At 56.0% G+C, this 56,459-nt stretch carries 56 protein-coding genes, 1 tRNA gene and 2 pseudogenes (1 of these 59 running past the window's edge); 40 read left to right on the top strand and 19 right to left on the bottom strand.

Annotated features, from left to right (window positions below):
• The 3 genes from AOA61_RS20675 to AOA61_RS20665 form a co-directional block, all read right to left on the bottom strand.
• A protein-coding gene (locus AOA61_RS20675; protein WP_099602607.1) for an SRPBCC family protein crosses the window boundary here: on the bottom strand, window positions 1-173 show its start. It extends 286 nt beyond the left edge of the window; only the first 173 of its 459 coding nucleotides appear in the window; the start codon lies at window positions 171-173; its stop codon lies off the left edge, out of view.
• A gap of 90 nt (window positions 174-263) precedes the next feature.
• Entirely contained in the window at window positions 264-2,258 is a 1,995-nt protein-coding gene (locus AOA61_RS20670; RefSeq protein WP_099602606.1) for a methyl-accepting chemotaxis protein, read from the bottom strand.
• Between the two features lie 274 nt (window positions 2,259-2,532).
• Window positions 2,533-5,892 (bottom strand): membrane-targeted effector domain-containing toxin, encoded by a 3,360-nt coding sequence (locus tag AOA61_RS20665; RefSeq protein WP_218197358.1) that lies wholly within the window; start codon window positions 5,890-5,892, stop codon window positions 2,533-2,535.
• A gap of 540 nt (window positions 5,893-6,432) precedes the next feature.
• Between AOA61_RS20665 and AOA61_RS20660 the strand changes: the two genes are divergently transcribed.
• Entirely contained in the window at window positions 6,433-6,621 is a 189-nt protein-coding gene (locus tag AOA61_RS20660; RefSeq protein WP_032885243.1) for a hypothetical protein, read from the top strand.
• Window positions 6,622-6,651: 30 nt separating this feature from the next.
• Here the strand turns inward: AOA61_RS20660 and AOA61_RS20655 are convergent, their stop codons facing one another.
• Window positions 6,652-7,032, bottom strand: a complete 381-nt coding sequence (locus AOA61_RS20655; protein ID WP_032885241.1) for a hypothetical protein — start codon at window positions 7,030-7,032, stop codon at window positions 6,652-6,654.
• Between the two features lie 237 nt (window positions 7,033-7,269).
• On the opposite strand from AOA61_RS20655, the gene AOA61_RS20650 reads away from it, so the two are divergent.
• The 4 genes from AOA61_RS20650 (at window position 7,270) to AOA61_RS20635 (ending at window position 12,240) form a co-directional block, all read left to right on the top strand.
• Complete coding sequence (locus AOA61_RS20650; protein WP_099602604.1) at window positions 7,270-9,558, top strand: acylase; 2,289 nt, start codon at window positions 7,270-7,272, stop codon at window positions 9,556-9,558.
• Between the two features lie 212 nt (window positions 9,559-9,770).
• Window positions 9,771-9,844, top strand: a tRNA-Cys gene (locus tag AOA61_RS20645).
• A 259-nt stretch (window positions 9,845-10,103) separates the two neighbouring features.
• Entirely contained in the window at window positions 10,104-10,772 is a 669-nt protein-coding gene (locus tag AOA61_RS20640; protein ID WP_099602603.1) for a hypothetical protein, read from the top strand.
• A 274-nt stretch (window positions 10,773-11,046) separates the two neighbouring features.
• Window positions 11,047-12,240: a hypothetical protein gene (locus AOA61_RS20635; protein ID WP_099602602.1), complete on the top strand. Its 1,194-nt coding sequence runs from the start codon at window positions 11,047-11,049 to the stop codon at window positions 12,238-12,240.
• Window positions 12,241-12,442: 202 nt separating this feature from the next.
• Here the strand turns inward: AOA61_RS20635 and AOA61_RS20630 are convergent, their stop codons facing one another.
• The 10 genes from AOA61_RS20630 to AOA61_RS20580 all read right to left on the bottom strand — a co-directional run bounded on the left by AOA61_RS20630 (window position 12,443) and on the right by AOA61_RS20580 (window position 19,413).
• Entirely contained in the window at window positions 12,443-13,510 is a 1,068-nt protein-coding gene (locus AOA61_RS20630; protein WP_099602601.1) for a tyrosine-type recombinase/integrase, read from the bottom strand.
• Window positions 13,511-13,512: 2 nt separating this feature from the next.
• Window positions 13,513-13,767: a DUF4224 domain-containing protein gene (locus AOA61_RS20625; RefSeq protein WP_099602600.1), complete on the bottom strand. Its 255-nt coding sequence runs from the start codon at window positions 13,765-13,767 to the stop codon at window positions 13,513-13,515.
• Window positions 13,768-13,779: 12 nt separating this feature from the next.
• Complete coding sequence (locus AOA61_RS20620) at window positions 13,780-14,532, bottom strand: DNA cytosine methyltransferase (protein ID WP_099602599.1); 753 nt, start codon at window positions 14,530-14,532, stop codon at window positions 13,780-13,782.
• A complete protein-coding gene (locus AOA61_RS20615; protein ID WP_256583469.1) occupies window positions 14,529-14,888 on the bottom strand; it encodes a hypothetical protein in 360 nt (119 codons plus the stop codon). Before AOA61_RS20615 ends, AOA61_RS20620 begins: the two co-directional genes overlap by 4 nt.
• Window positions 14,885-15,364 carry a hypothetical protein gene (locus AOA61_RS20610; protein ID WP_099602597.1) on the bottom strand — a complete coding sequence of 160 codons (480 nt, stop codon included), beginning with the start codon at window positions 15,362-15,364 and terminating at the stop codon, window positions 14,885-14,887. The genes AOA61_RS20615 and AOA61_RS20610 overlap by 4 nt, the downstream gene beginning before the upstream one ends.
• A 56-nt stretch (window positions 15,365-15,420) precedes the next feature.
• Complete coding sequence (locus AOA61_RS20605) at window positions 15,421-15,738, bottom strand: pyocin activator PrtN family protein (protein ID WP_099602596.1); 318 nt, start codon at window positions 15,736-15,738, stop codon at window positions 15,421-15,423.
• Between the two features lie 158 nt (window positions 15,739-15,896).
• Complete coding sequence (locus AOA61_RS20595; RefSeq protein WP_099602594.1) at window positions 15,897-16,181, bottom strand: phage antirepressor KilAC domain-containing protein; 285 nt, start codon at window positions 16,179-16,181, stop codon at window positions 15,897-15,899.
• Window positions 16,182-16,191: 10 nt separating this feature from the next.
• Complete coding sequence (locus AOA61_RS20590) at window positions 16,192-16,782, bottom strand: hypothetical protein (RefSeq protein WP_099602593.1); 591 nt, start codon at window positions 16,780-16,782, stop codon at window positions 16,192-16,194.
• A gap of 270 nt (window positions 16,783-17,052) precedes the next feature.
• Window positions 17,053-18,717 carry an ATP-dependent endonuclease gene (locus AOA61_RS20585; protein WP_256583468.1) on the bottom strand — a complete coding sequence of 555 codons (1,665 nt, stop codon included), beginning with the start codon at window positions 18,715-18,717 and terminating at the stop codon, window positions 17,053-17,055.
• A gap of 48 nt (window positions 18,718-18,765) precedes the next feature.
• Window positions 18,766-19,413 carry a LexA family transcriptional regulator gene (locus AOA61_RS20580; RefSeq protein ID WP_099602592.1) on the bottom strand — a complete coding sequence of 216 codons (648 nt, stop codon included), beginning with the start codon at window positions 19,411-19,413 and terminating at the stop codon, window positions 18,766-18,768.
• A gap of 663 nt (window positions 19,414-20,076) precedes the next feature.
• Here AOA61_RS20580 and AOA61_RS20570 point away from each other — a divergent pair.
• From AOA61_RS20570 to AOA61_RS20415, 32 genes and pseudogenes are all read left to right on the top strand, one after another.
• Window positions 20,077-20,595, top strand: coding sequence for a phage regulatory CII family protein (locus tag AOA61_RS20570; RefSeq protein ID WP_178075199.1), 519 nt, complete (start codon window positions 20,077-20,079; stop codon window positions 20,593-20,595).
• Window positions 20,588-20,818: a TraR/DksA family transcriptional regulator gene (locus AOA61_RS20565; protein WP_099602638.1), complete on the top strand. Its 231-nt coding sequence runs from the start codon at window positions 20,588-20,590 to the stop codon at window positions 20,816-20,818. The genes AOA61_RS20570 and AOA61_RS20565 overlap by 8 nt, the downstream gene beginning before the upstream one ends.
• Window positions 20,808-23,027, top strand: coding sequence for a VapE domain-containing protein (locus tag AOA61_RS20560; RefSeq protein ID WP_099602589.1), 2,220 nt, complete (start codon window positions 20,808-20,810; stop codon window positions 23,025-23,027). The genes AOA61_RS20565 and AOA61_RS20560 overlap by 11 nt, the downstream gene beginning before the upstream one ends.
• The gene (locus tag AOA61_RS20555) at window positions 23,020-23,379 is read left to right on the top strand and encodes a hypothetical protein (protein ID WP_099602588.1); all 360 of its coding nucleotides are present in this window, start codon (window positions 23,020-23,022) and stop codon (window positions 23,377-23,379) included. The genes AOA61_RS20560 and AOA61_RS20555 overlap by 8 nt, the downstream gene beginning before the upstream one ends.
• A 931-nt stretch (window positions 23,380-24,310) precedes the next feature.
• A complete protein-coding gene (locus AOA61_RS20545; protein ID WP_099602586.1) occupies window positions 24,311-24,655 on the top strand; it encodes a phage holin family protein in 345 nt (114 codons plus the stop codon).
• 142 nt (window positions 24,656-24,797) lie between these two features.
• Window positions 24,798-25,355 carry a terminase small subunit gene (locus tag AOA61_RS20540; protein WP_099602585.1) on the top strand — a complete coding sequence of 186 codons (558 nt, stop codon included), beginning with the start codon at window positions 24,798-24,800 and terminating at the stop codon, window positions 25,353-25,355.
• A gap of 4 nt (window positions 25,356-25,359) precedes the next feature.
• Window positions 25,360-27,366 carry a phage terminase large subunit family protein gene (locus AOA61_RS20535; protein ID WP_099602584.1) on the top strand — a complete coding sequence of 669 codons (2,007 nt, stop codon included), beginning with the start codon at window positions 25,360-25,362 and terminating at the stop codon, window positions 27,364-27,366.
• A 1-nt stretch (window position 27,367) separates the two neighbouring features.
• Window positions 27,368-27,574 (top strand): phage head-tail joining protein, encoded by a 207-nt coding sequence (locus AOA61_RS20530; RefSeq protein WP_099602583.1) that lies wholly within the window; start codon window positions 27,368-27,370, stop codon window positions 27,572-27,574.
• Window positions 27,574-29,055: a phage portal protein gene (locus AOA61_RS20525; protein ID WP_099602582.1), complete on the top strand. Its 1,482-nt coding sequence runs from the start codon at window positions 27,574-27,576 to the stop codon at window positions 29,053-29,055. The genes AOA61_RS20530 and AOA61_RS20525 overlap by 1 nt, the downstream gene beginning before the upstream one ends.
• Entirely contained in the window at window positions 29,052-30,182 is a 1,131-nt protein-coding gene (locus AOA61_RS20520; protein WP_099602581.1) for a head maturation protease, ClpP-related, read from the top strand. The genes AOA61_RS20525 and AOA61_RS20520 overlap by 4 nt, the downstream gene beginning before the upstream one ends.
• Window positions 30,179-30,517, top strand: a complete 339-nt coding sequence (locus AOA61_RS20515; RefSeq protein ID WP_099602580.1) for a head decoration protein — start codon at window positions 30,179-30,181, stop codon at window positions 30,515-30,517. Before AOA61_RS20520 ends, AOA61_RS20515 begins: the two co-directional genes overlap by 4 nt.
• A 64-nt stretch (window positions 30,518-30,581) precedes the next feature.
• Window positions 30,582-31,577 (top strand): major capsid protein, encoded by a 996-nt coding sequence (locus tag AOA61_RS20510; RefSeq protein ID WP_099602579.1) that lies wholly within the window; start codon window positions 30,582-30,584, stop codon window positions 31,575-31,577.
• A gap of 2 nt (window positions 31,578-31,579) precedes the next feature.
• Window positions 31,580-31,900 carry a hypothetical protein gene (locus AOA61_RS20505; RefSeq protein WP_095015171.1) on the top strand — a complete coding sequence of 107 codons (321 nt, stop codon included), beginning with the start codon at window positions 31,580-31,582 and terminating at the stop codon, window positions 31,898-31,900.
• A complete protein-coding gene (locus AOA61_RS20500; RefSeq protein WP_099602578.1) occupies window positions 31,897-32,553 on the top strand; it encodes a hypothetical protein in 657 nt (218 codons plus the stop codon). Before AOA61_RS20505 ends, AOA61_RS20500 begins: the two co-directional genes overlap by 4 nt.
• The gene (locus AOA61_RS20495; protein WP_099602577.1) at window positions 32,546-33,064 is read left to right on the top strand and encodes a hypothetical protein; all 519 of its coding nucleotides are present in this window, start codon (window positions 32,546-32,548) and stop codon (window positions 33,062-33,064) included. Before AOA61_RS20500 ends, AOA61_RS20495 begins: the two co-directional genes overlap by 8 nt.
• Window positions 33,061-33,636, top strand: a complete 576-nt coding sequence (locus AOA61_RS20490) for a phage baseplate assembly protein V (RefSeq protein ID WP_099602576.1) — start codon at window positions 33,061-33,063, stop codon at window positions 33,634-33,636. Before AOA61_RS20495 ends, AOA61_RS20490 begins: the two co-directional genes overlap by 4 nt.
• Before the next feature lie 46 nt (window positions 33,637-33,682).
• The gene (locus AOA61_RS20485; RefSeq protein ID WP_099602575.1) at window positions 33,683-33,880 is read left to right on the top strand and encodes a hypothetical protein; all 198 of its coding nucleotides are present in this window, start codon (window positions 33,683-33,685) and stop codon (window positions 33,878-33,880) included.
• Between the two features lie 5 nt (window positions 33,881-33,885).
• Window positions 33,886-34,212 carry a GPW/gp25 family protein gene (locus AOA61_RS20480; RefSeq protein WP_099602574.1) on the top strand — a complete coding sequence of 109 codons (327 nt, stop codon included), beginning with the start codon at window positions 33,886-33,888 and terminating at the stop codon, window positions 34,210-34,212.
• Entirely contained in the window at window positions 34,209-35,096 is an 888-nt protein-coding gene (locus tag AOA61_RS20475) for a baseplate J/gp47 family protein (protein ID WP_099602573.1), read from the top strand. The genes AOA61_RS20480 and AOA61_RS20475 overlap by 4 nt, the downstream gene beginning before the upstream one ends.
• Window positions 35,093-35,698: a phage tail protein I gene (locus tag AOA61_RS20470; protein WP_099602572.1), complete on the top strand. Its 606-nt coding sequence runs from the start codon at window positions 35,093-35,095 to the stop codon at window positions 35,696-35,698. The genes AOA61_RS20475 and AOA61_RS20470 overlap by 4 nt, the downstream gene beginning before the upstream one ends.
• A pseudogene (locus tag AOA61_RS32550) lies at window positions 35,695-36,516 on the top strand (phage tail protein); the annotation flags it as partial. The gene AOA61_RS20470 and the pseudogene AOA61_RS32550, both read left to right, overlap by 4 nt.
• Before the next feature lie 1,260 nt (window positions 36,517-37,776).
• Window positions 37,777-38,475 carry a hypothetical protein gene (locus AOA61_RS32350; RefSeq protein ID WP_256583467.1) on the top strand — a complete coding sequence of 233 codons (699 nt, stop codon included), beginning with the start codon at window positions 37,777-37,779 and terminating at the stop codon, window positions 38,473-38,475.
• Window positions 38,476-38,573: 98 nt separating this feature from the next.
• Entirely contained in the window at window positions 38,574-39,749 is a 1,176-nt protein-coding gene (locus tag AOA61_RS20455; RefSeq protein WP_099602570.1) for a phage tail sheath family protein, read from the top strand.
• 12 nt (window positions 39,750-39,761) lie between these two features.
• Complete coding sequence (locus AOA61_RS20450) at window positions 39,762-40,265, top strand: phage major tail tube protein (protein ID WP_099602569.1); 504 nt, start codon at window positions 39,762-39,764, stop codon at window positions 40,263-40,265.
• A gap of 13 nt (window positions 40,266-40,278) precedes the next feature.
• A pseudogene (locus AOA61_RS32345) lies at window positions 40,279-40,548 on the top strand (phage tail assembly protein); the annotation flags it as partial.
• A gap of 27 nt (window positions 40,549-40,575) precedes the next feature.
• Window positions 40,576-40,881, top strand: coding sequence for a phage tail assembly protein (locus tag AOA61_RS32340; protein ID WP_256583472.1), 306 nt, complete (start codon window positions 40,576-40,578; stop codon window positions 40,879-40,881).
• Window positions 40,882-41,021: 140 nt separating this feature from the next.
• Window positions 41,022-43,547, top strand: a complete 2,526-nt coding sequence (locus tag AOA61_RS20440; protein WP_099602567.1) for a phage tail tape measure protein — start codon at window positions 41,022-41,024, stop codon at window positions 43,545-43,547.
• Between the two features lie 9 nt (window positions 43,548-43,556).
• Complete coding sequence (locus AOA61_RS20435) at window positions 43,557-44,402, top strand: phage tail protein (RefSeq protein ID WP_099602566.1); 846 nt, start codon at window positions 43,557-43,559, stop codon at window positions 44,400-44,402.
• Window positions 44,377-44,583 carry a tail protein X gene (locus AOA61_RS20430; RefSeq protein WP_099602565.1) on the top strand — a complete coding sequence of 69 codons (207 nt, stop codon included), beginning with the start codon at window positions 44,377-44,379 and terminating at the stop codon, window positions 44,581-44,583. Before AOA61_RS20435 ends, AOA61_RS20430 begins: the two co-directional genes overlap by 26 nt.
• A gap of 16 nt (window positions 44,584-44,599) precedes the next feature.
• Window positions 44,600-45,643, top strand: a complete 1,044-nt coding sequence (locus AOA61_RS20425; protein WP_099602564.1) for a phage late control D family protein — start codon at window positions 44,600-44,602, stop codon at window positions 45,641-45,643.
• 63 nt (window positions 45,644-45,706) lie between these two features.
• On the top strand, window positions 45,707-46,255 hold the full coding sequence (locus AOA61_RS20420) for a glycoside hydrolase family 19 protein (protein WP_099602563.1): 549 nt from the start codon (window positions 45,707-45,709) through the stop codon (window positions 46,253-46,255).
• Window positions 46,252-46,794, top strand: a complete 543-nt coding sequence (locus tag AOA61_RS20415; protein ID WP_099602562.1) for a lysis system i-spanin subunit Rz — start codon at window positions 46,252-46,254, stop codon at window positions 46,792-46,794. The genes AOA61_RS20420 and AOA61_RS20415 overlap by 4 nt, the downstream gene beginning before the upstream one ends.
• A gap of 68 nt (window positions 46,795-46,862) precedes the next feature.
• On the opposite strand, the gene AOA61_RS20410 is transcribed toward AOA61_RS20415, so the two are convergent.
• The 3 genes from AOA61_RS20410 to AOA61_RS20400 are packed head-to-tail and all read right to left on the bottom strand — an operon-like array spanning window position 46,863 to window position 52,248.
• Window positions 46,863-49,706, bottom strand: coding sequence for a Z1 domain-containing protein (locus tag AOA61_RS20410; RefSeq protein ID WP_099602561.1), 2,844 nt, complete (start codon window positions 49,704-49,706; stop codon window positions 46,863-46,865).
• The gene (locus AOA61_RS20405; RefSeq protein ID WP_099602560.1) at window positions 49,703-50,737 is read right to left on the bottom strand and encodes a PD-(D/E)XK motif protein; all 1,035 of its coding nucleotides are present in this window, start codon (window positions 50,735-50,737) and stop codon (window positions 49,703-49,705) included. Before AOA61_RS20405 ends, AOA61_RS20410 begins: the two co-directional genes overlap by 4 nt.
• A complete protein-coding gene (locus AOA61_RS20400) occupies window positions 50,734-52,248 on the bottom strand; it encodes an ATP-binding protein (RefSeq protein WP_158234813.1) in 1,515 nt (504 codons plus the stop codon). The genes AOA61_RS20405 and AOA61_RS20400 overlap by 4 nt, the downstream gene beginning before the upstream one ends.
• 1,903 nt (window positions 52,249-54,151) lie before the next feature.
• On the opposite strand from AOA61_RS20400, the gene AOA61_RS20390 reads away from it, so the two are divergent.
• Window positions 54,152-54,358 (top strand): hypothetical protein, encoded by a 207-nt coding sequence (locus AOA61_RS20390; RefSeq protein WP_099602557.1) that lies wholly within the window; start codon window positions 54,152-54,154, stop codon window positions 54,356-54,358.
• A gap of 1 nt (window position 54,359) precedes the next feature.
• Here AOA61_RS20390 and AOA61_RS20385 read toward each other — a convergent pair whose 3' ends face one another.
• Both AOA61_RS20385 and AOA61_RS20380 read right to left on the bottom strand, forming a co-directional pair.
• Window positions 54,360-54,554: a hypothetical protein gene (locus AOA61_RS20385; RefSeq protein ID WP_256583466.1), complete on the bottom strand. Its 195-nt coding sequence runs from the start codon at window positions 54,552-54,554 to the stop codon at window positions 54,360-54,362.
• Between the two features lie 51 nt (window positions 54,555-54,605).
• Entirely contained in the window at window positions 54,606-55,142 is a 537-nt protein-coding gene (locus AOA61_RS20380; RefSeq protein WP_099602556.1) for a GNAT family N-acetyltransferase, read from the bottom strand.
• A 153-nt stretch (window positions 55,143-55,295) separates the two neighbouring features.
• On the opposite strand from AOA61_RS20380, the gene AOA61_RS31570 reads away from it, so the two are divergent.
• Both AOA61_RS31570 and AOA61_RS20375 read left to right on the top strand, forming a co-directional pair.
• Complete coding sequence (locus AOA61_RS31570; protein ID WP_163033204.1) at window positions 55,296-55,460, top strand: hypothetical protein; 165 nt, start codon at window positions 55,296-55,298, stop codon at window positions 55,458-55,460.
• A gap of 257 nt (window positions 55,461-55,717) precedes the next feature.
• Window positions 55,718-56,326, top strand: coding sequence for a LysE family translocator (locus tag AOA61_RS20375; RefSeq protein WP_099602555.1), 609 nt, complete (start codon window positions 55,718-55,720; stop codon window positions 56,324-56,326).
• Window positions 56,327-56,459 lie beyond the last annotated feature (133 nt).

The following is a 56,459-nucleotide window of genomic DNA, read 5'->3' as shown; positions in this document are numbered from 1 at the left end:
GCACCGGCGGGGAGCGATCCGGTGGTGCCGGTGTCGGCCCCGAGGGATGTGGGGTGCCATTCATGCCAGCGATCCGGTTGGGTCACGTAGTCGTAAACAGCGTCAATGGGGGCTTGGATAAAGCGTTCCTGACTGATCCGCTCCAAGCGGAACGACTGCTCGACAGCGCGCATGGCACACCTCCTGTGTGGCGGGGCTTAACACTTGGAACTGTCAGAATAGTCCGACTCCCGCGCTTTGCACGGGAGCCTTTAGAGAATTGATCAGCGCACTTTAAAGCGGCCCATCAAGGCGATCACCCGGCCATTGGCATCCAGCAGGCTCTGGGTATTGGTTTCGGTGGCATGGCCGCTTTGTACCAACTCTTCGACCATGTGTCGGATTTGCACCATGCTGCGGTTGATCTCCTCGGTCACCGCGCTTTGCTGCTCGGCGGCTGTGGCGATCTGCGTGCTGAGGTTGTTGATATGGCTCACGGAACCCGCCATTTCATCCAACCCGGTGTTGACCCGCGCCGTGGCATCCGCTGCCGATTGGCAGCTGGCCTGGGTATTTTCCATGGCCGCGACCGAGGAACTCACCCCGGCAGTCAGGCGTGCCAGCATCTCGTTGATCTGCGAGGTGCTTGCCTGAGTGCGCGCAGCCAAGGCGCGCACTTCGTCGGCGACCACTGCAAAGCCTCGACCTTGCTCACCGGCCCGCGCCGCTTCAATGGCGGCGTTGAGGGCCAACAGGTTGGTCTGGCCAGCAATGGCGCCGATCACCCCGAGGGTCTCGGTGATGCGTGCGGCGTCCTGGCGCATGTTTTCCACGGTGTGGGTGGCGCTGGCAACTTCGCCGATCAGGGCGCTGACACTGGTGGATGCTTCCCCAACGACCACGCGTGAGCGATCGGCGTGCTCATTGGCGCGCTGAGTGAACGAGGCGGTTTCGGCCGCGTTTTGCGCGACGTTGTCGGCGGTGGAGCTCATCTCGGTGATAGCGGTGACAGTCTGGTCGGTTTCCGAGGCGTGACGCACCAGGATCTGGTTGGTGTGGGCCGAGGTCCGTTGCAATTGCTCAAGGCCTGACGACATCGCGCCAGTGGCCTGGGTGACTTCGCCGATCATGTTTTGCAGGTAGACGATGAAGTGGTTCACCGAGTGACCGATGGCGCCGAGTTCGTCTTCGGCGCGGATGGTGATACGTCGCGTGAGGTCGGCATCGCCAGCGGACAGCGCGTCGATATTGGTTTTGAGGATCTTCATGCGCTGCACCAGTTGGCGGATCGCATACGCCGCCAGCAGCACCAGCAGCAACACCATTGGGATTTGCAACAGCGCCAGACTGCCGAGCACGTCATCGCGCTGGGCAGTGATCAGTGAAGTGGGCAGGGCGGTGGCGAGGAACCAAGGCGTGCCTTCGATGGGGCGCAGATAGAAGGTGCTGGCCACGCCGCCATTGTCGAACTCGCTGCGTTGCAGTGCCTGGTCGCGATGGGCCAGGGCTTTGCTGACCTGGGTGGCAAATGCCGAGGTGGAGGTCAGTTCGCTGATGTTCTTCAACACCACGGGGCTGCTCAGGCGCGAGCTGTTGCTGATGATCTTGCCATCGCCCTCGACGATCAGCATTTGCCCGCCGATGTCTTTTTCCTTGCTGGCCACCAGGTCATTGAAGAAACCCAGGGTCACGTCGATGGTGGCCACGCCATAGGCGGCGCCGTCACGCTGGATCGCCATGGCGCAGTTGGTGCGCGGCTCCTGGCTGGCGTCGTCTTTGTAGGCAGCCGCCCAGGCGCATTGCCCGCGCGGCGAAGCGAGGCCGCCTTTGTACCAGCTCTGGTCGTAATAGTTGGGCGCGGGGTCGCTGTTCCAGAACGTGTTCACCGCCAGCTTGCCCGACGCATCGCGGTGCCAGAACGTGCTGTGCTTGTTGCGGCCCGGCGTGCGCTGGTTGGGCAGCGGCCAGATACCACCACCAAATACCTTCAGTTCACCATATTGGTCGACCAGGCCTGGCAGGACCTTGTCGATGGCATCGCTGTCGAGCAGTGGAATAGTTTGGGTGATGGTGCGTTGCTGGGCCTGAACCTTGTTCAGTTCGCCCTGAATTTGTTCTGCCACCTCACTGATGCGGTTGAGCACCACCTGTTCTTCGGTCTGTCGCAGCTTGGGTGCGACCAACTGGCCGATACCCACGACGGTCAACACGAATAGCACCAGGACGAACAGCACCAGAAACAGGGTATAGCGGGCTTGGATAGAGCGCATTGGGGGCATGGGGTCGTCCTTACGAAGCGTTTATTATCGACGCGGCTTTTTTAGAGCTTCGTTGGGCTATCGGCTTGGCAACGCTTAGCTTTAGGTACGCTCGTGCAAATAAAGTGAAGGGCTAAACGGTTGGGATTGGCCATTCAACTGGGAGCCCATGGACAGTTGTCTCGGTAAACCGTGCCGATAATGGGTTGAGCGGCGCGCCCCACCCGGCGCGGGGTTGCAGCGCTAGGGGTGGGCCATGCGCTGTGACCGCTAGTGTGCCGGGTGGGATTTGGGTTTACGGCTTGATGTAAATCTGTAGATCGCCGGGGATACCGCCGCTGCCGACCGGTTTGGTGGGATCCTGTGGATGGCCCAGGACTCTGGTTCCGAAATGGTTCGTGGCGCTGGGCCTGTCAAACACACCAATGCCGATGCTGCCGGTCAACTCAGCGAGGCCGGGCACACCTTCGGAGGTGTTCATATGTGAATGCCCAACCAATGCAGCCCACTTATCAGCACCTGAGGTGGCCTGGATGGTTTCAGCGGCGTAATAGTTGAACTCTTCAAGCCGCGTGATCGACGCGGAGCCAGTAGTGGTCGGCTTCTTTAAGCCGCGTAGGTCTTTGTGGCGGGTGAGGTAGTAGTGATCAAGAGGCAAGACCTCTATGCCGTTATCCTCCAGCTTTTTGCGTAACTCTTGGAATGTCGGGCCGCTTCGAAGCTGCTTGCTTTGACCAAGGATGCCAATTCCGTCGTCGACAAGCCCTTGGGGCATATCTATCAACCCCTCGAAGTAAACTCTTTTAACGCCCTCGTTTTTTAGTGTGGCGACGTTATCGAACAGCGCCCGGAAGCTTGCCATCTGCTTGTGGGACTCTCCAAATACCACGCCTTGCGAGGCTTTCAACGCTGTTTCGATCAGGTCAGGGACAGGGACGTTGCCGGCGATGTGCGGGATGGTCGGTCGCGTCGGGAGGCCCGCCTGCTGGATGGCGTAAAAATAGTCCTTCATTTCATCTTTGAACTTTTGAATGGTCGCCATCTTGGTGTCGGGTTTGAAATGATCCGGTTCCAGTTTCCCGCGCATACTTTCTGCGTAGTCGCCGACGGGCAACGGCTTTCTGACTCGCACTGGGCGCGCGATGGAGGCCATAGGGTTGTATCGATGACGGTGCTGTGCAGGGGACGGGGAGTGGGTATGGGGGGAGCCGGGTGCCAAGGTGTCGAGCGGGTTGAAGTCTGCCAAAGGCGTGCCGTAGGGCTTCATCGCCGCGGGGTCGTAGGCATACCGTTGGCCGTTGGACAGGATGGTGTCGGCCCGGAAGGTCTGGTCGGCGATCTTGAAGGTGCCGTGAGTAATGGGCCCATGCTCGTTGGCGATGACCCTTGCCATATTAAAGGCCCCACTGGTTTTCTTGATGGTGTCGATGCCTTTGCCGATCAGCTTGGCGCCTCCCTGCACCAGATCACCCAGCCCGCTCGCTGGGTTGAGCTCACCGATGAGCGTGGTTCCCAAAATTTTTGCCACCCGAACCGCCTTGGTTGTCGCGCTGAAGCCCTTGACCGCAACGTTCCCAATTTTCGCTGCTGCACCTGCGCCGGCAGTGACGAATCCGAAAATATCCATCCCCAGATCGACAACACCGTCCAGGACGTTGCCGTTCTTGAAGTTGACGATGGCCGATCTCAAGGGAATCAGGTCGAGAAAGAAATCCGCCAGTTTCTCCTCGACGTCCATCTGTTGATCGTAGGTGGTGGTTCCCCTGGCCTGCTTGACCACGTCCTTGTTATCAATATCCAGGTGTTCGATAAACGCATCGGCAATGGATTGCGTTCGGTTGCTTGAAAAGCTGTCGGGAACTGGCAGTGGATTCCCCGCAGTGTTATTTGGCTGCCAAACGGTGTCATCGGCGTTGGTTGGGAGGAACTGCTCTATTGGATAGACGAGGTTTGACTCGCGATCACGCTCTTTGGTCAATACGGTGCCTGGGACCGTGGTGATGGAACCCTGCTTAAGGTCGATCGCGTAAACCGTTTCGCCGCTGCCCCCGGTGGCTTTAACCAGCAGTTGTTCGTTTTTCTCTACAAGGGTTCTGCCAGTGAACCCCATACCCAACTGGTACGTATTGTTTTGATAGAACTCCAGCTTCCCAAATTCCAGGTTTTGCCTGTCTGCCAGCGGGAGCTGAGCGATCAAGTGTTTGACCGTCGTACCAATGCCTTGTTTGCGTGAGTTGATCGCTTGGGAAAGTTGAGAGTTAAAGACGGCGTTTACATCGAATGCCAGGGACTTACCTTCCAGTGCATCAAGGATGCGCGGGTCTTTGGTTTCCCACGAAAACTGATCCAGCCCGCTCATGGCGATATCCAAGAGCGAATGGTGGCCTGCTGGCGCTCGATTGGGGTCGTAGAGCGGTTGCGCGTAGGGTTGGCTGGTGTCCTTGACCGTTAGCAGCTTCTCTTCAAACGGGACGTCCTCGCCAAACCGTTCTTTTAGTTTGGCCAACGCGATGTCTTTACGGCTGGGCATGTCGGTTTGGATCTGGCCGGAGGCTTCTAGCCGTAAATTCGCTTGTTGATTGAAAGCGGTTTTGACCTTGTCGATGTCGGCATCGTTGTACCGATCGGCTTCGGCCTGGCTGATAACGCCGTTTACGACGCCCCAGACCCGCAGGGCCGCACTCTGCGCTTTTTGGGTGATGGACAGGTCTTGCAGGCTGGCGCCTTCAGCGGCCGACATGACCTGGGCAAAGGTCATGTTCGGCACCTTTCCCGGTGTTTGCGCTTCTATCGTCGCGGCGGCGATCGACAGGTTGAGCCACGCGGTGCTGCCATACGTCACGCTGGCAGGCAGGTCCTTGATCAGTAATTCGGGGGCTTTCCTTGCCAGAAGCACATACGCGCCAACGTTGGCCATTGCGGCGGATGTTTTGCGTTTTTTTATCAGGTGTTGGCTCAGGCTGGTCACCACGGCCGACGCGGGTTTGCCCCAGTGGGCTTCCTGTGCGAGGTTGAAACTGGCGATTGCGCTGGGGTGGGCGTGGTCAATCGATTCTGGATCCAGCGCCAGGTTGATAGCGGTCAGCGTGTATTCGTTGACGCTGGTGTCAGTTGCAACGCCGTTCAATTTGGTCTGAATGGCTTGCCCCAGCGCCTGTGCCCGTGGGGTGGTCAGGATAGCGACCAAGGCTTTCGCCGGATCGGTGGCGGCTTCGCCGGAAGGTGGCTGGTTGCTGTTCAGGTATTCCAAAACGCCAAGGCTTACGCCTATCTGCGCTGGGTTCGGATGCTGCGCCACGTAGTGCCTCAGCGTACCAAGTAGCGCCTCTTCGTTGCGCATGCTCATGGGTATCGGCCAGGACAGCCCACCGCCTAAATTGCCCAGTGGATGCTCTAACGCCCGGTTGAACACGGCGTCTGCCAAGGCAATCAGGCCGAAATGGTTATTGGGGAGCATCAGGTTGTTGGACGTGATGTAGGCGTCGAGCGTGACGGCCGCGTCTGCTTCTATCGGGTAGGACGAACCCGGTTGAATATCCATCGGCGTCGCCTTCAACGCGGCGAGGATCGCTTGCGGTGTGGCATTCACACCTAAGCGTGTTGCCGTTTCGCTGAGTTTTTGTCCTAGGCTCCTGAGGTTCTGGTTGTCCGCCATCATCTGTTTCAAGCCAGTGCTGGCAAGTGAGAGGCGGGGGGAGGACGCAGCGGTTTGGAGGTTTGCTGAAGGATTGCTGGCGTGTAAACCAGGCGATTGATTATTGATAGGCGGGGGCGGTAGGTGAGGCTGAGATGGGGGTTGAGTGGGTGTGTGAACATTCAACATGGGGTGGGCACCTTTTCAGACAAGCTGTAATAAGCGTCTTTCATGAGGAGGTTCCCTTTTCCTCAGACGTCCCCGATTGGGTGTAGAAAACACCCTGCGAGGTTCCTTGCGGAAATACCGAGGTCTGTAAAATTAAGTGTTGGCAACGGCGTGAAAAGTCTTTTATGAAACCGGTAAATCAGCCCTGTCTCTCGATGTGATGGCTCAGATTGCCGTAAGGCGTTTGCAGGTCAATCCGGCGCAGGGCGAGCCAAAGCTTTTCATCGCCTGTAATATGAGCGCCTGTCGGCCCGGCCTATGCCTGCCCCAGGGCCGGTGTTGGCAGGGAAGGCTTCAAACAATGGATACACTCTTCAAGTTCAGGAACTTGTCATGACCCAAAAGCAACGTTTGAAATATTCACTTCTGATTGCCCTGGCTGTATTGGGGACGATGTTTGGCCTGTCCTACTTGCAGAACACCGGGGTCATCAGTGAGAAAACGTTCCAGACCATCGCCATTGCCGTCGCGGTGATCGTGGTGGTGATCAACGGCGTCATGCGTCGCAAGGTCAAGCTCTGAGCGTGAAGGCATGGGCATGAAGCTCTGACTTCAGGCGCGTCCTTCGAGCACCTTGGCAGCCTCTTCGTGGAGGCTGTAACTCTTATCGGCATTGAGGGTGATCACGCCCTCGCTGCACAGGCGCTTGAGCACTTCGCGCACGCTGAGAAACGACAGCGGGATGCCAAGGTTCAGCAAGTGGCTGTGCACGCCGCGCACCCCGAGGGTGCGCTGGCTGTCGGCAGCCGTGAGCAGCGCGTCGATGACCTTCAGCCGAATCAGGCTGGTGCGCAAACCGAAACACTTAAGTAAGTGGCGAATACGCTGGTTGCCATGCTGTTCGGGCGCTTTGCCGAACACTTGCGTGCCGCCGCCAAAGTTGGCGTCGGCAACCGATGAATGTCCGTCCGTGGGCACTTGCGGGTTGTACATGCAAAAAACTCCTTATCAGAGCCTGATCAGGAAAATGATGGCGCTCTTACTAATAAGACGAACGAGCGAGCGAAATCATGAAGTGTTGGATGTAGAAATTTCGTCAGTGTCGGTTTTGTCACAACCAACGTCCTTCAGATAAAGCGGCCGCGTCGCTAAATTTCTCCCGGTTTTGTGCGTTCTTACGGTGGGGTAACTGCCCCCGGTGAGGGTGTTCAATTTGACTGTGGAGTCTGCGTGATTATTTCCAACGGGTTGTCCAGGATGGGTGTGGCAGGGCTATTGCTGGGGTTGAGCCTGGCCGCATCGGCGCGCGAGCAGGTGGCGCAGGCGTCGGCAGATATCCGCCGTACCAGTTATGGGGTGCCGCATATTCGTGCCAACGATGAGCGTGGCCTGGGGTTCGGCATTGGTTATGCCTATGCCCAGGACAACCTGTGCCTGCTGGCCAATGAGGTGGTCACGGTAAATGGCGAGCGGGCAAAGTTTTTCGGCCCCGATCAGTCAACCCTGGAAGAGCGCAACAATCTGGCCAGTGATGTGTTCTTTACCTGGCTGAATACGCCAGAGACGGTGGCGGCCTTTTGGACAGCCCAGAGCCCCGAGATAAAAGACCGTATCGAAGGTTACGTCGCTGGCTACAACCGTTACTTGAAAGAGCAGGGCGCTCCCGCGCAGTGCCAGGCGGCATGGGTACGCCCGTTGGTCGCTGAAGACGTGGTGAAATTGACCCGCAGGCTGCTGGTGGAAGGCGGTGTCGGCCAATTCGCCGAAGCGCTGGTTGGCGCGGCGCCGCCTCAAGCCACTGCCAGCGTGCAGCCCAACGCCAGGGCGTTTGAGTTGGCTGCGGCCAACCAGCAGCGTTTCACCCTTGATCGTGGCAGCAACGCGGTGGCTGTGGGCCGTGAGCGCTCGTTCAATGGGCGTGGGATGTTGCTGGCCAACCCGCACTTTCCGTGGGTGGGTGGCATGCGCTTTTATGAGATGCACCTGACCATTCCAGGCCAATTGGACGTGATGGGCGCCGCGTTGCCGGGCTTGCCAGTGGTCAACATTGGCTTTAACCAGCATGTGGCATGGACCCATACGGTCGACACGTCCAAGCATTTCACCTTGTACCGCCTCACCCTGGATCCGAAGGACTCGACGCGCTACATGCTCGATGGCAAGTCCGTCCCCCTGGAAAAAACCTCGGTGACGGTGCAGGTCAAGCAAGCGGACGGCAGTGTTAAACCCGTGGTTCATCCGGTCTATAGCTCGCAGTTCGGCCCCATCGTGCAATGGCCCGGCAAGCTGGACTGGGACAGCCACTACGCGTTCAGCCTGCGCGACGCCAACCTCGGCAACGATCGCGTCCTGCAACAGTGGTACGCGATGAACCGCGCCGGCAGCCTCAACGAGTTGCAAACTTCGGTGCACACCCTGCAAGGCATCCCATGGGTCAACACCCTGGCCGCCGACGATCAGGGTCAGAGCCTGTACATGAACCTCTCGGTGGTGCCCAACGTCAGCGCGGCCAAGCTTGCCCAGTGCAGCGATCCACGTGCCGGCCTGCAAATGATCATGCTCGACGGCGCCCACAGCGCCTGCGCCTGGGACGTCGACCCACGCTCAGCCCAGCCCGGCATCTTTCCGGCTGACCAACTGCCGCAACTGGAGCGCACTGACTATGTGCAGCACTCCAACGATTCGGCCTGGATGGTCAACCCCAAGGCGCCGCTGGCAGGTTTCTCACCGGTGATCAGCCAGGACAACATCGGCCTGGGCCCGCGAGCGCGGTTTGCTTTGCAGCGCCTGCAATCCCTGGATAAGCAACCGATCAGCGTTGCCGACCTGCAAAACATGGTAATGGACAACGAGGTGTACCTGGCCGGCCAGGTCATGCCGGATTTGCTGGCGTTCTGCGCCAAACACCTCGGCACCGATGCGGCGGCACTGAAGCCGCTGTGCACCAGCCTCAAAGACTGGGACCGGCACGCCAACCTCGACAGCGGCCTGGGTCTGGTGCATTTCATCAACCTGGTGGAACAGCTGGAGCAAATCCCTGATGCCTGGCGCGTTGCCTTCGACCGGGCCCAACCCCTGACCACACCGCGCGGCCTGGCCATCGACCGTGCACCGGTCGCCAAGGCCCTGCGCGAAGCCATGTTGGCCTCTGCCGCAGACGTCGCCAAGCTCGGCCTCAAGCCCGGCATTAAATGGGGCGATGTCCAAGTCTCCGGCCAAACCCCGATCCACGGCGGCCCGCAGGAACTGGGGATCTACAACGCCATGCAAACCGTGCCCCGTGCCGATGGCAAGCGCGAAGTAGTCAGCGGCAGCAGCTACCTGCAAATCGTCACCTTCGACGACCAAGGCCCACACGCCCAGGGCGTACTGGCGTTCTCCCTGTCCAGCAACCCCGCATCGAAATACGCCAAGGACCAGACCCAAGCGTTCTCCGAGAAAAAACTGCGCTCACTGCCGTTCACCGACGCCCAGATCAAGGCCGACCCGCTATACCAGTCGCAGCGCATCAAGGAGTAGGGCAGGCACGCAACCCCTTGATGCCAATGCGAAATATTTTTGAAATCAAGGGGTTGCAGGCATTGGCAAATGAGTACATAATGGCGCCCATCGAACGCAACGAAGCATTAAAAACTTCAATGTATTCAATGAGTTAGAGTAGAGGCATGGCTTTGTAGCCCACTCAAGTTTTTATGCGGTGAATGTCAGCAATCAGGGCATTGATCGTTTGAGGCCGAGTAGCAAAATGGTTATGCAGTGGATTGCAAATCCACCTACGCCGGTTCGATTCCGACCTCGGCCTCCACTCTTGAAAACCCCGTAGATCAATGATCTACGGGGTTTTTTATTGCCCTCAGGAAAGTGAAGTGTTCCGCAATTTTCAGTAGGTGTTCCGCAACTGCGAACGATGGGGCACCTGTGATCAGAGTAATGTCAGGCCGCAATCGGCCATTGTGCCCTCGGTACCAGCTCAATTTACCGAAATCGCTCTTCCAGATGGTGAACACCTACTCAATCGATTCTGTCATGGCATACTGCCCTGATCCCACAGACTCGGCTAGAACATGGACATTGATGGTTTCGCGCAGTGCCTCACATATATCCAAGCTACGACAGTGAAAACTTCGGCGGATAAGTTTTTACCTCTGGCGGGTGCGATTGTCGGCGCTGGTCTGGCTTTTGGTCTGAATTACTTCTCGACAGCACGTAAAGAGGCAAAGACGAAGGTTGCGAAGAAGAATTGTTGCGAAGAGGATATTCACGAGCTCATGCACATATGTAAGCATGCGCTGGGAAGCCTCCTTGAAATATGCGAAACAATAGCCACGAAAAATCGTCCAACTGGACACAACCTGCTCTCGGCAGTGAGTTTGCCGCTATTGGATAAATATTATCCTGAAATAGCCCACACATTCAGCGTCGATCAGCGGTACTGGATCAAACTTATTTTTAGACATGTAGACGACATAAACAAGGATCTCGAACTGCTGATAAAAAAGGAAGCAGAAACTTCATTATTTAGGATTTCCTTATTGGTGATCAACTTGGAGGTCTGCCTGCTTGAAGTTTATAAGCGCTGCTACTGCATAATGAATGATAATAAATTCGAATTTTCAGAGCATGACGAGGCTCTTGCCGAGCTAGGCATGGCTCAAGAACGAATAGCGTGGTTAAGCATGTTGAAGTCAAACGCGGAGAAAGCAAACTCGGTTTTAAGCCTGCCTAATACATAGCATGTGGAGCAACTGAGCTTAATAAGTTTGTATGGCGATTATGCGAGCTTTTTATTTTCGATTAAATTCTGGCCTTGGAAACACACCTGGAGGACACAAATTGGTTCTGCTTCTCGGCCTCGATCAACACCCCATTCCAGCGGTCTTTCGACCCGAAGCGGGTCATCACGACAGGCTACTATCGGCCAACAGCGGACTCTGGCAAACGGCATTTATCAGCCAAAAACAGATAACATGCTTCGGCTTAATGTTGTCAAAGGAATGAGGGTGTTTCATGTTAGATAGTATCTTATTCAAAAACTCCGGCAGACATGACCAAATTATCGATATCGGGGCGCTTGCTGAAAGCTTAATTTTCTACGGGAAAGTTAGGATCTTAGGTGACGCCGGAGTCGTGCAGTATCTTGTAAGAAAAATCCCCCCATTAATTCTTGTAGAGCTAATAGAGTCTGGGCGCATTGAATTCCATTACATTCATGAAACTCTAGGGGTGAGAACTAAAAAAACCTACCTAGGCGAGGTTCATGATCTAATTAAGTTTACTTTAGCTGGCATCTCGTACGAAGACAAAGCAATACAAGTTTTTAGACAAGCCGCGCGCTCCCCACAAGCGCGGCTTGCGGGATATAAATTCGGTAGAATAATTAAAAAGTTTGAGCATGATAGCTTTAGGCAGGAGTCTGTGATTCAGGCCCTTGCAGAAAGTAGCAGCGCGGAGTCTGCCGTCGAGACTATGATTCGTAACCTTGCTCCGGAATACCAGCAGGCCCAGGATTTTCGGTTTAAAATCAACTTACAGCACTCAAATGCTTTCACTGTCGACACAAACATTGATTTTGGAAAAGTTAATATTTCGTATAATTTGAGAACGCCGTCGAGTCATTCAACTTTAACTTCGGCACTCATTGTCGGCCGGCTTCAAGACGCCTATTCATCAGCGTTTTATGGCGCCGCTTTCAACTCAGAAGTGTCCACTGGTGCTCTAGAGGCAGTCCTTGGTCTTCAAGCGCTAGAAGGTGTTTTAAGTCGAAGTGCTGCTGGAGAGCAAAATGTAGGTCAGTTTGTAGAGCTGACGCTTGAAAATACATATGCCATTCGAGAGGCAGTTAACAGTGGCAGAGTTACGTTCCATGAAGTATTAAGTTTGCTGGAAGCCGCAGATAAATTTAGGCAGTGGGTGGCAGGTGTTCCGGACGACAAGGATTTGAAGAGAGCATATTACCAAGAGGTTGTTAAGGATTCGAAGTTTGAAAAGCTGCCAGTTAAAACTTCCAGATGGGTTTGTTTCACTGCTGCTGGGCTGGGTATTGATTTGCTCGGTGCCGGAGGGTTCGGTACTGCTGCAGGTGTGGCGCTAGGAGCTGCTGACACGTTCCTACTTGATAGATGGGTTGCGGGGTGGAAGCCAAATCACTTTGTCGAAGGCGATTTCAAGAAGCTATTTGCAGATAAGCATTTGCCAAAATAGAACCCGTATGAGCATCTTGAGCAATCGGCATTTAGTCGCTGGGGACGCGCTTGGTCTGACCTGGGAGTACGGATCTGCTCATTGTCGATCAAGGGGACAAGTGTCCGCATTTAGCCTGAATCGGCCTATAGCGAATGTCAGCTTTTGGCCGATTTGTCCTTTCAGGGATAACCTACTGGTAGCGACCCATCGCGCCCCTTGGTTATTTTGTGGGTCGCACAATTTCACCAACACGGCGATAAACCTTTTTCGTCATCTCCTGCGTTGAGTGGCCAAGCAGGCGGCTAGCATGACTAATGTCGTCAATTTCGCTGGCAGCTTTTGGGCGGATGTCGCGGAATTGGAACTGGCGGATCGCGGCGGCAAGCGTTGCATCACCTTCGGCCGTGGCCTTCGCGGCTGCTTTTTCTCGGGCTTCATCCCACCGTTTTCTCAGCATTGCGTAACTCATTCGCAGGCCCGCCTGGTTGGTGATCAGGCTTGAACTTCTGATGCCGGCCATGGCTTTGCGCTCGAGTAGGGCATCGAGGAAGGTGCTGAGCCCTGATGCGTCTGTGCCGTCGTGTAGGCGGATGCGCAGGCGTTTCTCAGTCTTGCCCTGGCCTACCATCAGGAACCCGTTGTTCAAGTCTGCAGTTGATGCTTTGAGCACATCGGCGGGGCGCTGGCCGGTCAGGTAGGCTAGGTCCATTGCGTCTTTCAGCTCGAGCGGTGCCTCTGTGTAAACCGCATCCCAAACGATTTTGCCTGCGTAGAAGTCGCGTGGTGTTTCTTTGTTTCTGCGTAAGCGGGCACAAGGGTTTGCCTTTTCAGTGAGCCCCCATTCTCGGGCAAAAGTGAATATGGTCGAGAGGAGGGCGATCTCGCGGTTGGCACGTACCTTCGCTGTCCTAGCGTCACGATACTGAGCAATCACTTGTGGGGTGACAGCGTCGACAGGCGCTGAGTCGAATGCGTTGCGTAGTTGTTTGAGGCCTTTCAAGTAGTCCTTTTGAGTCCCGAGCTTCAGCCCAGGAATGACCTTTTTTTCGTAGTCGTCGAATAACCTGCCCATCAGGTGAGCAGGCTTGGGTGTGGCTTTACGATCCAGACGTGCCCATTCGACTTTTGCCTCGTCGAGGTCGCCGCCGAGCGGGATCTCCACTCGATTACCGTCGGCGTCCCGGCCGTTGTAGTAGTAGCCCACCCAAATACTTCCGTTCTTTCTCGCGCGGGTGCGGCGGATCATCCTTGGCGGCAGATCCCGGTTTGCTGCTTTCTTCTGGCGCATCGTTAACTCACGCGGGATAGATCAAGAGACCAGGTTTCAGCCACAGCATTAGTTGCTGATGGCGTTACCCCTGCTAACTTTAGGCGCGCGTACACGCGACCTACGACAGGGCGTTGTGCGGCTGTGAGCACGTGTTCCCAAGCATTGCGTTGCAGCCACTGACGCTGGCAGGAAGGAATCTTGTAGCCTGTAATGGCGGCCAGTTCATCTTCTGTCAGCGTCTCGCTTGGGAGCTGGAGCGTGTTTGCGGTATTCATGCTGCCTCCTTGTCAGCCAGCGGAGAGCAATTCAAATGCTCTTGCAGCCACGACTGGAACCTGTCCGTTGCCAAGGGCTTTAAGTCGGTCCACCCGATAGGCCACCCCATCAGCCACTCGACCCATTCCGGGTTCAGATGACCACCATCCGATGCCATCACTGCGTGATCGAGCCGATCGTTCGATCGGTCTGCCCCCGATTTGCGAGTCAGCGCGGCAGGGGAAGATCCTTTTGACATGCTCGCCACGGGCGTTGGCCACCGACTGGCGGGTGTCTTCTGCGACGAGCCAGATCCGGTCCCGCTGATGGGGCGCTCCGAAGTCAGCCGCTCCGATAACGCCCCATCGCGCGTCATACCCCATTTCGGCAAGGTCACCGAGCACCACGGCAAGACCTCTTCCCACAAGCAGTGGTGAGTTCTCCAGCTCGACGTAGCGAGGTCGTACCTCATCGGTAATTCGTGCCATTTGCCGCCACAGTCCGGAGCGGGCCCCAGCAATGCCCTGACCGTTGCCGGCCGCCGAGATGTCTTGGCAAGGGAATCCTCCCGAAACCACGTCAACAAGGCCTCGCCATGGGCGTCCGTCAAAACTGCACACGTCAGACCAAATCGGGAAAGCTGGGAGCAGTCCATCGGTTTGTCGTTGCGCCAGTAGTTGTGCAGCGTAGGCATCACGCTCAACGGCGCAGACGGTACGCCAGCCGAGGAGGTGGCCACCGAGTATTCCACCACCAGAGCCTGCGAAAAGAGCCAGCTCATTCACGCGGCCTCCAAAGAAGGATGCTTATATCCCTGAACAAGCTGCGCGAGCGGGCGATCCTGAGCGGTTAGCGTTGCATTGGGTGCGGCTGCCTCGCGCAGCTTTTTAAGGGGGATGAGCGCCTCGGTGGTGCTGCTGGGAGGAGTAATAATGCCTACTGCTGCGCAGCAGAGGTAGTTTGTTTCTAACGTGTCGACGCTGGCTTCCTCGCGGAGAAAAGCGGTCGTGGATTGGGTGTTGTGCTGGTCATTTTGCATGCCGCTTTCCTCCGAGTTTTGATTGCGTGTTGGTTTAACAGCCGCTGGTGGGGCGTGAGCCGGATTACGGTGGGTGTAGGATTGAGAGCAGGCATGGCTCATGCGGCGCTCTCCTGATCTGTCGTTTCCAGCAATGCAGCGATTGCGAGTGCCTGGTCGCGCAGGACGCGGGTTTCTCGTTCGAGTTTTTTGCCCGTGCGGAAGGCGGCGAATGTTGCGGAAGCGATGCGCAGTTTTTCGGCGATTTCCAGTAGGGTCTGGCGCGCAGGCTCTCCGAGCCTCGATGCCGATAAGGCGCGTTCGTAATGTGCGAACAGTTTCTTCCGGTGTTCTTGAGCCTGTTCGAGGGAGTGCATCAGGTTGCGGATCTCCTGCGAATCGTCAGAGCACTGAATCGCTTTCCCCTCGTCGACGCCATCGCGATACCCAGCGCAGCCACCGACGTCATAGCCTTCGCTGTAGCCTTGTGATTGGCCTTCGGAATGGCCGTTGCTGTAGCCACTCCGGTAGGCGAGCCAGCTGATGGCGGCAATCATTAGGATGATTGCTATCAGTGCGTAGATCTGAACATCTGTCATGTGGTGTGCTCCTGGTGTTGTCGTTGGCTGGTGGTGGCAGCCGTTCGGTTTTGGGGTTACTCGTTTGTTTCTTCCTGCTGCCGCTGCATGTCTTCATCTGCCTTGTAGGCGCGGATGTCGATCAGTGAGGCGACGTGCCGGATGTGGGCGTACTTCGGTGCCTTGCGGCTGGTATCCAGTGTGGTAATGGGCAGCTGGATGCGGCCGCTGTTGATCTCGGCCGCGAACGATTGCTCGTTGAGGTTGCGGAAGTACCGTTCGCGAACTCTGTCTAGCGGGATCAGAACGTCGCCGAAGGTGCGAAAGAGCAGCTCGACGGTGGCTGACTCCGGTGCGGGGTGAAGGCGCAGCGGGTTTTGTGCTGTGTTACTCATGGCTTTGTTGGGCCTCCTTGCGTTGTTTTCTTACCGGGTGGTTCCAGGCGTTGAGGCAGTGCGTTCTGGTCAGCTCGCGCAGATGTTCGGGCACTTCGAGGAGCGCGGTGTTGCGCTCCTCTCGTGTCCGCATGGCGATGATCTGGCGGGCGTATTCCCTAGGCCACGTCACGGTTGTCTGCCGGGATGGCAGGCAGGTCGATGCCCAGCTGTTCGGCCAGCCAGCGGATGCCGGGCTGTTTCACCCGGGTCGACTGGCTGTACTGCATGCCGAGCTGGTCGTGGTACCACTGGCCGTCCTTGATGCGCAGGTAATCGCGGTCGCGGTTTGGGTAGGCCGGTAGGTTCTTCTCGCTGAGCAGGCCTTTTTCCCGCATTCGAGCGATGAGCTTCGGTCGGGTAAGGCCGAGCTGGATTGCGGCTTGGGCGAGGGTACGTTCCATGGCGTCCCCCTCATGCCGCGTGCGCGGCTGGGGTGGCCGCTGCAGCGAGGTGGTTGATGGATTCGGTGACCTTGCCGAAGATCTCGACATCGGTGCCGTACGCGGTGAAGCAGCGGGTGTGCGGGCTTTTGTTGCCGATGCTCAGGATAGTGGTGATTCCGGTGCGCGATTGTGTGCGGTGCAGCGCAACCTGTAGAGGGTAGTCGAAGCCCATGTCGAGGCTCAGCACGCCGCCGGTGCGTACCAGCTCGAACACGCGTTGCTTGTAGGAGACCTCGAAGCGGCCATATTCGCGGTTGGCGTGCGGGCGGTGCACTTGGTCGCTGGTGTTGCTTGCGTCGAATGGGCCGTTGGCGATCTCTTCGATGAAGTCGGCCAGCTTGAGGTGCGTCTTCTTGTCATTCTGCAGGGTCAGCGTGTGGCGTTCTCTGCCCAGCTCGACGACGAAGGTACTCTCGGTTGTGCCTCGTTCGACCTTGAGGCGGAACGCCAGGCATTCACGCTTGGGCGCTGTACGGAGGACGTGGTTGAAGGTCTCGGTCAGGTTGACTTGAGCATTGAGCAGTTGCAGCGTGCGGTTGTCGATTTTGTACTTGATCATGCCGCGTGCCCTCCGCCGTTCGGATTGAATGGAGCGGGGGCGGCGCGAGTTTGCAGCTTCGGTTTGGTGGTGACAAACGAGCAGCCGCTCTCTCGGGCCAAGCGGCGGATTTCGAAGATGCTGAAGGGGTCGGCAGCGGTCGGGTGGACGTGCAGGGTTGCTGTGGTTCGCATTGTTTCGTCTCGCTCTGTGGTGGAAGAGTGAGACGATATTAACCTTATGGGTTTATTTGTCTATAGAAAACAACCCAAAAGGTTGTCTTCTAGGTTTTTATGACGGAATGCCCCTTCTGCTTGAATTGCTCAACCAAGCCTTAACCCCCCCCAAAAATTCCCATACGTCACCATCCGTAGGCTTCACATAATTTGGGCTGGTTGAATCGTGGCCCAGTTTTTCAAACATATTGACTAGCCATGATGGTCCGTGACCAGAAACGTTCTGTTCTAATAACCAAGACTCAAGCTCGCCGAAGGGCACTGCAAATATACCGTACTGAGCAAGTTGATCGAGTAGACCCATTGCGGATTCACGATTCTGGCTATCCAAAATGTTAATCCCACCCTCGGTTTTCATGTTTTTTTTAGTTGCGTCAAGTGCTGTCTTAATCGCCTGTCTAGCGGACGCTAGATGATTGTGTGAGAGATGTGGTATTCCAGCGGCTTTCAGAATGTTTGCCCAAGTCTGTCCGCCATCTTTGAGTATGTCTATGTCGAGAATAGCTACAGTAGGGATGCCAAGCTTGCGCAGTGGCTTAACGATAGTGTGTGCAGTTTGCTTGTTTTGTGCGTTAATGAAAAGGCAATTGTTGATGCCCCACTCCGGCTTAAACTGTAACAGGCGATCGTTGATCTCTTGGTAGAATGCTCTGTCGGCATCAGACTCTGTAACAATTACATAGTCATAGAATAAGCCGCTCAGCATGCCAGTGGAGCGCAAAAGGGGGTGGCGCATCAGCTCTAGAATTTCACTGCTGGGTAGTAGTCTTGATGTTGCGTTGTTCGGGCGATAGGTGAGTCTTATTATGTTTACTGGGGTTCCGGACTGTATGCAGCCCATGACAAATGCTGGGCTGTGAGTTGAAATAAATAAATTTTTCTTCGAGTTAGCTGCAGATCGTGACATCTCGGCCCCAAGCTTAGCTGCTAACGCCGGATGCAGGAAAGCTTCTGGCTCGTCTACCAGTAATACTCTTGGATCTCCGGCAACCAACTCTGTAATGATTCCAGTGAAAGCTTTAACTCCATCACTGTATTCTTCGATGAGTCGTGCGTTTTGTTGGAACTCAAGAGCGTCTGAGTCAAGACTTCGCTCGAAGCTTGGTGATTTTGGGGCAGTCTCGGATAGCCTGATTTTGAGCTTTCCTAAATCTGTTGGGTCGATAATGAAATAGGAGTCAAAGGCTTCTTTTATAATCCTACGAACTTCTTCTCTTTTTTTATCATTTTTAAAAAGAGTGGGAAGGCTGTCCCTAGTGTTGGATAACAGATTTCCACCACTCTGTGGGTCGCATAAACTTATTCGGTTATTTCCGTTAAGTATGATTGTATGGTTCGCCAAATAGCAGGATGGGAACCTGCTTTCGGATGTGTTCGATTGCTGAAGTGCTTCCATCATTGTTGACCATGGAAGCTGTGTGCTTGTGTTGTGTACTCTGTATTTTATATAGCCGTTGGCGGTGTGGTTTTTTGTTTCGGATATGTCTATCTCATTGATGATTCTAAGTGCTTCTTCGTAATTGTGCTCTTTAAATTTTATCGACTTTAAAATTAAGGAATCCGATTTTCCGTTGATGCAGTATTGAGCGATCTCTTTAAGTATTTGGCTTTTTCCAGAATTATTCGGTCCAACAAAAAGTGTCACGGGCGTGCTTGAGATAGGATCTGATATGGTTCCATAAGAGCGGCCGGATTGAAGCTGGAAAGACTCTATTATCACGATTACATCCTGTTTGTACGTGTTGAATAATGTTGGCCTAGCTAATGCTCATAGGTCTGATATTTTCCATCTGGCTCTGCCGCAGATAGTCCACTCTTCATTCATTTTTATAATTCTTTCGGGCCAGTCAGGATTCAAAGCATAAAGGTAGATTTCTGAGCCTTCTTGCTTCAACTGTTTCAAAGTTGCCGCTTGATCTCTAGTTCGTTTAGCCGCAACGAAGTGGCCAGGTAACGCTTCCAGTGAGGGGTCTATTACAATTTTATCTCCCTCTACGAATCTTGGTTCCATGCTCATTCCTTCAACGCGAAGAATGAAGGCACGAGGACCTACCGGCCCTGGAGCATCAATCCACTCTTCAGCATCTCGCAAATCAAAACCTCCTTGTGAGTCGCACCAAGCTCCAGCTGCAATCGATCCAATTACTGGCAGTTTACGTCCTGTATGGCTCAAGACGGTGGCATTGTTAAATTCTCCAACACCATAAGGCATGTCGAGATATCCCTCGTGAAGATGTAGGGCCTTCTCAATTTCTCGGGCAATCTGGTCGCCAATACCTTTGGTGGGATTTTTGCCCCCAAAAGCACTCACCTGAGCCGGGGCTTTACCCAATTTGTCCGCGACGTCAATCAAACGAAGCTTGTGCTCCATCAAAACGCGTCGGAAATTTTGCAACCTAGTATCTGAAATTTTCATACGCCGATTCTGGCTGGATTAACCTTAAGGGTGAATGTCCCTTGAGGTATTGTGAAAAGAAACCTCAGAGGTTAATATTGATTTCGGAGGTACATCTTATGAAGCTACGTGAGTATATAGATGGTCTAGACGCTGAACAGCTCGCTGCTTACACCAAACGTTGTCGGATAGCCTTGAGTTACATGCGTCTGCATGTCAAATACGCATCTAAAGATCCTAGCGTGTCTTTGATTAGATCTTTGACTCGCGAAAGCGAGGGCAGTGTGTCCCTAACAGAAGTCTTGGAGCATTTCGGGATCACTGAAAATGCGTCATCAACCAGAGCAGCTTAGCTAGAAAAAAGGCGACCCGAAGGTCGCCCAGTTCCTCCCGACACGCACCACCACAGCGCTGTCGGGTCGCGATAAAGGTAGGCGGGCACACCACATGCAACCACCTCCCTTTACCGCGCTTTTCCAAGGCTCGGAAGCCTTGGTGTTGCTGCCTTTTCCACCACAGATTGGGCAGCTGTTGCGCCAGGGGTGAGCAACGGATTGCTCGCCTCAGCACGGTGCCGGTATCGATCCCGAAGATCTAGTCGGCGTTTGGGCCCTTTCAAGCCACGCGGCAAATGTATCACCACTGCATGTCGCGCGGCACTGGCAACTTAAAAGGATTAATGCCATGAGCCGTATCATTCTGAGCTCTCTAGACCGGGCGCAGCGGGAAGTTCTGCCGCTCGATCTTGCGCTTTACCATGCCGCACGGGACTACCCCGGCGGTGCCGCAGCCATCGCCGCCACCACCGGCCGGAATGCGACCACACTGCAGCACAAGCTTTCCCCAACTCACCCAAGCCACACGGTGAACATTCAAGAGTTCGGCGAGATTCTGGAGCTGACCAAGGATCGCCGCATTCTGGACGCGGTGCATGCCTTGGTCGGTGACACGACTTGGCAGGAGCTGGCTGAGGCGTACACCAACGACATGCCCGAGACGTTGACCACCGGAATTGCCGAGTACTTTCGGCAGGTGGCGGATCTTGCGGATACCTGGGCCAAGAGCATTGGCGACGGTGTGGTGTCCGATGAGGAACTCGCCGCGATTCGCCTGCAGGTGTTTCGTGGGATTCAGGGGCTGCTGGGGTTGTTCAACCGCGCCACCTACGTCAACCAGACGACGCGGGGTGCTGATTTTGGCTGACATCGCTGATTTCGCTAATGACCTGGTGCAGGAGCGTATTGATCAGGCACTGGCTGCACGTCGCCTCACCGCCAAACCTGCTTTGGCGGCGCATTCGTTTCTGTTCTGTGAAACGTGTGACGGACCGATTCCGGAGGCTCGCCGTTTGGCGCAGCCCGGCTGCACGCAGTGTGTCGATTGCCTTTCCCTCGCGGAATTGAAGGGGACACGCCATGCTCGATGAAGTGTTGGGACAGTTCGCAGACTACGGTCTTGAGCCTGCGCAGCCATTGGTGTTCGGCAAGCTCACCCGCTGCAAGACGGCCAAAGACAAGGGCAAGGAAAAGAACGGCTGGTATGTCGTACATGAGCAACGCACCCAGAAAGGCGAAACGCTCATCTTCGGGGCGTTCGGTGACTGGCGTTCGGGTGAGTCCCAAAAGATCAAGGTCAAGGCCGGGCGCATGTCGCCAGAAGAGCGCGAGGTTATGCGCGCTCGGCAGGAAGAGGCCAAGCGGCGTGCGGCTGAGATCTCGGCCAATGCGGCACGTCGTGCGGCCAAGCGGGCAGCGGGCATGTTCAAGCGCATGCCGGAAAAGGGCCGTAGCGACTATCTGGATCGCAAGCAAATTGTCGGCTTCGGCGTTCGGTATGCGCCGCGCACTGGTGCGTTCCTGGTACCGATGAGCAATGTGCGGGACGAGATTGTTGGCCTGCAGGTGGTGTTCCCGACCAAGCAAGAGGACACCGGCCGGGACAAGTCATATTGGCCTTACGGCATGTCGAAAGAGGGCGCCTTCCATCTGATCGGGCCACTCCCGTATCCGGGCGAGCCAGTGTTGGTGTGTGAGGGCTACGCGACCGGCGCAAGCCTGCATATGGCCACGTCACTGACCGTGGCCGTTGCGTTTGATGCGGGCAATTTGCTGGTGGTTTGCAAGGCCATGCGCGAGCGTTTCGCCGGTTGCCCGCTGATCATCTGCCGAGACGATGACTGGAAGACCATCAAACCGAATGGTGATGCCTGGAATCCCGGTGAAGAGAAGGCCAATAACGCGGCGTTGATCGTCGGTGGCCAGGTGGTTGCGCCGATCTTTTCCGGTGAGCGGGAAGCCAAATGGACCGACTTCAACGACCTGCATGTTGCGGAAGGTTTGGAGGCGGTGCGCCGTCAGGTGTTGGCGGTTGTCAAACCGCCGGCTGCTGGTGGTTGGAAAGATCTACTGGCCCGTAGCGAAAGCGGCTCGCTGATTGCGCACATGCAGAATGTTGAGTTGATCCTGGCCAACGATGAGCGTTGGGCCGGGGTCATCAGTTACAGCGCGTTCAGTTCGAAGCTCGTGAAGCTGCGTGCGGCGCCTTATGGCGGCGGCACGGGCGATTGGGCGGACATTGATGATGTGCGGGTGATGAAGTGGCTCGCGCAGCAGTACAACTTGCGGGTTAAGGCCTCGCATGTGATCGAAGCGGTGAGCGTGGTTGCGCATGACCACGCTTTTCATCCGGTGCGCCAGTACTTGCGCAAGCTGAAGTGGGACCAGGTACCGCGTCTGGAAAGTTGGCTTACCGAGGTCATGGGCGTAAAGGCCTCCGACTATTCCTCGAAGGTCGGTAAACGCTGGATGTTGTCGGCGGTGGCGCGGGTGATGAAGCCGGGCTGCAAGGCTGACTCGGTGATGATTCTGGAGGGTGCGCAGGGCGCCGGTAAATCGACGGCGATGAGCATCCTCGGCGGCGAGTGGTTTATGGACACGCCGTTTGCGCTGGGCGACAAGGACGGCTTTCAGGCGATCCGGGGTAAGTGGATCGTCGAGCTGGGCGAGCTAGACAGCTTCAACAAGGCTGAGAGTACTAAGGCCAAGCAGTTCTTTTCGGCCTCTACCGACACTTACCGCGAGAGCTACGGCCGCAGAACGATGGACGTGCCACGCCAGTGTGTTTTTGTGGGTACGACGAACCAAGACGAATACCTGAAAGACGCGACCGGTAACCGTCGCTATTGGCCGGTGGCGTGTACCAAAGTGGATCTGGAGTTGTTGCGCTCAATGCGCGATCAGCTTTGGGCCGAGGCGGTGTTCTGCTACGACGCGGGCGATCTCTGGTGGGTGACGTTGGATGAGGCGGCGATGTTCGGCGAAGAGCAGGACGAGCGTTTTGTGGTGGATGAGTGGGAAGGGCCGATTCTGACCTGGCTGGAAGAATCGCAGATCGGCGAGACCACCACCGGCAGCGAGGTGTTAACCAGTGCGTTGAAGTTGGACTATGGGCATTGGGGCAAGCCGGAGCAGATGCGCGTCGGTGCGATCATGCATCGGTTGGGGTGGCGGCGTGTACGTCTGCCGGCATTGGTCAAAAGCGGTCAGCGGCCATGGGCTTACAAGAAGCCGGCAGGGTGGGGTGGTGCTTCGGCGTTGCAGCACGAAGCGTTCGAGGAGCCTTGCTTCGATGATTAAGGAGATCGATTCGCTGCTTCGGTTGTGGGCGCAGGAGCTGCACTCGGAACATTCGAAAGGGGGGCTGTCTGGGGGAAATATGGTTGCCATGATGATGGAGAGCAACGGGCAACTGATCAGGGGGCGACGTGCCTTCCGTGCACCACTGGAGAGTTCGTTGGACATTGAGCTGATCGTGAGCAAGCACTTGGAACCGGAGTTGGTGACAGTGGTGCGGGAGCATTACTGCACGCTCGATGTGGATATGCGCTTGCGGTATGCCCACTGCGGTTGTGGCCGCGACACGTACTACCAGCGTTTGCATGATGCGCATCTGCAGATCTACTGGGTGCTGATGGGGAGGGCTGCGTGACACCAGGCATCGCTCCAGTTGTGGTTGTCCCACTGGCCCGTCCTGTCTCGCTGCGTTTTGATGCAGTGGGACAGGTGCGGGCCTTGTCGTTGTTGGGTTGTCCCACCGTCCCGCCTAGATGCGCCTCCCGCCCGTGTGAGCGTAGCGGGCGAGCATTACGCGCTTACGCGCGAACGCGTGTTCTTTAAATTTCTTCCTTTACACGAGAAAGAAGAAAGATAAGTAGGACAGTGGGGCGAAGCCCCGAATTTAGGCGCTCTCAGGCGTCCCACTTCGATTTTGAAAAGTGGGACTTATGGGACACCGCCGCAACAACAGAATGCCGTGGTGGTGTATTCGCCGACATTCGCTAGGCGTTCACCCAGCGTTACCCACTTATTCACCGGGTGGCATTAAAACAGGGTTGCTGCCACCGGAATCGACCTGTAAAAAGTAGTCATCTTCGATAGGTGCGACCGCAGAGAGCGGCAGATATACCGGCCACTAGGCCGGTTTTTTATTGCCTGGCTTTTTTGCCTTTCCCCAAGTTTGCGTAGAGAAACGCGCACGCCCAAGCAAGCCCGCCGATACTCAGTACGTTGAGTAGCAGGTTGATTACTTCGTAGCGTGAGATCGGGGCCTGACTGTGAGCGAATTGGACGATTTCTTGTCCATACACGCCAATCAGCAGCATCAGAATTAGGTAGAAAACGATGATTACGAGGGTTGAGCTAACTGCGCGTATTCCCTCGCGCAACTGCGCTCTCCTGCCTGGTGCGAGCGCATACAGGCCCAAAATCACTCCAATCACTGCGCATATCGTTTGAATCCAATCATGTACTGACAAGGGCTAATCCTTTCTTAGGTGTGTTTGGACCAAATCATATTTGATGGCGCGATCCCATGCAGTCGATTCGGTAGTAACTTCCGAGCCCCCCAGAGAGATACGTAAATGACAACAGAGCAACAAGCGCTGGCAGAGATGCCGATCTGGTTAGTGATCGTCCTGGCCCTTGTCGGCGGGGTGTCGGGGGAGATGTGGCGGGCTGACAAAGATGGGGCTCGCGGTTGGGTATTGTTGCGCCGGCTCGCACTTCGATCCGGTGCCTGCATCGCCTGCGGTGTGACAGCAATGATGTTGATGATCGCGGCCGGCATGTCGATCTGGACAGCAGGTGCCTTGGGTTGTTTGACGGCAATGGCCGGAGCCGATGTCGCGATTGGTTTGTACGAGCGTTGGGTTGCCAAGCGACTGGGCGTGTGCGATGTCCCGCCGAATGGCGGCGGACAGGTCTGAAATCGCCGGGGGCCCTGGGGTTAGCCGGCGGGTACGGGGTCAGAAACCCGCGGGAAAGTGTTAGCGGACAGTTCACCAGCTTAGTGAACCGAGGTGAACAGGTGAACTACACCGGATTCATTGGTGAACAGGAGATTCCATCATGACCGTAATTAGCAAAACGGAGTTTGCGGCACGACGTGGCTGGGCCAAATCTTATGTTTCCAAGCTGGCTAATCAGGATCGCCTGGTGCTGACCGATGACGGCAAAGTAGAGCTGGAAGCTACCGAGGCACTGCTGGCGGAGTCGGCGGATCCCAGCAAAGCCGCTGTCGCCGACCGTCATAACCGGCTTCGTCTTGAGCGAGAGGCGAAAACAGCCGCCGAAGAACCTGCGGTGCCGCAAGTTGGGCAAGCGGTAGACTTTCAGAAGTCTCGCGCTCTGCGAGAGCACTACCTTGCTCTTCAGGAGCAAGACAACTATCGCAAACAACAAGGCACCCTAGTGGATCGCGAAGCAGTGGAAACAGGTGCCTACAATGCGGGCCGTCTGTTGCGTGATCAACTGCTTGGGATGCCCCCACAGCTTGCCCCAGAGCTGGCTGCAATGACCGACCCTTGGATAATCGAAAGGCATCTGACAGCTGCCATCCGGCGTTCGCTGGAGGACGCTGAGCGTATGTCTACCTCTGACCTTGAACATGCACTAACCATGAGTTAACCCCATGCACACGGAAATTCCTGATGGTGCAGAGGTGTACCGTGAGGCGTATTTCCGTGGGCTCCAGCCCGATCCGGACGTTTGGATTGACCAGTGGGCTGACGAATACATGCGAATCCCGCGTGACTCGGGTGCCGCTGAGCCAGGCCAATACCGAACCTCGCGTACACCTTATGCTCGCGAGCCCATGCGTTGCCTTTCGCCGGCTCACCCATGCAAGCGCGTGATAACGATGGTCGCGTCCCAGTTAATGAAAACGCAGATCGGATTGAACTGGATGGGCGGCTTAATCCATATGGCGCCGTCCAACATTCTTGCGCTGCTTCCCAGCCTAGGCTTGGCGAAACGGGTGTCGTCTCGAATCAGCAAAACTATCAAGGCTACTCCCGTGCTACGCGAGCGTGTTGCCTCCAGCCGGTCGCGAGATTCACGCAATACCATGGACACCAAGGAGTTCGAGGGCGGCTCCCTGTATGTCACCACTGCGGGCTCTGCGGCCAACTTGGCCGAGTTGTCGGCGCGCTACATCTACGGCGATGAAGTTGATCGCTGGGAGGTCGACGTGGGCGATGAGGGTGACCCTATCGAACTAGCGGAAACGCGGGGTAGTACTTTTGGCCGCAACGCAAAGTTCTATTTTTCGAGCTCGCCGACGATCAAGGGCGCGTCACGCATTGCCGATCTGTTTGAATCCAGCGACCAGCGTTTTTACTACGTGCCATGCCCCCACTGTGGCCACATGCAGGTGCTTGAATGGGAAAACCTTCTCTACTCAGCCGACTTTAGCGTGGTGCATTACAAATGCGCTGCGTCCGGTTTGGACTGCGATGTGTTGATCGAAGAGCACTTCAAGGGACAGATGTTAGCCAAGGGTGAATGGCGCTCCCACACCCAAGGCGATGGTGAAACCGTGGGGTTCCACCTCAATGCGCTGTATTCGCCACCGGGGTGGATGGATTGGCGGTCGCTGGCTAAGCAGTTCGAAAAGGCCCAAAAGGCTCAGGCTAAGGGTGACCTTGAACCCATGCAGGTGTTCTACAACACTCGTCTGGCAAAGGTCTGGGACAGTGCACAAGAGCAGACGAAGGCATCGGTCCTGATCGAGCGGGCTCGTAGGGAGGGTTTCTCCCTTGGTGCGGTACCTGCTGCTGTGATGATGATCACTGGCTCTGTCGACGTGCAGGCCGATCGCCTGGAGTTCATGGCAATGGGCTGGGGTGTCGGCATGGAGCGCTGGGTCATCGATCACCGAGTAATCGCCGGTGACCCATCAGATGAGCGTACCTGGGCTGTCCTCGACGAGCTGCTCAAGGAGCGCTATCGACACCCTTGCGGCGTTGGCCTGGGCATTCTTGCGGTTGCTGTCGATTCCGGTGGCCATCATACGGATGAGGTGTATCAGTTCTGCCGCGTACGGCGCTGGCGCAACATCTTCGCCATTAAGGGCGCGAGCAAGCCCGGCAAGCCGGTGATCGCTCAGCGGCCTTCGATGGTTGATGTGACCTGGAAGGGGCAGACCGAACGCGGTGGCGCAGAGCTTTGGTTTGTCGGTACAGACACTGCAAAGGACTGGATCTACAACCGCTACCCGTTTGAGTCTGGCCCAGGTGCGGTGCACTTTGCCAACGACCTGCCGGATGAGTTCTTCGCCCAGTGCGTGGCCGAGCGAAAGGTCGCTAAGTACGTGCGTGGTCACAAGCGTATCGAGTGGATCAAAGGCAAGGCCGAGCGCAACGAAGCGCTCGATCTGATGGTGTATTGCCTGGCAATGGCACATTACCTCGGCATCAACCGGTATCAGGAGCACGACTGGGAGCGGGTGCGGAACTCTCTGGCCCAGGCGGGATTGTTCGATGAAAAGGTGGTCACCGCCGAGCGTGTCACGGTCGCCGAGTCGGCTCACGTGACACCAAAGCCAGCGCCGCAACCCGATGCCCTGGTCGCCCAACCGCGATCCGCTTTACCCCCACGACGCCGCAGTTCAACAAGCGGTTACCTGAAGAGACGCTGATATGTCGTTTACCCCGAAGCACCTCGAAGCCATCGAGCGCGCCATTGCACGCGGTGAAAAGACCGTGCGCTACAGCGACCGCACGGTGGAGTACCGCTCCATCGACGAACTGCTCAAGGCTCGTGACGAGATCCGCACGTCGCTGAGCCAAGCCGCCGGGCCGCGCGCTCGCGTGATCCGGCTTACCCACGGAGGCAAGGGAATCTAATGGCCCGACATTATCCGACGCTAACCCGTAACGGATTCTTGCTGCCGTCGAACATCAAGGCCAGTTACGAAGGCGCCGGTGAGGGCCGACGTTCGGCCAGTTGGGAAGCCTCCGACAACGGCATCAACAGCATCAACACTCCGGCCCTTCGCAACCTGCGTGCGCGTTCGCGGGCAGCGGTTCGCAATGACCCGTACGCGTTCAACGTCATCGACAAACGCGTCAGCAACCTGATCGGCACCGGCATCACGCCCAGGCCGACCACGGACGACGCCGAGCTGCGCAAGCTCAAGCAGCAGCTGTGGGATGACTGGACGTCCGAGGCGGATGCCGATGAGCTGACCGATTTCTACGGCATGCAGGCTCTGGTGGCTCGCACCGTTGAAACGGCCGGTGAATGCTTTGTGCGATTGCGACCCCGCAGCCCGAGCGAAGGTTTGGCAGTGCCGCTGCAACTGCAGGCGCTGGCCCCTGAATTTGTCCCTCACGATAAATTCGAGATGGCCAAAAACGGCAACGTGATCAGGGCCGGGATCGAGTTCAACCCGGCGGGCAAGCGTGTGGCGTATTACATGTACCTGTCGCATCCCCGCGACTCGTCGTCGTTGAACGCTGGCTATAACCAGTTGGTGCGCGTACCGGCAACACAGGTGCTGCACATCTTCGAACCGATGGAGCCTGGTCAACTACGTGGCGTGCCGCGTTTGGCGCCGGTATTGAAGCGCTTGCGCAGCCTGGACAACTACGATGACGCGGTGCTGTTCAGGCAGGAAGTGGCGAACCTGTTTGCCGGTTTCATCAAACGGCCATCACCGGAGATGGGGCAACAACCGCGTGACCCAGTCACTGGGCAACTCCTGACCACCGACCGCGACGGCTTCACGCCGATGGTCGCCCTAGAGCCCGGCACCATGCAGGAGCTGGGGCCAGGTGAAGAGGTGGAGTTCTCCAAGCCACCGGACGCCGGCAACAACTACCCGGACTTTATGCGGCAGCAGTTGATGGCTGCTGCGGCGGGTTCGGGCACACCGTACGAGATCCTCACCGGCGACATGCGCGAGGTCAATGATCGTGCGCTCCGGGTGGTGCTCAACGAGTTCCGGCGGCGTCTGGAGCAACTGCAGTTCGGCGTGTATGTGCACCAGTTGTGTCGCCCGGTGCGGGCTGCCTGGATGGACATGGCGGTGTTGTCAGGTGCCCTGGTGCTGCCGAACTACGCGCAGCGTCGCCGCGAATACCTGCGCACACGTTGGGTACCGCAAGGCTGGGCCTACATCCAGCCGGTGCAGGACGTACAGGCACGGCGGATGGAGGTACAAGCGGGCTTTGCCTCTCGCAGCGAGATGGTGCTGCGTACCGGTTACGACGCGGAAACGGTCGACACGGAAAACGCGGCCGATCTCGTACGAGCCACGAACCTCGGCCTCAACTACACGACTCTTGAAGCCATCGAGCTGAACGATGACAAGGAACAACCATGAGCAAAAAAGCCAAGCCCCGCGTTTATGACAAGGCGGGCAAGCAGGTCAAGGTCGCCGACAAAAGCTGGTACACCCTCCAGGCCAGTGGCGAGGCTGAGCAACGCAGTATCGAGATTTTCGTGTACGGCGAGATCGGCGCCTGGGGCGTCACTGCCAACCAGTTCGTGCAGGATCTGCGCGCCATGGATGACGGCGCGTCCCCGGTGATTGTCGCGTTCAATAGCATCGGCGGTGACCTGTTCGAAGGGCTCGCGATCCACAATGCGTTGTCCCGGCTGGGCGAGCGCTGCACCGGCCGCATTGATGCCCTGGCGGCCAGCGCGGCCAGTGTGGCGGTGTGTGGCGCTCACCGGGTAGTGATCGCGGCCAACGCCATGTTGATGATTCACAACCCCTACACCTTTACCGGTGGTGATGCCGAAGACTTCCGCCGCGTCGCTGACGTGCTGGACCAGACCCTGGAAGCGATTATCGCGGCTTACAAAGCCAAGGCGCCGGACATCGACGAAGCCGAGCTGCGGCGCATGGTCAACGCCGAAACATGGCTCACGGCCAATGAGGCGGTGGCTCTTGGCCTGGCCGATGAAGTCGGCGACGGTCTCAAGGTCAGTGCCTGTCTCGGACAGGGCAGTGTGTTGCAGCGCTTCCAGAATGCCCCGCCCGAACTGCTCGCCCAACTGGATGAGGAGCCTGAAGTAGAACCGCCTGAGCCAGATCCTGTCCCTGTGCTGAATGCTGCCAAGTTGGCGCTGATGGTCACGCAGGGATGTGCAGCGGCCGGCATAAGCAACCTGGTGGACCCGATACTCGCTGCGACGAAGCTGGAAAGCGAAGCGGTGATCCAGGCAGCTCTGACCAATGCAAAAGCCTTGCACGGCCTCTGTGTCGCGGCACGACTGCCAGAGCTGACCGGCGAATTCATCACGGCGGGCTTGGATGAAGCTGCAGTTCGTGCGCGGCTCTTCGACAAGCTGGTCGGCAGTGGCGGCGGCTTTGAAATCAACAACAGCCTGCCGCTGGACGATGAGCCAGCCCCAACGATCAAGGCTAAACAGGTCGACACCCATTCAATCTGGGCAACCCGTCAGGCGGCGCAGAACGGTAACTCGAAAGGAGCAAGAGTATGAAAATTGAATCGATGCACGCAGGTGAGTTCCTGCTGTCCGAAGGCGCTGGCACCATTTCCCGCGAAGCGATCAACGTCGCTGCGGGCCCTGCGTTAGAACCTGGACAGATTCTCGGTTTGGTCACCGCTACTGGTGAATTCGCGCCATACAACCCCACAGCTGAAGACGGGAGCGAGAACGCCCAGGCGATCCTCTTCGGCCCATTGAGCATGTCGGACGTGGTGCGCCGAGGACGTGCGGTGGTGCGTCTGGCGGAGGTCAGCGAAGCACACTTGACCGGCCTGGACCCCGCCGCTGAGAAAGCGCTGAACGCTCGAGACGTGATCGTCCGCTAAGGCGACTCGTTTAACCCCTTCAACCCGCATTGTGCGGGTTTTTTGTTTTCTGGAGACATGTTTCATGGCTGACATTCAAATCTTCAATGACGATGCGTTCTCGGTGTCTTCGCTGACCGCCGCAATCAACGAACAGGAGTACGTGCCTGGACGTATCGGCAGCCTGGGTTTGTTCCAGGAGGAGGGTATTACCACCCTTACGGTACAGATCGAAAAGGACGGTGACACCTTGGCATTGGTGCCGGCGGGTGAACGGGGTACGTCCGGTCTGGTGGTCGGTGGTACCAAGCGCACGCTGATTCCTTTCAATACCGTACACCTGCCACAACGCTTCACTATCAAGGCTGATGAGATCCAGGGCATTCGTGCCTTCGGCACGCGTTCCGAGCTTCAGTCGGTGCAGGACGTTGTCAACAAGCGACTGGCCAAGGCTCGTCGACAGTTGGACGTTACTCACGAGTTTCAGCGCCTCGGTGCGCTCAACGGCAAAATCTACGATGCCGATGGCAAGACGGTGCTACTCGATTTGTATGACCGTTTTGGCGTTAAGCGAAAGTCGTTGTCGATGGGCTTGGTCGGTGAGACGAAGTCGTTTCGCGTGCAGTGTGGTGAGGCGTTGGATATGCAAGAGGACGCATTGGGCAGCGTGACCCGCAGCGGCTCTCGTGCTTTCTGCGGTAAGAATTTTTGGAATGCGCTTTTGGAAATTGAGGAGGTGAAAAAAACTTACCTCAACACCCAACAAGCAGCTGCTTTACGAGGTGATGCTCGTGAAAGTTTCGACTACGGAGGCATCACCTGGGAGCGTTATCGCGGCAAAATCGCCGGGATGACGTTTGTGCACGACGACAAGGCGCTGCTGATCCCTGAAGGCGTACCGGACTTGTACATTTCGGTATTCGCACCGGCCGACTACATGGAAACGGTCAACACCGAAGGTGTTCCGTATTACAGCAAGATCGAGCCACTGCCTTTCAACAAAGGCATGGCCGGTGAAGCTCAGTCCAACCCGCTGCACATGTGCACGCGGCCCTTGGCGCAGATCCTGCTGGAAATGTGACCGTGGCCTTCCGCGATCTGATCGACGACATCGACGACGTGGTATTCGAGACCCTGGGCGACAGCGCCCAGATCGAAGGCCGCGCCGAACCGGTACTGGGTATGTTCGCGGCACCATGGAAAGCACCGCAGTTCGGCAAGGTCCACACCGGAATGCGCGAGCCTCGATTTGAGATCCGCGTGAAAGATTCGGACGGTCTGAGCAAGGGCCTGCGGGTCACCATCGACTTGCCGACTTTGGATGGCGGCGGCGACTACGACCTGCTGCAACTTGAGCCTGGCGGCGATGGCCTGGTGGCCCTGATCTTGAGGAAGCGACCATGAGCGTCGGCAGCCATGTGCAGCAAAACCGCGACAGCGGGATGATCAACATCCTGCCGTCGGCGGTGCATTCCCAGGCCTTGCGCGAGTTCGGGCAGTTGGTGCCCAAGGCTGCTGCAGCGGCTCAGCGGCGTGCAATCAACAAGACGCTGGGCTGGCTGCGTACTCATATCGCAAGGGCCGTGGGCAAGCAGGAACGCATCGCCATCGGCGCCGTCCGGCAACGCCTACGGGCTTACCCGGTCAGCGGCGGGGCGATGCGCGGCAAGTTGTGGTTTGGGGTCAACGCCATAGAGGCCAGCCGGGTCGGCAAGGCTCGGCAAACCCGCGCCGGCGTCTCGGTAGCGGGGCGGCGTTATCAGGGGGCGTTCTTCAAGCAAGTGTATGGAAGCAGTCCTGACATCTGGATCCGCACGTCGAGCAAGCACTTCAGCGCCTCGGACTACCCCGGAAGCACTCAGGGCCGGCGCAGCTCGGGCTTTATCGCGGAGAGCGACAACCGCTTCCCACTGGCGAAAGCCAAGGTCTCGCTGGACCAGGTGCGACCGCACTTCGACAGCTGGGTGACACGCGCTGACGAGCGCTTGCTGGAGATCCTCAAGCAAGAGCTCAACTTTGAACTGCAGAAGTACCTCAAGGGGACCGCCCGTGTCTGATCAACCTTTTAGCCTCGAAAGGCTGTATGAGGCCATCGAGCAGCACCTGCAGGAGAAATTGCCGGGGATCCGGGGGGCATCGTTCTGGCCGGATCTGTCGGCTGACACCAGCATCCCCACGCCTGTGGTGCTGCTGGAAATGGCCGAGATGGAACCCGCACCGGATATCGGTACCGGTGAAACCTCGCTGACCTGCAAGTTCGAGGCGCGGATCATCGTCGATTCGATCAGCGGAGATCCGCAACGGCAGGCCGTGCAGTTGGCCTCCCAACTTGCGGTGCTTCTGCGGGGGCAGAGCTGGGGGTTGGAGGTCGACTGCGCCGAGTTTGTTCGATCCTCCCAGGACTGGACCAAGCCCGAACTGGATGGCTACTTCGTCTGGCTGGTGGAGTGGGACCAGACGGTTTACCTGGGGGCCGAGGAATGGCCGTGGCCGGATGAACCGCCGGGTTCATTGGTCATCGACCTGGGACCGGGGGTTGGGCAGATCAAACCGGAGGATCTGCAATGAGCTACGCCAGTGCCCAGCATGACCGCATGATTGCCTCGACGGTGATGCCCTGCGTGGTGGTGGCGGTGGATCTGACCACCGCCATGGTGCGTGTGCAGTCGGGTGACTGGACCAGCGCCTGGGTGCGTTGGCACAGCCAGGCGGCAGGCAAGGCGCGCCACTGGCGGGTGCCGAGCCTGAAAGAGCAGGGCGTGTTGATCAGCCCAAGCGGTGAGCCGGCGATGGGTACCTTCATCCCTGGCTTGTACGGCAATGCAGGCGCCCAGCCGGACAACCGCGACCACGTCGAGGTGTGGCGTTTCGACGACGGTGGTTCGTTGGTCTACGACTGGCAGGCCCATAGCTACACCATCGACCTGCCTGCCGGCAGCGTGACGGTAAAGGTCGGCGGGTCTGTGCTTGAGATGACGCCGGACAGCACGCGCTTGGTGTCGGGCGAGATCAACCTGGTGGGCGCTGTCACCATCGACGGTGCAACCCAGATCAAGGGGCCGTTGCACGCGACCGGCAACATCAATAGCGACGGCCAGGTCATCGACGTCGGCGGTAACACGCCGAACCACAAACATTGATTACGACCCGCCCTGTGCGGGTTTTTCGTTTTAGGAGCATTTGTTGATGAGCAAGAACAAAGCCGATGGTCAGGACGACACGCGGCCTGGCCGCGTTTTCCGCGACACGCTTTACACCTCTCGCACCTTGGTTTTTGCCGATGGCAGTACTGCAGCGGTTGCCAAGGGGCGTGTGACAGCCAGCAGCGATGAGCAATTCGCCCAGCTGCAGGCGCACCCGGATCTGGAACTGCTGCAGGAGTAATCCAGATGATCGGAATGGATCGCCACACCGGCAAACCGCTGTCCGGTCTCGACCATCTCCGGCAGTCCATTGGGGACATTCTCGGGACGCCCGTGGGCAGTCGACGGATGCGACCTGAGTACGGCAGCCAGATCCGGCGCTTTGTCGACCTGCCGGTTAACGCCGGTTGGAAGAGTGCGGTGCAGGCCGAGGTGGCTCGCTCGCTGGGGCGCTGGGAGCCGCGACTGAAGCTGGAACAGGTGCAGGTCGTTGCCGTCGTCAGCGGCCGCATCGACTTCAAGTTAACGGGTGAGTACTTGGGCGAAAGCCTACTGCTGGAGGTGTCGGCATGAGCACGGTGGATTTATCGGCGTTGCCGGCGCCGCAGGTGCTGGAGTCGCTGGACTACGAGGCGCTGTACGAAGAGGGCCTCGCTGCTTTTCGCGAGTACATGGGCGATAACTGGTCCGCCGCGCTAGAAAGCGACCCGGTGGTCAAGCTCGTCGAGCTGGGCGCCTACGGCAAGATGCAAAATCGTGCACGGGTCAACGACGCAGCCAAGGCGCTGATGCTGGCGTACGCGGAAAAGGAAGATCTGGACCAGCTGGCGGCCAACGTGAAACTGCAACGGCTGGTGATACAGCCGGCCAACCTGTTGGCGGTGCCGCCGGTCGAAGAAGTTAAAGAGTCTGATGACGCCCTGCGCGAGCGTATCCAGTTGGTCTACGAAGGGCTGACTACAGCAGGCCCCCGTAACAGCTATATCTTCCATGCACGCAACGCTTCGGCGCTGGTAGCCGATGCAACGGCAGAAAGCCCATCACCCGCTGTCGTGGTAGTGACCGTACTAAGCCTGACCGGTAGCGGGCTGGCTTTTCAATCATTGCTCAACACGGTGCATGCCAAGCTCAGCGACGACAACGTCCGGCCGGTGGGTGACCGCCTCATCGTGCAGAGCGCCGAAATCCTGAACTATCGGGTTGATGCCGTACTGCACATGCAAGGCGCTGGACCGGAAAATGACGCCATCCTGGCCGAGGCAACCCGGCGGCTTGCTGCCTGGATCAACCCGCGCAAACGCTTGGCATTGGAAGTTTCTCAATCTGGTGTCAACGCCCAGCTGCACATCAGCGGTGTTGGCCGGGTAGAGCTGAAGAACTGGAAAGACCTCAAGCCCAGCAAATCCCAGGCGGCGTATTGCACAGGCTACAGCGTCGTTCTTGGTGGCACATCATGACCAGTTTACTGCCGCTGAACAGTACGCAGTTGGAGCGCGCTATTGAGGCCGCGCTAGTCGAGAAAACTGCGATTCCTTTGCGCACGCTTTACAACCCGGACACCTGCCCGGCGCACCTGCTGCCGTGGCTGGCCTGGACGTGGTCGGTGGATCGTTGGGACAACAAATGGTCCGAAGCAGTCAAGCGTTCGGCCATCCGCTCCGCGTTTTACGTGCACGCGCACAAAGGAACCATTGGCGCCCTGCGTCGGGTGGTGGAACCGCTCGGTTACCTGATCGAGGTGCTGGAGTGGTGGCAGACCACGCCCAAAGGTATTCCCGGCACCTTCGCCTTGAAGGTAGGCGTGCTGGACGCCGGCATCACCGAAGAGATGTACCTGGAGCTGGAGCGCCTGATCGCCGACGCCAAGCCCGTCAGCCGCCCCTTGACCGGACTGGCTATCAGCCTCGAAACCCAAGGCGCCATACACATCGGTGTCGCTCTCTATGAGGGCGATGTAATCGACGTCTACCCACCCGTGCAGCGTGACATTGACGTCACCGGTTACATCGGTGTGGTCGGGCGTGAACACAGCATAGACACTCTGGATGTTTACCCATGATTGATCGCAACTCGCAATTTATGGCGATCCTCACCAACGTGGGGGCCGCGAAGTTGGCAAATGCCAATGCCTTGGGGATTCCCTGGAACCTGACACAGCTCGGGGTAGGGGATGCCAATGGCACTGATCCTATGCCCAGCGCAACACAGACCAAGCTGATCAACGAGCAGCGACGTGCGCCGCTGAATCAACTGCGCGTTGATCCGGTTAACGCGGCCGTCATCATTGCCGAGCAAGTAATTCCGGCAGACGTTGGTGGTTGGTGGATCCGCGAGATCGGCTTGTACGATTCGGACGGTGACCTGGTTGCAGTTTCCAATTGCGCACCTAGCTTTAAACCTGCGCTGGATCAGGGTTCAGGCCGTACGCAAATTGTGCGGATGAACTTCATTGTCTCTAGCATCAGCAATATTGTGCTGAAGATCGACCCGGCAATTGTTTTGGCGACCCGCGAATACGTTGACCTGTCGATTACTGAGGCGCTCAACAAGCAGGACTTCAAGCATTCGGTACTCGTGGCCACTACTGCGAACATCGTCCTGAGTGGACTACAGACTGTCGATGGGGTGGCGCTTGCTGCAGATGACCGCGTACTGGTGAAAGACCAGACTCAGGCGAAAAACAACGGTGTCTATGTTGTGCCGGCAGCCGGTGCCTGGAAGCGCGCTCAGGATGCTGACGCCAGTGTCGAGGTGACATCAGGGCTGTTCGTCACCGTCGAGAAAGGTACTACCAACGGCGATAGCGTTTGGCAGCTCGTGACAGATGCGCCGATTGTACTTGGCACCACTGCGCTGACTTTTGAAGTGGTTGCCGGGCGCACGGGCATTGTCGCGGGCACCTATCGAAGCTTGACCGTGGATAAGCTCGGCCGCGTTATTGCGGGCACGAACCCGAATACCCTGGGCGGCTATGGCATTACCAATGCATACACCATGGAGCAGGTGGACACCGCGCTTTTGGGGAAGGCTGCGAAGGCAACAACTTTGGGAGGTTATGGCATTACTGACGCTATCCTTTCCACGCCGCAAACTGGTGTTGTTGGGAAAATCGGTGACATTAACAGGCATCATATTGGCGTATATGCGAGCGGTACTACCGATGGCATGACTAACTCTAGCGGCGGCTTGTTTTTGCGCATGAAGTACCCCGGCGACACTGCAGCCGCGTTTGACATTTTTGGCCATGTGGGGAACGGGTACGACATACTCGGTTTTCGTCGTGTGCTTGCTGATGGTTCTTTCGTATATCGAACCGTGTATCACGACGGAAATTTCGACCCCGCAACTAAGATGCCTGTTAGTGGCGGTAGTTACACCCCTACCTTTTCCAGTCTGCGCATTAATGCTAGCACCGCGCCTATTGGCAGCCCTGGTGCATTCGTTTCATATGGACCTGACGGAGCGTTTACTAACGCTTTCAATTTTGTGTGCAATCGCAGCTCAGGAACTGGTGGTTTTACGTGGAGGACTGTTAACGCCGATAACAGCGTAACTGGTCCTACCATGTCGTACTCGTACGAGGGGCGCCTTAACGTTCCGGGAAGTATCTCCACGCCTGCTATTACGGGCAATACTACTGTTTGGGACCAGCCCGAAGGATACGCGGGTGCAAACATAGCTAACTGCGCCTTTGTGGCTGCAGCAGTAGGTCGGAAGGTTTCCGGCGACCGATCCGACGCCGCTGGATTTTATAATGGTGTTAAGACTGCGCCTTATATTCGTCACATGGATGGTACAGTTGTTTATTTGCAGGTTGACCGGCCAAAAGATACCGCTCTACTGGCTCCAAACGGTTGGAGCAAGAACGCAGATACCGGCGAGATTAAGCAGTGGATTGATGTTGTTGTTGGTGACTTTGCTACGACTGGAACTATAAACGTGACATGGCCTTTTAAATTTCCAAACCAAATTCTAAACGTAAAAATCGGTTTTAAACTCCCGGCAGGTACACAGTTTGGCGGCCAGGCGCATTTCAACGCAATTACCTTGGACGGCGCTACTATCCGCCTGGAAGAGTGGGCCGCTGTAGTCCAAACGGGACTTGTTTTAATGGTAGAGGCCCGAGGAAATTAATTGATGAAAATTTTCTATAGCGCACACGGCAATACATTTTTTACTGAACTATTTCACGGTACCCGGACTATTCAGGTAGCCGATCCCGATTGGACTCGTCCAACCGTGAATGTTCCCGACCCGGAATGGAATCAGCCATGGATTTCGGTGCCTAATCCGGCGTGGGTGAAAGTGGATGAAGTCGAGGGTGAGGAATCAGAAGCTCAAACTGCGCCTGAAACCATTTTGGTTCCTGATCCTGATGCAGTGCATCCAATGATTGAAGTGCCAGATGAGCAGGCCTCGCCCCCGCTCATTACCGTACCCAACCCAGCGTGCTTGCTTCCGCCTGAATCCGAGCTTGTCGAGGTGCTACCAGATCAGCACCTGGAGATTTTCCGGTTGCTGGCACTCGGCGGCTCTGTGCTTGCGCCTGACGAAAACGGTCAGCCAAGTATTGCCCCGGCGCCTGGTCCTACGCAGGAAGAACTGAAAGCTCGCGAGCGTTCAATACGCGACCGAGCATTGCTGCTCACTGACCCGTTGATCTCGCGTCACCGAGATGAGGTAGAGGCCTCGCGGCCAACAACTCTCACCGCTGAGCAATACACGCAGTTGCAGGGCTACCGACACGATCTGCGAGGCTGGCCTGAATCGGAGCACTTCCCGGCAATTGAGTACAGGCCTGAACAGCCGGTATGGCTGGCTGAGTTGATCCAATAACGCCCCGTACTCACGGGGCGTTTTCTTTTCCGTTACGCGCAACACGACCAACCTATGGCCTCGCTTATGCGGGGCTTTCTCGTTTCTGGAGTTCAACCATGAGTAATGCAGGTGGTTTTTTTCACGGCGTCACCGTGACCAACGTCGATACCGGCACGCGACCTATCGCTGTGCCGTCGTCGTCGATCATTGGTCTCTGCGACACCTTCACCCCATGCCCTGCTGCCAGTGCCTTGCCCAATCAACTGGTGCTGATAACCCGCGAAAGCGAAGCCATCGCTGCCTGGGGCGCAGAAGCGGCAATCACCAAGGCGGTGCAGGCCATCTACGTTCGCTCCAAGGCGGTGATCGTAGCCTGTGGCGTGGCGAAGGTGGCAGACGCCGCCGCGCAGACCTCGGCCATCATTGGCGGCGTCCTGGCGAACGGCACGCGCACCGGTATGCAGGCGCTGCTCGACGGCAAGAGCCGATTCAACGCGCAGCCCCGCTTGCTGGCCGCACCCAAACACACCGCGAGCTTGCCCGTAGCCACGGCGCTGGTGGCGCTGAGCGAAAAGCTGCGTGCCATGGCAATCATCGACGGACCTAACACCACCGACGAAGCCGTCATGGAGTACCGCGAAAACTTCGGCAGCAAGCGCGTGTTCCTGGTCGACCCCGGCGTGCAGTACTGGGACACCGCACTTAGTGCCACCGTCGATGCACCAAGTTCTGCCTGGGTGGCCGGACTCTTCGCCTGGACCGATTCGGAGTACGGCTTCTGGGCCTCGCCTTCGAATAAGGAGTTTGCCGGCCTCACCGGTACCGGCCGGCCTATCGAATTCCTCGACGGCGACGAAACCTGCCGGGCCAACCTGCTCAACAACGCCCAGATCACCACGATCATCCGGGATGACGGGTATCGCCTGTGGGGCAACCGCACCTGTTCCAGCGATCCGAAGTGGGCGTTCGTTACCCGCGTGCGGACCATGGACATCGTCATGGACGCGATTCTCTACGGCCATAAATGGGCTGTTGACCGCTCGATCACCAAGACCTACGTCAGCGACGTCACGAACGGCCTGCAGGCTTTTATGCGTGACCTGAAAAATCAGGGCGCGGTGATCAACTTCGAGGTGTTCGCTGACCCGGAGTTGAATACGGCCAGCCAGCTGGAGCAGGGCAAGGTGTACTGGAACATTCGTTTCACCGACGTGCCACCGGCAGAAAACCCCAACTTCCGGGTCGAGGTCACCAACCAGTGGTTGACCGAAGTCCTCGACACCAACGCATAAGGAGAACCGCAAATGGTTCCGCAAACGCTCTACAACATGAACGCCCATATCGATGGCCTCAGCTTCAACGGGGAGATCACCAGCCTGACGCTCCCCAAGCTCACCTTGAAAACCGAGGAGCATCGAGCTGGTGGTATGGATGCCCCGGTCGAGATGGATCAGGGTATGGAAAAGCTGGAGTCCAGTTTCGCTGGCAAAGGTGCGCGCCCCGAGATCATGAAGTTTTACGGCCTGGCCGATCAGACTGCGTTCAACGCGGTGTTCCGTGGTTCCTTCAAAGGCCAGAAAGGCGCGACTACGGCAGTGGTCGCCACCCTGCGCGGCATGCTCAAAGAGATTGATCCAGGCGACTGGAAAGCCGGTGAGGCCGGTGAGTTCAAGTACGCCGTGGCGGTCAGCTACTACAAGCTCGAAGTCGGCGGCCGGCTGATGTACGAGATCGATCCAATTAACTGCGTCCGGGTTATCAACGGTGTCGATCAACTTGCCAGCGTCCGCCGTGACCTGGGCCTGTAAAGGAATTGCTCTCATGAAAAAACTGAAACCACTGCCTTCCTGGCTCAACATTGAGGCGGATAGCGCGACCATCACTTTGACGCGGCCCAGCGATGTTAACGGCGTGAAGATCGACCAGCTGACCCTGCGCGCGCCGCTGTTGCGCGAGGTGCGCGCCTCTGACGCCATCGGTGGCAATGACGCTGTGTTGTGCGAAGTGACCTTGTTCGCCTCGCTGTCTGATGCCGGCACCAAGGACATCGATGGGCTAAAACTGACGGACTATGCACGGGTACAAACCGCGTATTCGCGGTTGATCTTGGACGCGGGTATCCCCGAGAAAAAAGACGAGACTCCGACTTGGTTGGTCGTTGGCACCGACGGCGCCATCGTCACGCTGTCCAAAGCGTATGACTTCAAAGACATGAAGCTCGACCGCCTGCCGTTGCGCGCCCCCACTGTGCGCGACGTGCGGGCCGCGACCTCGGCGTCCAATGGTAACGACGAGCAGCGCGAGACCATCCTCCTGGCCGACCTGTCTGAATCCGACACCAAGGATCTGGAGGGGCTCAAGCTGACGGACTACCAGCGGCTGCAAGCCGCCTACTTTCGCCTGGTGCAGGACGACGGGGTTTAACGCCGAATTGCAGAAGCAGGTCGCGAAGCGCTTGGCGACGCAGTATTCATTTGCCGCCAATGAAATCGAGACCATGCCCTTTTCCACGATGATCTGGTGGCTCATGGACTGAGCCCCGCATCTCTGCCTGGAGTGTTCTCATGGCAAATAACCTGGCGCTCGGCCTAGTCATCGGCGGCGTCGTCAGCTCCACGGTCGGCGCCGCCTTCAAGGACGTTGAAGGCCGTATCAGGAAACTCGGCGAAACCGGCACCAAGGCTCGCGTGCTGCAGAGCACTATCGGCGACACCATCCGCCTGCGGGATGAGTGGAAAAAAGCCCACGACACCGGCGCGGCGTCGGCTGATGGTCTGCTGCGAAAGCTGGAAGGCAACCTCAAAACCCTGAAAGAGCAGGGCATTGAGGTCAGTAAGTTGCGCAAGGAATACCAGGCTCTCGGGCAGGTAGCGCGGGGTGCTGAACTCAAGGCGCTGGGCCATACACAGATCCAGCAAGGCAAAGAGGGGATGAAAAACTCCCTCGGCCAAGCGGCGGTGCTCACGGGCGCGTTGGCGATCCCGACGAAGATCTCCGGCGATTACCAGGCGCAGGTTCGCCAAATGTCGTTGTGGGCTCACACGGCCGGCACCGGCGATGAAGCGGAGCTGGCAGCCAGCATCAGTAAGGTCGCGGCTGAGAAGGGTATGAGCCAGCAACTGTTGGCGCAGTCGGTGGGTGCCTTGATTGAAAAAGGCGTCGAGTGGGACGTTGCCACTAGTTACGCCGGTCAGATCGCTGACCTGATCGACGGCCAGGGCATGGAGCCCGATACGATTGCAACGCTGATCAACTCCTTTAAGGAAGCCGGCGTAAAGCAGGGTGACATGGCGGCCATGCTTGGTCAGGTGGCTGCGGCGGGTGACATCGGCGCGTTTGGTCCAAAGGAGATGGCGAAGTATTTGCCGGCGATGCTTGGCAATATCAAGCGTCTGGGCATGGAAGGCCCCGAGGCAGTGCGTTTCCTCGGTGCAAGCCTGCAGTCGCAATACTCGCAAACTCAGGATTCGGCGGCTGCAGCCACCAACATGAACAACCTGCTCAACGCTGTGATCAGCAGCACCAGTCAGGAACGGTTCGCCAAGGAAGGCTACGACCTAACGGGCTCGATCCTCGCTGCGACTAAAAGCGGTAAGGCTGCCAACCCGGTCGATGCGTTCATCATGCTCAGTGAGCAGTTGATCAAAAAGCAGGATCCGGCAAAGGCCAAGAAAATCGAAGCGCTCAAGGCCAAGATCAAGTCGTCGGTGGATGGTAGTGCCGAGGAAGAGCAGGCCATGATCGCCCTGACTGAAGCTGCCGGGCTGGCGACCATCGTCAGCGATCAGAGCGCCAGTGCTGGCCTGCTCGCGCAGATCAAGTACGGCGACAAAATCAAGGCTGATATGTCGACCATTGAAGCCACGGACGGCAAGGCTAAGATTGAGGCGGATGCAGCGAAGGCGCGGGAAACGTCCAACCGGAAGTGGGCAACGGCAACTGCCGGCATTGAATCCTCGATGACTCGCATCGGTGATGCGTTGCGGCCGCTGACGGATGTGGCGGCAGACGGGCTGGCGAAAGTTGCCTATGGGTTTGGCGAGTTGGCGGGTCGGTTTCCGACAGTGGTCAGCGGGGCGGCTGTGCTGGCTGCTGGTGTTGTCAGCCTGGGCGCCGCGATCAATACGATCAAGATCGGCAAGGGTCTGCTGAATGTCGCTCGTGGGTCGCTGATGGGCAATCCAAACGTGATCCAGCGGGTCTTTGTCACCAACCCCTCTGGCGGCGCTGGCGGGGTCGACGTAGGTGATGGAAAGCGGCGACGTGGCAAGGGCAAGCGTGGTCGCGGTGGTCGAGGCGCCCCCGTCAGTACCCCTGCACCTTCAGCGCCGATTGGCCCAACGGCCAGCCGGTTCGCGCCCAAGACCATGATGGGTAAGGGCCTCGGGTTCGCTAAGGTCGGCGCGCCCATGGCGCTGATCGAGGCGGGTTTGATCGCTGCTGATACCTATCAAAATGCGGAGACCCGCGATGAAAAAGCCGAGGGCTACGGCAATGCCGCTGGCACCTTGGCCGGAACGTTGGCGGGTGCTGCAGCGGGTGCCGCGATTGGTTCGGTGGTGCCGGTGATCGGGACTGTTGTTGGCGGATTGATCGGCGGATTCCTTGGCAGTTGGGGCGGCGGCGAGTTGGGCGGCGCTGTTGGCAAGGCTGTCTTCGGTGGCCCGGACGCGCCGGCCGAGCGATTGGTGCTGCCGGATCAGCCGTCGCCGTTAAGGTTGCCACCACCAGGTGCGGCGGCTATGCCGCTTCTGTCCCAGATGGCGCCGGCGTTATCGCCCGGCCCGTTGATGCTCAAAGTACCGGCAGCACCGGGGCCAGCCTTGGGGGATGTCTCGCGTTCGTTGGCGGCGGCTCCCACAGCAACTACGGCTCCGGCCGTGCTGGCTGCTGGACTCGCCGCGAAACCGGAACCGACTCGGGTAGACCAGCAGTGGACGTTCTCCCCGACCATGCCGGTTACGGTTCAGGGTGACGTCAAGGATCCACGGCAATTGGCGCAGGAATTGATGCCGCACATGCGGCAAATGTTTGAGGAGTTCAGCCGAGAGCAAGCCCGGCGCAACCTGTTCGATGCCCCTCACGTTTAAGGAGTTGTCATGGCTTATATGGAGCAACTGCAATCGGGCTTCAAATCCCTGGTCCAGGCCGGCGAGGCGGGGCGCCATAGCATCGACGACATGGTCGGCCCGGTGAACGGCGCCATTGGCGAAATCACCGGGGCGGCGGATGAGCTGTCCAGCATTCCCGGCGTGCCAGCCGGTGTCGGCGAAAAACTGCAACGGGTGATGCGCGGGATTAACGCGGCGCAGGCCAAGGTCGGCACGGTACTGGCGACCTACAGCAAAGCGACGCGCGCGTTGTCGGCAATTGACGAGCGCCTGGGCACGTTGAAGGAACAAGCCGCCCGTGCCAGCACCGCAATCAATCAAATCGCCGGCAAAGTCAGTCCGCGCCTGGCGAACATCTTGCCCACCAGCGCATTGGCGCCGAATGCCACGCCCCTGGCGGAAGCGGTCAAACCGTTTCCGCACCTGCTGATCCTTCAGCCGCTGCAGGCGAATGCGCAGCCGTTCTACTTCAACCTGGACACCGCAGCGTTTAACGAACTACGCCGGCAGACGGAATTCCGCTGGGCCTCGCAGGAGCGGCTCAGTCGTCGGCCAGCGCAGCAAGCCGTGGGCGTGGGAGAAGATAAGCTCAGTCTCAAGGGCGTAATTTTTCCCACGTTCAAGGGTGGGCTGAAGCAGCTCGACACCCTACGTTCAATCGGTGGGCAGTTGCTGCCTTTGAACCTGACCACCGGCTACGGCGTTGTACTCGGCACCTGGTGCCTGCGCAGCATGGATGAGGAGCAAGGCGCGCTGCTGGCCGGCGGGATCCCGCGCAAGCAAACCTTTAGTTTGGAGTTCTCGCGCTATGGCGATGATATGCAGAACGTCTGACGGCGACCTGCTGGATACCCTGTGTTATCAGCATTACGGTCACCTAAATGGCACGGTCGAGGCGGTGCTTGCTGCGAATCGGCTGCTGGCAGATGAGCCGCAACCGTTGCGTACTGGGCTGCTGATCACCTTCCCGGATATTGAGCGGTCAACAGTCGAGCAGGTGCAGTTGTGGGACTGAATATTGAGGACTACCCATGAAACCAGTCTTTCGAATCGTCACTGATGGCGCCGATATAACAGCCTTGATCAACGACCGTTTGCTGTTGCTGCGCACGTTGGACAAGCCCGGCATGGAGTCGGACGAGTTCGAGTTGCGAATCGATGACCGTGATGGCGCCGTAGCGCTCCCCAAGAAAGGCGCTGGGATTGAGGTTTACCTCGGCTACGACACCAAAGCCATGGCACGAGTGGGTCGGTACACAGTGGATGACATTGAGGTATCTGGTCCGCCGGACACCTTGGTCATTCGCGGCAAAGCCAGCGACATGCGCGGTAGCGGCAAGACCACCCGTAGCGGCAGTTGGGAAAATGTGACGCTGTCCAAGATCGTCAGCGACATTGCTGCGCGGAATGGCTGGAAGCCTGAATGCCCAGTAGGCTCGGTTGTGCCAAGGGCTGATCAGATGAATGAGTCGGACTACAACTTCATCACCCGGCTAGCTAAGAATCACGACTGCACGGCCAAGGTCGCTGACGGCAAGTTGTTGGTGTTACCGCGTCAAAGCGGGCAGACCGCCAGTGGAAAGAATTTGCCCGCGATCACCATCCGGTGCAGTGACGTCAGTCGCTGGCAATTCCGCTTTGCCGACCGCACCACCCAGAAAGCCGTCAAGGCCAGCTACCAGGACAAGAAAACCGGCGAGTTGGTCAACCTGACTTTGGATAACGACGATGCGCCTGAAGGTTTGCCGCCGGTTCATACCGACCGGCACATCCACCCGAACAAGTCTGCAGCTGAGCAAGCAGCCAAGGCTAGGTTGGCAGCGTTCAACCGCTCGACTGCTGAAGTTCGGCTGGAGATGGTCGGGCGTACTGACCTGTTTGCTGAGCGACAGATTAACGCGCAGGGGTTTAAGGAAGGGTTGGACGGGGAATTTCTGGTCGACTCCGTGGAGCAGGTGTACACCCAGTCTGGTTGGAGTACCACGGTGGAGTGCAACGCAGGGAAGAAGGGTAAGGCCAAGGCGGCCGGCAAGAAAAAGAAGAAATCCAATGAGGTCAAAGTCCTGGAGCTGTAACTGGCATTACCTGCTTCACCACACGCCGCCATCGAGCGGTATTTTTTTGTCTGGGAAAAAGCCATGTCCATTACCGAGCAACAACTCCAACGCATCATGCCCAACGCCCGCAGCCAAGCGGGCGTTTTTGTATCCGCGCTCAACGCGGCTATGACCAACCGCAAGATCGATACGCCGAAGCGCCAGGCAGCGTTCCTCGCCCAGATCGGCCATGAGTCGGGCCAACTGCAGTACGTCCGCGAGCTGGGCGGCGATCAGTACCTGAGCAAATACGACACCGGCAACCTGGCCCAGAAGCTGGGCAACACCCCGGAGCCGGACGGCGATGGCCAGCGCTATCGCGGTCGCGGCCTGATCCAAGTGACCGGCCGTAACAACTACCTGCGCTGCAGCCTGGCCTTGTTCGGCGACGAGCGCTTGTTGCGCACCCCTGAGCTGCTTGAACTGCCGCAATGGGCCGCCGAGTCGGCCGCGTGGTTCTGGTGGGTTCGCGAGCTCAATGCCCTGGCGGATCGGGATGAGTTCGAGGCGATCACCCGCAAGATCAATGGCGGCCTCAATGGTCTGGCTGATCGACTGGAGTTGTGGGGGCGGGCGAGGGCGGTGCTATGAGTCTCGTCGACCTGATCCCGGCTCCGTATCGGCTGTTAGCCGTTGGCGTGCTGCTGATCGCATCGGTCGGCGGATCTGCCGCATCGGCCTGGAAGGTTCAAGACTGGCGCTACGGCAAGCAACTCGCCGAACAGGCAGGCCTGCACAAGGACGATCTGATCGCCATCAGCAACGCCGCCGCTGACCAGGTGCGCACGGTACTGGACCAACGCCTGGCCCTTGAGCAGCGGCTGTCGACCAGTGAACAAATCCACTACAAGGAACTGAATGATGCTCAACGCAACCAGGCTCGCCTTCTTGATCGCCTTGCCACTGCTGATTTGCGCCTGTCAGTCCTCCTCGACGCCACCGATACAGCCAGTGGCGACACAGTGTCAGCCGCTACCCCAACCGGCAGCGTGGTTCATGGCGGAACACGCGCCCAACTTGACCCAGCGCATGCTCAACGAATTATCGGCATCACCGATGCGGGCGACCAAGGACTGATCGCATTGGCGGCGTGCCAAGCCTATATCAAAGCAGTTTTAATATCGCGGTGAAAAAAGCACAGGCCACATTAAAATTAACTTTTAAAGTGGCCATTCTTATGATGTATGAATCGCTTTGATTAGCGAGTTTTTTTGGTGGTTAGATCATCTGGGTTTTTTGGGGAGTTTACCCCAAATCGAATCTGAGTTTTAATATCGTTGTGGGGGAATTGCAGGGCAAAACCTGTTGTAATTTTGGCATCTGTATTGTTTATATCAATCGTTGGATAGAAGATAAAAACACCTTGCTTTGGTGAGCGTAGTTTTTTTGTATTTGGATTGTTGGATTTGGTCTCGTCAAGTCCACATAAGTATCGTGCAAGAATTCGGTGAGGACTTTCCGAGTATACGTTGAAACGCTCAGATGTTCCGTTTGTACGAGAGCGTCTATAGGATCTAAAACGCTGTCCTGCAACTTGATATTCTTTGGAGTCTTTTGGGCCGTTAACATATAGAAAGATCCATTTGTCTACGTTTGACTCGCCTTTTTCTAAAAATTCAATTTCATTTATGAGAACACTCCGGTCTTCACCTTCCCACTTGTATGTACGTAAAAATTTAATCATGTCTGTAGCGGTAAGTGTCGTTGTCTTGGTATGAAAATCAATTGATTTTCCGTTTGATGGCGTTATGGAAAGTATGCTTTCAGTGATAGGCGTGGTGAGGTTGGATAATAAGATTTCCAGTTGTTTTTGGTTGGCCTTAATATCGGAGTCCTTAGTTGGAGCTAGAGTTGGTTCTTTCCAGTCTTCTGAGAAGTTTTTAAATTTGATTACGGCGTTGTACATTTTGTTGCCGGCCGTTGGGCGTAGAAGGTGTGAGGGGACCAGTGGAGGTACTTGAGTAGGAAGAATCGGTTCGCCATCCTCGGGGTAGGCGTATTTTTCTAGTTCTGAACGAAACGCAATTTCGTCTCTGCAAACCCCTTCAAATGCCTCAAATAAATCAATTGTCCCCTTAGCGCCTGTTTTTTCTTTGCGCCCAATATAAAGTCTTACTAAGTCTCGATACCCATCACGGAAACCAAACCAACGCCCCATTTGCATAAGCGCATCTGCAGCTCCTGCGCGCCTCCGATAGTAGCTAATAGTCAATCCTTCAATTGTGTATCCTCGGGAAAGTTTAGCTCCGCCGACGATTATTTTCCAAATATTATCACTCTCGAAATCTGGGTTGTCATTTTTTTCTCCATTCACTATTAGAACTGGCTTTGGTCCGCTTTTCAATCGACTCCAGCACTCACCAAGGAATGGCTTAATTTCATTAAAATTTTTGGGGGTTGGGTAGGGCTGAGTGTCGCTGTTACAAAATTTTGCGAAGTCTGTTTGCCAAAGTTTCTCTAATCTCGTCAATGCCGTACCAATCAGATATCCACCCTTTTCGAGGCATATATTAATTTCTTTCTCTATATCTGTATGATGGCTTGTCAGATTTGACACATGAACCAGCATTGTGTGATGGCGAAAGCTTTTAGCTAAGCTGGGTTGAACGCTTTGGCGAAAGAGCTTTATTGCGCCGGTGAGAATAAATGAATCAATAGCTTGTGGGAGATTTTCGGCCGAATTATCTTTGCCAACTACGTTGCGAACGAACGCTAGCTCATTAGATCCAGCGATGCTTTTGTCTGGCCTCTCCAAATCGTGAAAGTCAGCGACACCCATGTAGTTTCCAGGGCGTGGAAGGCTGATAATAAAGTCGCGCGGAAAAAGATTTTCTTCGTTGTTGGGATCGATGAACACGTTTGCAAAAGGAGTAGCAGTGTAGCCGACGTATTGCGCACGTGGCAATTTTTGTAGTAGTGATACGATGGCGGAGTTAGTTTCAGTACGGTCCTCTACTTCTTTTTTTGTTGGTTTCTTTGTGTTTACAGATGCTTGGTCAGATTCATCGTCAATAACTAAGGTTGGGATATCAGCCAGTCGCGTTCTAATTGCATCGAGGTCTGCTGCGACTTTCTTTAAGACGGATGGCACCTTCTTTACAACCAGCAGCCTAACACTCTCAGCATGTAGATTGTCAGGGTGATTAAAAGGTAGGGTCTTATCCAGTTTACGAAACTCCAAAGACTGAATTCCCTGCTTGAGTCGCTGATAATCCCCTTCGATATTCGTCAGCCGATGCCAGTCAAATTGTCCGATGTCTGAAGGTAGTACGCCATGGTCGATGAAGCTGGCTAAGTCTGGTGCGTAACTTACTTCATCCTCCGCAGTAATAAACGGTTTTCCAATCAGCTCGCGGTCAATTCGGCGCTGAGTTTGGGCGCGCAAAATGTTCATAGTGCCAGCCAGAATAACTATTAGGCGATATCCTGCGTCCGCCGCCCTAGCGACAACGCCAGTAAAGTTTGCAGTCTTACCACTTTGCACATACCCTACAACCAACCCTTTTACTGTAAATACTTCATCTCTTTCTGGATCTGAAAGACGCTCAGTAATAAGCCTTGTACTCTCTTCCAGATTTTGAATCTGGCTCTCACTCCAGCCTTTATTTTCCCTAAGATATCGAGAGTAAGCGTCTCTATAAAATGAGCGTTTAGTTTGCCTGGTGGAGTCATACCAAGGTTTGTGTTTTCGAGCGATGACAATTGGCATTTCGTATTCAAGATTTGGAGGTAGCTTCTCGTTCAGAATGGCTTTAAGTGTGGGATTTATTTTTAATAATTCATAGATTTTTATACGTCGCTCAACGGTGTTCTTTTTAGTGTTCGATATCCATTCAGCAGAGCTTTCGTAATCCCATGAACTTAGTTTTTGGTTGAGTAGGTTGAATACTAAGTCTGATGATGCAGCGGACTTGATGTGTTCTTGGAATATTTCTTCAGTGGAGGGGTAATCATCCGAATGATGGTTTAGTTCGCGGCCCAAATTTTTTGGGCCCGATGCCATCCCGCTAAGTGTGTTTCTGGCGACTTCAATAATATTCATTGTTTTGGCTCGTTCGAGATAATATTTCGTGAAGGTAGCGTGCTCGCCATTACATTCATAAACTCTTCAGAGTTTTCTGAGTATCCTAGGCCGTCAAAATTTGCAAAATAACATACGTTATGGATTCTGCTGCGGTGAGGAACGGAGAAAAGCAGGTCAGTAGTCAATCGAGGGCATGCACTATCAACAGGTATAAGGAGGGGGGTATCTGCTAGGTGCAACCGCAGGGGATAGTAACCAGAGTGCTCCGCTCGATAGTTGAAATGTGTTCTGAGTATTTCGTCAAATCGAGACCTTTCTTTTTGGCCCAAAATTGCCCGGGTATTTTCAATATCATCCGGAAGTGTAGTTCCTGCGTTAGCACCCGATGGGGATAACCGCATGGAGAATACAAAAAGGGAATGATTCGGTGATGCTTCAAGCTGTGAAATCCCATTGATTATGTGGGTGTGGCTGGTGCTTCGAGTTGTCTTGACTTCGAATTCTAGTGTGCCAATGCGAAAGTCATGTGGTTGTCTGTCAGGGCCCACCCATGCAGTTAATGCTTGGTTACCAACTACTTTTGCCAAGCTACGCAAAAAATAGAGTTCGCCTCTCAATCCCAGCTGAGCCTCATCACTTAAAACAGTCTCAATCTTTATAAGTTCTCGCCAGCCTTCTAATGTTTCTTCGACTGCCTCGAGAGCTTTTTTGTCATTAAGTTGTACCTTGTCTGCGACGGAAACAAAAAAACCATAAATTTCCTGGTAGAGAGTACGCGCTCGAGTTTGCACCTCCAACATTGGGCCAGATAAGGTACTAATTTGGCGAACCTCGATTTCCTCGAGTTTTGATAACGCTGGCTTGTCAGAGTTAGCGCATGGTAATCTCAGAGCAAGCTCCGCTCCATGTTCTGAAACCCAAATATCTAGTGCAGGGCCTTTTCCGTCGGGGGAGGGAATACGGTGTACGAAGGGGATGCCCGCTTGAATTCGCTCTTTTAGCTGTTCCCAAGTAATGTGGCGGGATTCTTTTTGCTGATTTGTGGTCATTCAGTTTGCCTCGACTGCTCTTCTTTAACTGCAAGCATCAGCAGTTCATTGACCTCTTCTAGTCTTTCGGTAAAGCGCTTACTCCCGCGCTCGCGAAGTAAATCATCCCGCAATAGTAAGAAAAGTAGAGTTTTTATAATTGGTGTGTCGTTGAGGGTTGCTGCACTTCCCTGTAGAAGATCTTGGCGATAGAACGCATTCAAAATCACATTCCCAACCGCTCTATCAATCTGAAAGAATTGGTTTTGGGGAAGCTTCCCCCATAAAATATTAATTTCTCGTGTTGGAGCTTTTTTTCCAGCGAGGTAAGTCTTTGCTCTGCGCCGCACGGTACTTCCAAAACCTCGTCCTGGAATGGGAACAAAAATCTCCTCAAATTCTGTCTTTTTTCTATAAATTTCTTCCGCCTGTTTCACATACTGAGTCATAGGGTTGGCTGCGGAACTTAAAGCCGATCTAAAACTTTCAGGTACGTCTAAGCCGGACTTCTGTACGTTCAGACGGAACTCGGTATCAAATTGGGATGGGAGTTCGACTTCAACGCGCGCGAGCGTGAGGTGGTGGTCATTTACAGTTTCCCTCCAGCCATTCCATCCACCAGCCTGTATAAGTCTTCCATTTCTATAGAAATAAAAACCTTGTCGGTTTGCCACGTTCGTGCTGCTGAGAAAGTAACTTGGGGTTGTCTGATTAGGTGGCCAGATGTGGGCTTTACATTTCAGCGCTGGAAGTCCGCGTAATTTAATAGAGAAGTCCAGAGGATAATCTTTATGTCCTGTAATTGCATAATCAAATGGATTCAGGCTTCCGATGGGTACACTGAAGCCTGCGTTGCCTCCATTTATATGTACCGCATCGAGATGCAAACTGATGCCAGCATCAATGAATCGATGGAAAACTAGTCCTAAATGGATGCTGAGTTTTTTGTGTAATTTTTGTAATGTTGCTTCAAGCCCCTTCGTTCCAGTGAGGGCATGGTCAAGTCCATCGATTACGATAAGAGTACCGTTGTTGTCGATGCTAAATGGTTGTTGAATATTATCTAACCAGTTTTTTGCTCCTTTCGAGTCGAGAATTTCGCAGTTCCAACCAGAGGCAATTGACTGGGCCGTCCAACGGCATGACGTCACTTTTTTGTTATGCTTGGAAATAACGGTAAGACTCCGTCCCTGGCTGAGTGCCGCGGTTTTGAGACCCATACCAAATTTGCCTAAAGCATCGGCAGCGCGTTCTCGATCGGAACCAAACTGCATGGCAGATAGCAGCTGTTCCCTTGTCATGCCTGAGCCGTTATCCGCGATTATTATTCGCTTGATCTCTGTCCCATCATGAACAAAGCGAACCAGAATTGCCCGTGCCAAAGCATCTATCGAGTTGTCGATTAAATCGGCTATCGCCTCTTCGATCTTGTAACCAATTCTTGATAAGGCGTCTGTTACTTTTCCCGCATGAGGACTAATCGGAACAGTTTCAATAATTTTCAGGTCAGGGGCGGAATTGATATCAGTCAAGTTTAATCGTCCGATCTATAGGATATAATTAGAATTGGTTCGAAGATTGGGGCGTTCGATTTTTATTTGACTTGTCGTGTGTTGTTCAAAGGCTCTGTGTGTGAGCCGTTTTTTAAATGTTGCTGGTGATGGTTTAAACAAATGTTGAAGTTCTGGTTGCTTAGCCAAGGTGTTGTAAGTTGGCTCGTAAATGCCCCCAGAGTTCCTAAAATGCGCGATCTTAGCGAAAAGTGCCGAACCCCATCTGGTAGCCCAAATGTGTAGGGTAGGAGAGGTCGCAATTGCGATGATGTGTTTCCTGTGCATGTCGCTACCGTCCTTGTATGCGATGGCCACAGTGCGCATTTTTGCGTTGCGCGCTGGGTGGGTAGCCCGTTTTTGCTGATAATCCACGATAGCGAGCATCGTCAATAAAATCAAATTGCCATCATCGAGCTGTTGTGAAAACTGGCGGAATTTAGGCTGAAGGAGCACGAATTTCGAATTTTAGAAGCAAATTGGATCGCACCTTTGGGACAGATGCTATCCAGGCAGCTAACTAAGCATAAGCCATCCACGGGTCAGCAGCGGTGCTGGGGGCACTCCTCAACTGAACATACCGATGAATTGGTCGACACTTTGAGTTGTCCTAACGCTGTGCAGCTGGTCCGTCGATGTTTGCTTTTGGCCAATTTTTGCCGGTCATCATTGGATGAAGCTAGTCGATTCCTGCGTACTAGTATTAGCTAGCCCGGAACCTTGGACAGCCCGCTACCTCCGGCACCTCGCGCCAGCTTTATCGCTTTAAAGCTCGGCACAAACCTAGACATACGTCGACCCCCACAACCGTACCTTCCGCCTCCAATGGTAGTAGTGAACCCACAAGTCGTCCCGGGAGAAGAGTCAACATGGTTCGCATCTCCATTACCAAATGCCTCCGGCAGAATTGGCGGCCGATGGAATTCCCAATCCCGTTGCCGTAAACAATGATCAACTCCGGTTCTGTGAGCGGAACGGTCACCCGCTCGAAGAAGTCCATCGATCTGCTTGTCAGTGATTCCAAGCTAGCAGCAGGACATTGCCGCGCAATTTTTGTATCGACGCAGCATCCTTCGGCGAGCGGCAAGGCATTGGTATAGACAGTGTCGGGACAGTCAAAGCCGAGAGCAGTGGGTAAAGCCAGTTAGTCACCGGGCTAGGGGCTTCGGGCCCAAACTGCGTTCCAGGCCATTCGCTACATCCGGAAATTTAGGTTGTTCGTGGTCCGCGCTGACATTGGAGTGGTGGTCGTCGGCAAGGGAACCGTTGAAGCCGACCCTGATCAGGCGGCTGTGGCTTGGTGGTGCGATGAGCAATTCGAAGGGCAGTCGAAGGAGCGGTCAGAGAAATCACCAATGAGACAAGGCCTTCGAGGAATTCAAGAATAAAGCTGCGGGTTTACGGGGCGTATAGGTTCATCCATTAGGCACAGCAGTACATTAAACTGAAGAGCTTGAGCGGGCTTAGTAAGGGCTTCGTCGAGTTCCCCCCGAGAGGTGTGGCTCAATGGCTTTTTCATGGAATTTGGTTAAGTGGGTGGGGCTGGTTGCCTGAGATAGCTTTTAGCTAATGGCTGCCTGCCGTTAGTCTACCGAGAGGACAGGACATCTAAACCGTTCCGCAACTTAAAATGGCCTCCACAGCGGGCGAGAGCTGCAGGGTCTTAAAAATCAGTAGCTTGCGGAACGCTAAAGATGCTAACCTATTGAAATATATCGTTTTGTGGATGGATTGCAAATCCACCTACGCCGGTTCGATTCCGACCTCGGCCTCCACTCTTGAAAACCCCGTAGATTAACGTCTACGGGGTTTTTTTATTGTCTGGTGAAAAGTTGGAGTCGTTCACTCGGTTAGAATCATTCTTTGCCCAGTCAGGAGTCTTCTTATGAAATGGATCAGATACTTCAACAGCGCCGCTGAGCGATACGGCAGCAGATTTTCAAACCTGCAAATCCGCCTCTTGGCTGCATTCCTGCTGGTCGTTCACTGTTTGATGCTTTGGGCTATTCCCAGCTACACCTCGACGTTTCTCGGCGCGTTTGCAGCCACGCTTGGCGCGCTGACGGTGTTCCGGCCAGACCCGCCGCGTTGATTCACGACCGGTTGATGCGCAGCCCCTTAACCTCATCCGCATACGCCGCTAGTTTTGCCTGTTGATTTGCCAACAGTGCGCACATTCTCATCAATGCTGCCGCCTCATCCGGCGTTCTGCTTTTGGACGCCAGGGTGGTCAACTCCATGACTGACCATCCAATAACAGCCGCGGCATCTTCAAGGTCGTAGAACAATTCCTACTGGGCGGTTCTGGGCCCGTCGAGGCCCTGTATCAAGTCTTCCATTTATTTCTCCGTTTGGTGCCGATTCAGCTCAAGGCCCATGACAACCATCCCGACTTCCGCCAAATCCGTATCGAATGGGATTTCACCGATCTGCCGGAACCCAAACGCTTCGTAAAACCGTCGGGCGTTTGAATTGCTCTTGAGCACATCCAGCCACAGTAAGTGCTCTCCACGCTGCACTGCCTGATCGCAGATAAACTGCAAAAGTTGCTTGCCGTAGCCAAGTCCGGCAGCGGTTTTGAGGAAATAGATTTTTTGCAGTTCTGCGCCAAGCTCACCAGTGATTGGCGTTGGTGTCGACCAGTTGACCTTGGAAAACCCAATGGGTGTGCCCCGTTCATCTGAGGCGATAAGCCATGACTGACGCTCGGGCAGGTCGAGTGATCGGCTCAACGCGTCGCGTGAGAAATCCTGATCCAGGAAATCCCGCATGCCATCAGGGGACCACAAGGTCGAGAAATGCTGTTGATAGGTCTCGCAGCCCAATGCTCGTAGGCTATCGAGATCGGCTTCAGTCGCTGCACGAATATTGATCATCTAAATCGCCCCGGTTAACTCAAACCCACTGCTCATACGTGTATCCACTACAACACAAACCCTACCAAGACGTTACACGAAAGCCGTGACGGACTTCATTTACAGCGGTCTTACTTTACGTACACCAAACCTTGTAAAGCAGAGAGCGTTGTCATGAAGTTGAATTACCTTACCAAGGCGGCTGTTGTTGTCGCGCTGTTGTCTACCTTGTCGGGCTGCTGGATGTTTATGCCACCGGGCGGTGGTGGTGGCGGCGGCCATGGCGGTGGTGGTCATGGTCAAGGCGGCGGCCCTGGCGGCGGTGGTGGTCAGCGTTAACCGTTAGTCAACGAGAGCAGGTCATGAACAATGACCTGCCTTTTTTTTGCCTGGGATAAATCGCGGACAAAGAAAAGCCCGCGATGGGGAGTGCGGGCTAAAAGGGATGTTCATTAGGAGCTGGGTCTACCCTATTCGGTCGTCTGTGAAAGGTTTGTGAAAAGTGTACGCCTCAATCCGCGCATGGCTGTATGGGGCAGTGGAGGCAATAACCCACTACTGTCGCTAGCATACAACCCCTGTTTGGATGCTGCCTCATGTTCATGTCCACCAGCCTGCTCTCAGCCTTTGTGCTGTTCGCTTTCGTGTCCTCGATCACCCCTGGGCCCAATAACACCATGTTGCTCGCCTCGGGGGTTAACTTCGGGTTTCGCCGCTCGATGCCCCATGCGCTGGGGATCAGTATCGGCTTCATGCTGCTGGTGATTTCGGTCGGCCTGGGATTGGGCGAAGTGTTCAAGGTGTTTCCTTGGGCCTACACCGTATTGCGCTATGTCGGCGCCGCGTACCTGTTGTACCTAGCGTGGAAGATTGCGACGGCAGGCGGCATGTCCGACAGCAATGACGAACACGGTGAGCCCATGACATTCCTCGGCGCCGCTGCGTTTCAGTGGGTGAACCCCAAGGCGTGGATCATGGCGCTGGGAGCCATCACCACGTACACGCCGGCCGAGGGTTATGTCACCAATGTGCTGGTGATTGCGTTGGTGTTTGCGGTAGTGAACCTGCCCAGCGTGTGCGTGTGGGTGGGCTGTGGTAGCGGCCTGCGCAATGTGTTGCGTGAGCCGCGTTGGCTGAGGCTGTTCAACTGGTCCATGGCCGCGTTGCTGGTGCTGTCGCTGTACCCGATGTTGTTTGCCAGTTAAGCGCTAGACCGGTGAGATCGTCGCCAGCAGGCCGATGCCGATGGTCAGCACTAAAAAACCGAACAGGAAAATCGCCATCTTGGTCATAAGGCCTCCGAAGGGAAGGGAATAAGGATTGGGGATATTGTCCGCC

Source organism: Pseudomonas sp. 2995-1, assembly GCF_002742505.1.
Taxonomy (GTDB): domain Bacteria; phylum Pseudomonadota; class Gammaproteobacteria; order Pseudomonadales; family Pseudomonadaceae; genus Aquipseudomonas; species Aquipseudomonas sivasensis.
Note: the sequence above shows the minus strand (reverse complement) of the source record. Positions and strands in the feature narration are given on the sequence as shown.

What these genes read in the sequence shown, in the direction of transcription:
- AOA61_RS31570 (WP_163033204.1), top strand. Translation starts at nt 55,296, where the DNA reads ATGAAGTTGAATTACCTTACCAAGGCGGCTGTTGTTGTCGCGCTGTTG.
- AOA61_RS20450 (WP_099602569.1), top strand. Translation starts at nt 39,762, where the DNA reads ATGGTTCCGCAAACGCTCTACAACATGAACGCCCATATCGATGGCCTC.
- AOA61_RS20655 (WP_032885241.1), bottom strand. Translation starts at nt 7,032, where the DNA reads ATGTACAACCCGCAAGTGCCCACGGACGGACATTCATCGGTTGCCGAC.
- AOA61_RS20485 (WP_099602575.1), top strand. Translation starts at nt 33,683, where the DNA reads ATGAGCAAGAACAAAGCCGATGGTCAGGACGACACGCGGCCTGGCCGC.
- AOA61_RS20475 (WP_099602573.1), top strand. Translation starts at nt 34,209, where the DNA reads ATGAGCACGGTGGATTTATCGGCGTTGCCGGCGCCGCAGGTGCTGGAG.
- AOA61_RS20660 (WP_032885243.1), top strand. Translation starts at nt 6,433, where the DNA reads ATGACCCAAAAGCAACGTTTGAAATATTCACTTCTGATTGCCCTGGCT.
- AOA61_RS20520 (WP_099602581.1), top strand. Translation starts at nt 29,052, where the DNA reads ATGAGCAAAAAAGCCAAGCCCCGCGTTTATGACAAGGCGGGCAAGCAG.
- AOA61_RS20640 (WP_099602603.1), top strand. Translation starts at nt 10,104, where the DNA reads ATGGACATTGATGGTTTCGCGCAGTGCCTCACATATATCCAAGCTACG.
- AOA61_RS20630 (WP_099602601.1), bottom strand. Translation starts at nt 13,510, where the DNA reads ATGCGCCAGAAGAAAGCAGCAAACCGGGATCTGCCGCCAAGGATGATC.
- AOA61_RS20605 (WP_099602596.1), bottom strand. Translation starts at nt 15,738, where the DNA reads ATGAGTAACACAGCACAAAACCCGCTGCGCCTTCACCCCGCACCGGAG.
- AOA61_RS20545 (WP_099602586.1), top strand. Translation starts at nt 24,311, where the DNA reads ATGACAACAGAGCAACAAGCGCTGGCAGAGATGCCGATCTGGTTAGTG.
- AOA61_RS20540 (WP_099602585.1), top strand. Translation starts at nt 24,798, where the DNA reads ATGACCGTAATTAGCAAAACGGAGTTTGCGGCACGACGTGGCTGGGCC.
- AOA61_RS20610 (WP_099602597.1), bottom strand. Translation starts at nt 15,364, where the DNA reads ATGACAGATGTTCAGATCTACGCACTGATAGCAATCATCCTAATGATT.
- AOA61_RS20405 (WP_099602560.1), bottom strand. Translation starts at nt 50,737, where the DNA reads ATGACCACAAATCAGCAAAAAGAATCCCGCCACATTACTTGGGAACAG.
- AOA61_RS20380 (WP_099602556.1), bottom strand. Translation starts at nt 55,142, where the DNA reads ATGATCAATATTCGTGCAGCGACTGAAGCCGATCTCGATAGCCTACGA.
- AOA61_RS20670 (WP_099602606.1), bottom strand. Translation starts at nt 2,258, where the DNA reads ATGCCCCCAATGCGCTCTATCCAAGCCCGCTATACCCTGTTTCTGGTG.
- AOA61_RS20580 (WP_099602592.1), bottom strand. Translation starts at nt 19,413, where the DNA reads ATGAAAATTTCAGATACTAGGTTGCAAAATTTCCGACGCGTTTTGATG.
- AOA61_RS20530 (WP_099602583.1), top strand. Translation starts at nt 27,368, where the DNA reads ATGTCGTTTACCCCGAAGCACCTCGAAGCCATCGAGCGCGCCATTGCA.
- AOA61_RS20490 (WP_099602576.1), top strand. Translation starts at nt 33,061, where the DNA reads ATGAGCTACGCCAGTGCCCAGCATGACCGCATGATTGCCTCGACGGTG.
- AOA61_RS20615 (WP_256583469.1), bottom strand. Translation starts at nt 14,888, where the DNA reads ATGAGCCATGCCTGCTCTCAATCCTACACCCACCGTAATCCGGCTCAC.
- AOA61_RS20590 (WP_099602593.1), bottom strand. Translation starts at nt 16,782, where the DNA reads ATGATCAAGTACAAAATCGACAACCGCACGCTGCAACTGCTCAATGCT.
- AOA61_RS20470 (WP_099602572.1), top strand. Translation starts at nt 35,093, where the DNA reads ATGACCAGTTTACTGCCGCTGAACAGTACGCAGTTGGAGCGCGCTATT.
- AOA61_RS20560 (WP_099602589.1), top strand. Translation starts at nt 20,808, where the DNA reads ATGCTCGATGAAGTGTTGGGACAGTTCGCAGACTACGGTCTTGAGCCT.
- AOA61_RS20535 (WP_099602584.1), top strand. Translation starts at nt 25,360, where the DNA reads ATGCACACGGAAATTCCTGATGGTGCAGAGGTGTACCGTGAGGCGTAT.
- AOA61_RS20500 (WP_099602578.1), top strand. Translation starts at nt 31,897, where the DNA reads ATGAGCGTCGGCAGCCATGTGCAGCAAAACCGCGACAGCGGGATGATC.
- AOA61_RS20570 (WP_178075199.1), top strand. Translation starts at nt 20,077, where the DNA reads ATGAGCCGTATCATTCTGAGCTCTCTAGACCGGGCGCAGCGGGAAGTT.
- AOA61_RS20430 (WP_099602565.1), top strand. Translation starts at nt 44,377, where the DNA reads ATGGCGATGATATGCAGAACGTCTGACGGCGACCTGCTGGATACCCTG.
- AOA61_RS20555 (WP_099602588.1), top strand. Translation starts at nt 23,020, where the DNA reads ATGATTAAGGAGATCGATTCGCTGCTTCGGTTGTGGGCGCAGGAGCTG.
- AOA61_RS20420 (WP_099602563.1), top strand. Translation starts at nt 45,707, where the DNA reads ATGTCCATTACCGAGCAACAACTCCAACGCATCATGCCCAACGCCCGC.
- AOA61_RS20375 (WP_099602555.1), top strand. Translation starts at nt 55,718, where the DNA reads ATGTTCATGTCCACCAGCCTGCTCTCAGCCTTTGTGCTGTTCGCTTTC.
- AOA61_RS20410 (WP_099602561.1), bottom strand. Translation starts at nt 49,706, where the DNA reads ATGAATATTATTGAAGTCGCCAGAAACACACTTAGCGGGATGGCATCG.
- AOA61_RS20455 (WP_099602570.1), top strand. Translation starts at nt 38,574, where the DNA reads ATGAGTAATGCAGGTGGTTTTTTTCACGGCGTCACCGTGACCAACGTC.
- AOA61_RS20515 (WP_099602580.1), top strand. Translation starts at nt 30,179, where the DNA reads ATGAAAATTGAATCGATGCACGCAGGTGAGTTCCTGCTGTCCGAAGGC.
- AOA61_RS20595 (WP_099602594.1), bottom strand. Translation starts at nt 16,181, where the DNA reads ATGGAACGTACCCTCGCCCAAGCCGCAATCCAGCTCGGCCTTACCCGA.
- AOA61_RS20425 (WP_099602564.1), top strand. Translation starts at nt 44,600, where the DNA reads ATGAAACCAGTCTTTCGAATCGTCACTGATGGCGCCGATATAACAGCC.
- AOA61_RS20625 (WP_099602600.1), bottom strand. Translation starts at nt 13,767, where the DNA reads ATGAATACCGCAAACACGCTCCAGCTCCCAAGCGAGACGCTGACAGAA.
- AOA61_RS20435 (WP_099602566.1), top strand. Translation starts at nt 43,557, where the DNA reads ATGGCTTATATGGAGCAACTGCAATCGGGCTTCAAATCCCTGGTCCAG.
- AOA61_RS32350 (WP_256583467.1), top strand. Translation starts at nt 37,777, where the DNA reads ATGAAAATTTTCTATAGCGCACACGGCAATACATTTTTTACTGAACTA.
- AOA61_RS20415 (WP_099602562.1), top strand. Translation starts at nt 46,252, where the DNA reads ATGAGTCTCGTCGACCTGATCCCGGCTCCGTATCGGCTGTTAGCCGTT.
- AOA61_RS20525 (WP_099602582.1), top strand. Translation starts at nt 27,574, where the DNA reads ATGGCCCGACATTATCCGACGCTAACCCGTAACGGATTCTTGCTGCCG.
- AOA61_RS20440 (WP_099602567.1), top strand. Translation starts at nt 41,022, where the DNA reads ATGGCAAATAACCTGGCGCTCGGCCTAGTCATCGGCGGCGTCGTCAGC.
- AOA61_RS20510 (WP_099602579.1), top strand. Translation starts at nt 30,582, where the DNA reads ATGGCTGACATTCAAATCTTCAATGACGATGCGTTCTCGGTGTCTTCG.
- AOA61_RS20635 (WP_099602602.1), top strand. Translation starts at nt 11,047, where the DNA reads ATGTTAGATAGTATCTTATTCAAAAACTCCGGCAGACATGACCAAATT.
- AOA61_RS20665 (WP_218197358.1), bottom strand. Translation starts at nt 5,892, where the DNA reads ATGGCGGACAACCAGAACCTCAGGAGCCTAGGACAAAAACTCAGCGAA.
- AOA61_RS20390 (WP_099602557.1), top strand. Translation starts at nt 54,152, where the DNA reads ATGAAATGGATCAGATACTTCAACAGCGCCGCTGAGCGATACGGCAGC.
- AOA61_RS20480 (WP_099602574.1), top strand. Translation starts at nt 33,886, where the DNA reads ATGATCGGAATGGATCGCCACACCGGCAAACCGCTGTCCGGTCTCGAC.